Consider the following 52,216-nt stretch of genomic DNA (forward strand, 5'->3'; position numbering starts at 1 on the left):
CTTGCGGATTGCATCGACGTAGCTATAAGCCAGCCGATATTCGAGGCGCTGAGCAGCCATTCTCACAACTTCGGGGTGCCCAGTACTTGCGCGAGTCGGGCTGTGGGCCTGATCAATTCGGGGCGTGTAGCCGAGGGGTGCAACGCTCTTGCGCACGGCCCTGACGGAAAGCCTGTCTGGTCGTATGCGGACGGCAAGTTTGTGCGCGGCTTGTACAGCCGCCGTCTGGAGGAGCGCGAGCTATGCCTATCTGGACTGCGCTGATGGGGTGGAAGGGCTACGCGGCGGTGGCGCTGGCCGGCGGCCTAATCCTGGGCGGCGCGGCCTGGACCGCGCAGGGGTGGCGCTGGGACGCGAAGCTGGCCAGGGCCGAAACCGCATGGGCGCAGGAACATGAGGCCCAGGCCCAGGCCGCGATGACCGCCATCGAGGCGGCCCGAGATGAAGGAAGGCGGCGAACGGCCGCGATGGAGAAAGCCCGTGATGATGCCCAGAACCAAGCCGCTGCCGCGGCTGCTGATGCTGCTGGCCTGCGTGCTGAGCATGACAGGCTGCGCGCCCGCGTCAACGCGCTGGCTCACGCCGCAGCCGCCCGAGATCCCGGCGCTGCCGAAGGAAGCCCAGCAGGGACCGACGCCGTCGATCTGCTTGCCTACATGCTCGGCAGGGTTAGCCGTCGAGCTGAAGAGCTTGCGGGAATTGCAGACCGCGCCCGCATCGCGGGACTGACGTGCGAGCGAGCTTACGAGGTGCTGCGCGCGCGCTAGTGTTCGCCCAGCGGGAGCAGTCCGGCGGCGATGGCCGCACAGGCCAGCGCGGTGCGCTTGTCGATCACGACGGGCTTGCCCGTCGCGAAAGCAGTACCGCGCTCCCAGGCCTGCAGCGTGGGTAGGGAAACGCCGAGGGCCTCAGCCGCAGCGCGCTGCGTGTACCCCATGCGCTGGCGCCAGGCCTGAAAGTCGGCCGGCGTCACACGCGCACCAGGTCGGCTTCGCGGCCGGCCATGTCGATCAGGTAGGACGTTCCCTGCTCGTCGCGAACGGCGACGCCACGGTAGCCCAGCAGGGCGGCGGCGCGGGCGGTGAAATGCTGAACGTCCCAGGACAGGTCGCCAGCGTCTTCCATGTCGATGCCGGCTAGGTCGTGGGCCGTCATGGATTCTTCGATCAGCGCTTCGGCCGTGGCTTCCTCGATGTCCAGGCGAGCCGCCAGTTCGTCGACCAGCGGTTGCAGCCTGGCCGCGTCTTCGTGATAGAACAGTCGGCCAGCTTCGACGATGCTGTCGTCGTCGATTTCCAGGCTGTACACCACAGCTTCGCCTGCTGTCATCGTGTAGATGCGGGCGGAGAAAAACAGAAACGACCCGAAGCGGCCGGCGCTGGTGATCGTGCTGATTTCGTTGGGGCTGGTGTGAAACAGCTTCATTGTGCTCTCCGTTGCTTGACTAAATTATATAGTCAACAGGAAAGACGTCAATCTTTTTCTGCTACCCACTGCATCCACCACCCTTGATAGTAGCGCTGGCCGTCTATTTCTTCGAAGCCGCAGATCATCATCCCGCGATCAGAGCCAAACGTCAGCAGTTCGGGCTCCAAAAGGTCAGGGATTGCCACTTTTGGCCCAGTGTCGTACCCGTGGAGCGGCTTCATCGTCATCACGGAGACATACCGCTTCAGCTCCGGATGCATGATCGAATACATGCGGACCGTCCCGGTTTCGATCCGGCCGGGGTCATTGTCGCGGCGGCGTTCCCCGCGGTGGTGTGTGCGCTGCACAGCGCATTTGAGGTCCAACATTGAACTTATATACTGTATAAAAACACAGTATATTTCACCTTCAATGTGATGCAATTCGGCCCCGATTTTGGCCGACAGGGGACAGATGATGGCCGAAGTGGAATGGACGCAGCGCGACGAATACTACTGGCAGGGCCCGCCGGGCTGGACCATCTGCCGGGTGTTCGTCGACGGCATGTGGCAATACGAGTTGTGGTTCAGCCGCGGCGACGCCGGCACGATCTACGGCATGCGCGCCTCGCTGACCGCGGCGCAGGATCTGTACCGGCAGAAGCTGGGCTAGACGTCCTTGGGCTGCGATTCCGCCACCAGCTTGTCGGCCGGGTAGGGCAGCAGGAAATCACGGGTGTCGGCGGCAGGCGCGGTCAACCAGTCGCCGTAGGCGCCGTCGGGCAGGATCACGACCATTCGCTTTTCCTTGCTGGCTTGGTGGTAGTGCTTGAACAGCGGGTCATTGTCGGCGTTGATAGTGAGCATGGTGTAGCTCTCCTGCCACTGTCCGGCGGCGTCTCGGTAGCGATCCCAGAGGCCGGCGATGCCCAGCGGCGCGCCGTCCGCTCGGGTGAACCGGGTAGCCACCGCGGCGCCCGACCGCCAGTCAGGTTCGAAGATGGCTTCGGCCGGGATTATGCAATGCTGCCCGCGGCGCCAGGCATTGCCGAAGGTGAAGGACTTGCCGGCCGTCTCGCTGCGGGCGTTGAAGGTCGAGAGCTTTCCGGCCTTGTCCAGGCTGTCCGCCTTCGTCATGGCGCTGATCAGCCCCCAGCGGCCCACGACCACCTCCCGCTCCGGCACGGCTTCGTCGCCGGCGTCATGCTCTGGCGGGCGGCGGACGAACGGGCCCTGGTAGCGCGGCCACATATCCGACTTGGGCGGGAGCGGAATCCCGCGCGCGCGGAAGTACCGTTCGAGCTGCTCTTGCTTCTTGAGCGCGGTGTAGTGGCTGCACATGATGCCCTCCGGTCCGAAGGGCCAGTATAGGGTCAGTGCGGATCGGTCACGGCGTCCGGCTCGCGCTCGAGGTAGTAGATCAGCGCGCGGACGATCAGCGCGATCTGCCGCTGCTGGGCAATCGGCAGGGCGGCGAATTCCGCGACTGTGAAGTATTGATCGTAGGGCCAGGGTTTCATGCAGGCACTTTACAGGGCCGAATGGGCCTGCGTGCAAAGTGCGTGAAATATCGGACCCGGGCCGATTCGAGGTGCAGAATTGCGGCGTGGCCGCGAGGGGCCAGCGTTAGAATGGTGGCCTGGAAACCCGCATGAATACGTGGTTGATTTGCAGGTTTCGTTCTAATGAATATTTTTCAAGTGATTGAAAGATAACTGGAATTTCACTTTATGGCACCGCCTTGTGATTCCGGTTGTCGTGGGTTCGAGCCCCATCAGCCACCCCAAAACACCTTGGAAATCAGCCGCTTAAAGCGGCTGTTTTCTTTTGTGCGGCAGGAATTTTCCAATTGCCCGCATGCCGGGCTGCGGCGCCCATGGCCATCTGCAAGGGGCATGAACGCGGACCGTTCCCTGCCCCCGCGGCCATCAGCGGGGCGCGTGCGTTTTCAGCCAGTCCCGCAAGGCGGCATCGACCCGCGTCTGCCAGCCGGTGCCGGTGGCACGGAAGCGTTCCAGCACATCCGGCGACAGCCGGATGGTGATGCGCTCTTTCGTGACTTCGGCCTTCGGGCGTCCGATCTTCTTCATCTGCTTCAGGTCGGCGGAACCCAGCTCATAGGTGTCCGGATCGGCGGCGATGCCGCGGTCGATGGTGTCGTCTTCTTCCGGGGTGGGGACCATCGTCCCCGGCTTAAGCTTCGGCATAAAGGTTCACCTCACTCGAATTTGCCTTGCGCAGGCTGATGATGCGCCGTTCGTTGTTGCGGTCCACGTACACCACGCAGCACAGGCGCACATCGATGTAGCCCAGGGCGATCACGCGACGTTCGCCGTATTCACGGCGCATGTCTTCGCGCACCAGGGCGTCATCCCATTCGAACTCTTCGGCATCGGCCAGCGAAACGCCATGCTTGCGCTGGTTGCTCAGATCTCTGGCGGGGTCGAATGTGATGTCCATGCAGTTATTGTATGTACATTAAGTGAGGGCGGCAAGAAATTTCTGTACATACATTTATTCCCCCGCCCCTAGGCGCCGGGCATGCGCCTTGCTGAGCGGGTGGCCATGACCCCCACACCGACAGCCTCCGCGGGCATCGTGGCCGCCTATCCCCGGCGGGCGACCGCATCCGAACATGAAATCGCCTCCCAGGACGCGCTGGCGTTACGCCTGGCCGCGCTGCTGGGCAGGCGCTACGTGCCCGGATACCGTCCCAGCCGCCATCGCGGCGAACCGACACCCTATTACGTGCCCGACCGCAGCATCGTCGGCTCGGCGCGCGCAGCCATTCTTGGAATCAAGCGGGCGGCCGACCTCTATGGCGGCGTGGTTCCGCAAGCCTTCGTGGCGACGAAGTCGATCAGCCACGGCCTGGTGGGGCCGCACGCACAGTCTCCCCCAGCGTGGGCCCAGTCGTTGCCGGACATGCTGCGCGATGTCGTGCTGACGGGCTATACGGCATTCAGCCCCGAGGACGCGCTGACGGCGGGCGAACGGTTATTGAAGCGCGGGCCCCTGCGCTTGAAACCGGCGGATGCCACGGCCGGGCGGGGGCAGGTGGTGGTAGGCGATCCGGATGCGCTTCGTGCCGCGGTGGCGGCGCAATCTCGCCAGGCGATGAACCAGCTTGGCCTGGTGCTGGAGGAAGACCTGGAAGCGGTGGAGACCTACAGCGTCGGCTGGGCGCGGGTGGGAAAGATGGAGGTGGCCTACGTCGGCACCCAGACGCTCACCGAGGACAATGGCGGCAACCAGGTCTATGGGGGATCGGAACTGCGTGTGGCGCGCGGCGGCTTCGATGCGCTGCGCGCGCTGCAACTGGGCGAAAGGGAGCGGCTTGCGGTCGATATGGCATGCCGCTACGACTCGGCAGTGTCCGCCGCTTATCCGGAGCTGCTCGCGTCGCGGCGCAACTACGACGTGGCGTTCGGGCGCGGCGCGGACGGCGGCCCCCGCGCCGGCGTGTTGGAGCAATCCTGGCGCGCAGGCGGCGCGAGCATCGCCGAGCTTGCCGCGATGCAGGCCTTCGCGCTGTCGCCCGCGCTGAAAGAGGTGCGCGCCGAGACGAAGGAGCGATACGGCGCGGATGAACCGGCTCCGATTGTCCAGCGTCTGGTGTTCCATGGAATGGACACGGCCGTCGGCCCGATCAGCAAGTCCGGCGGCATTCTGGAGCAGGGCAATGGCCGCGCATAGCAATCCGATCGCGCTGGACGTCGACGGCGTGGCGCTGGACGCCACTTTTCTCACCCCGGAAGACAAGGTGCCGGGCGTGCTGTTCATCCATGGCTGGGGCGGCAGCCAGGAATTCGACCTGTCCCGCGCCAAAGGTATCGCCGCGCTGGGTTGCGTATGCCTGACGTTCGATCTGCGCGGGCATGCCGCCACGCAGGCCCGGCAGCGCCAGGTGACCCGCGAAGACAACCTGCGCGATGTCGTCGCCGCCTACGATCGCCTGGCCACTCACCCTTCGCTGGATTCAGGCTCGATCGCGGTAGTGGGCAGCAGCTACGGCGGTTATCTGGCGGCCTTGCTGTGCGCCTTGCGGCGCGTGCGTTGGCTGGCGCTGCATGTTCCGGCGCTGTACCGCGACGATGAATGGCTGCTGCCGAAGAACCAGCTCAATCGCGACACGTTGCGAGCCTACCGCAGCGCCTATGTGCCGCCGGAAGAGAACCGCGCGCTCAAGGCGTGCACCGAGTTTTCGGGCGACGTGCTGCTGGTGGAGGCCGAGCACGACATTTATATCCCGCACTCCACGATCATGAGCTACCGCTCCGCCTTCCGGCGGTCCCATTCGTTGACGCATCGGATCATCGATGGGGCCGACCACGCGCTGAGCGAAAAGCCCGCCCAGCGCGCCTATACCTCGATCCTGGTCAATTGGGTGACCGAAATGGTGACCGGCGCCCGGATGGGAGTAGGGCGGGCAAGTTTCTGATCGAGGCCGAGCCGGATGCCGACGGCTCAATGCCGCTCCCTGGATAGAGGAGTGGGCGGCGGCGGGATAGCGGCCGGCTTCGTGAATCCTGGAGCAAGCGTCGACCCGTCAGTTGTAGCACTCCGGGTCGTCCAGGGTACAGGCGACGTAGTAATTCCAGCCGAAGTAAACCCCTTTTTCCTGCTTGTTCGTGGCCGTTTTCTTATACGCGAATGGGGTCTGGAGTTTGGCGCTGGGGTCCATCATCGGCACAAATACGGACTCATACCTCCAGTCCGATTCCGGCTTATTGAAAGGGGGAATAAACGATACGTACGGGCTTATCAAGTCCGACAGAAGAGTCGGATCGGCTTCGATTTCCCGCACGGACGCGATCGTTCCGTCCTGGGTTCGGACGTGCTCGGCATTTTCCAATACGTCAGTATCGATGTAATGCCATTTTCCATCGGCGTAGCCTTCGGCGGCGACGTGCCCGTTCAACTGGATCAACCGGGCGCGCATGCCCATGGAAATCATTCCATCGACAAATACCCGTGCCGTTTGGCCGCAATGGACTCCCCGGTTGACGAGCGCCCAGAGCGGGCTGTAGACGGCCTGGCCGCGGTTGTCCACTGGCGCCGTCATGGAATGGAAGAAAGCGTTCTGCAGGTAACCGGCCCACAGTTCCAGGCGCTCGGTCTCGGTTTCCGCCGAAGCAGTCACTTTGGCCGTCAGCGCATTGAGCCATGCGCGTTGGTCGCATTTGGTTCTCAATTCGGAACGCTGCACGACTACCTGATTGCTTTCGAGCCGGTCGGACAGTTTGACTGGCTGCATCAGCCATGGCGTGTCGACCGATGGACAGTATGCAAGCGGATCGGCTTTGCTGAGTTCAACCTCCCAACTGGGAGTAAGACGCCAACCGGTGATCAGAATAACGGCGAGGACGGCGAGGACTATAACGGCGGATGCTATTTTCTTCATTGCAACATTTTAGACACATCTGGCTTACTGCAAACGTAACGGGACGCTATTGATTTCCTTCAATCGTCTCTGCTTTTCCTGGTGTTTTTTTAAATAAGATTGATTGTCATTAATTGTTTGTTTGTTTGGGGCAGCCCCACACGCTTGCTATAAAGACAGCTACAGCTTTTTCGCAGGGGTAGGGCAAATGTCGATTCAATCGTTGGGCCGCTTTGGCGCCGCGCTGTGCCTGGCCGCACTGGTTTCCGGATGTTCCTCGATCGGCCTGGGCAAGCCGGAGCGGCAGACTTCCAGCAGCGCTTCGAAGGTCAGCGCCGAGTGCCAGCTCAACCGCAGCAAATGCCTTTATGAAGGGGCCTACGAGTCCGGGGAGCGGGACTATGCCGAAGAGGAAGCGAAGCGCCTGAACCTGGCCGAGGTCGAGCGGCTTCGCCGCGGCGCCGGCCGCTAGGCGCGCCGTGCTTCCATCAAAAAGCCCGCTGCTTTCGCCAGCGGGCTCTTGCTTCTACCCTTCGTGCTTGTTTCGCTTCCTGCGCCGGTCGACTGCCCGGAGTATTTCCCCTGACTCGAGCCGGTATACGCCGTTACCCTCCCTGATCACGGCGCCGCCCGTGGAAAGGCGGCAGGTCAAGACAGCGAATGCGTCCACGTTCGGATCTGCCGTGGGTTGTTGAACGAGATGTCGCTCGATTCGATACTGGACTCCCGCTGCGGAGACCGCGATCACATCCTCCAATCGTCTACACGATATCGACATGATGAACCTCCCGTACTCGCGCCACGTTGAAACCTGTGGCGCCGGGGTCATCGTCACAACTGGGTCTGGTGCTGTCAATGCCGCAATCCCGCATTAACAGCGGGTTTGCGGCGGGCTTCCCAGGGAGCCTCGTGCATACGCACGAGGCGATGCATGCGTCTGGCCTACGGCGTTTTCACGCAAGATTAGGAGGGAGGCCTATTCGAGCTTCACGTTGGCGGCCTGGATGACCGAGCGCCACTTCTTATGGTCCGCCGCGATCGTCTGCGCGAACTGCGCGGGCGTCGTCGGCATGGCGGTGGCGCCCTGGGCCGCCAGGGCGTCCTGCACGTCTTTCAGCGCCAGGATATTGTTCAATTCCTTGTTCAGGGTCTGGATGATGGGTTGGGGCGTTTTGGCGGGCGCGAGCAGCCCGTACCAGACGCGCACGTCGAAGTCGGGGTATCCCAGTTCCGCGACGGTGGGCACGTCGGGCATGGCGGGGCTGCGCTTGAGCGACGTCACCGCCAGCGGCACGGCGCTGCCTGCCTTGATCTGGGGAGCGGCCGACGGAATGGACGTGAAGATGACGGGCACCTGGCCGCCCAGCAGATCGGCCATCGCCGGACCCGAGCCCTTGTAGGGCACGTGGACCAGCTTGATGCCGGCCTGCAGTTGCAGCAGTTCGGCGGCCAGATGGGTGATGGTGCCGGCTCCGGGGGAACCGTAGTTGATCGTGCCGGGCGCCTTCTTGGCGGCGTCGATGAGGTCTTTGAGCGATTTGTAGGGGCCGTTCTTGCCCGCGACGACGACCAGCGGGGCTTCGCCGACGATGCCGATGGGTTCGAAGTCCTTGATCGGGTCGTAGGACAGCTTGCCATAGAGCGACGGGGCCACCGCCAGGTTGTCGACCTGGCCCATGACGATCTCGTAGCCGTCCGGCTTGGCGCGGGCGGCGGTGCCGATGCCGATGGTGCCGCCGGCGCCCGGCCGGTTCTCCGCGACGACGTTCCACTTGACCGAGTCCGATAGCTTGGCGGCCACGGTGCGCGACAGGAAGTCGGTGCCGCCGCCCGGCGTGAACGGCACGATGACGCGTATGGGTTGGTTGGGGTACGGGTCCGCGGCGGAGGCGGGGGCGCAGGCGGCAAGCGCGCAGGCCGAGAACATCAAGGCACGTAGCATCATGGTTGTAGTCTCCATTATTTTGCGGGGCGCGTCCGGTCATGGTTGCCGGACGTCGTTGACTGCGGACAGATTCTTGACGCGTACTGCTGATCGCGCGGCGGCGCCGGGGCCAGAGGCGGCGGGCGCCCCTAGACGGCGCCTTTCGCGCGCAACTCCTGTATCCGGGATTCCGGCAGGCCCAGTTCCCGAAGCACGTCCTCGGTGTCCGCGCCCAGGGACGGCGCGGGCGCGCGGGCCAGGCAGGGCGATTCCGCGAACTTGATCGGAAACCCCAGCATGCGCACCTGCTGCCCATCGGGATGCGGGACGTCGATGGCCATTTCCTGGTCGGCCACCTGCGGATCGTCGAAGACGTCCCGCAGGTTCAGCACCTGTCCGCAGGGCACGCCGTACCGGTTGAGGCGTTCTATCCAATAGCGGCTGCTTTCCTGGCAGGTGCGGGCCTCGATGGCGGCCTTGATCGATTCGCGGTTCAGCATGCGGTCGGCATTGGCCTGGAAGTCCGGATGCGAGCGCAGGGACTGAAGTTCCAGCGCGTCCAGGAACTTCTCGTACATGGCGTCGTTGGACGGCGCGATCGCGACCTGGCCGTCCGCCGTTTCGAACAGCCCGTAGGGCGCGACGATGCCGTGGTCGTTGCCGGTGCGCGGCGGAAGCTCGCCGCTGGCGAAGTAGTTGGCCGCCTGGAAACTGAGCAGCCCTATCATGCTGGACATCAGGCTGACGCTGATGGAATCCCCGCGGCCGGTGCGTTCGCGGCGCAACAGCGCGGCCAGCACGCCCAGCGCGCCGTTCATCCCGGCGACCAGGTCGCTGATGGGCGGGCCCGCGCGCATGGGCGGATCGCTTTCGCCGCCGTTCAGGCTCATGAACCCGCTCATGGCCTGGGCGATGAAATCGAAAGCGGGCCGGTCGCGATACGGGCCGGACGTGCCGAATCCATTGATGCTGCAATGGATGATGTCCGGACGCAGCGCCTTCAGGGCGTCATCGCCGAACCCCATTTTGTCCATGATGCCGGGGCGGTAGTTCTCGATCACGACGTCGCATTTCGGTATCAGCCGGCGCAGGATGTCCTTGCCTTCCTGGCTGTACAGGTCCAGCGTGACCGATCTCTTGTTGCGGTTGTAGTTCGCGAAATACCAGCTCAAGCCGTTCTTGATCACGCCCTGGTGGCGGACCGGGTCGCCTTCTCCAGGCGTTTCGATCTTGATGACTTCGGCGCCCATGTCGGCCAGGATGGAGGTGCAGTACGGTCCCGAGATGATGCGGGTCAGGTCCAGGACGCGGATTCCGGAAAGGGGCATATCGTTTGTCTGTGCAGTATCAGCCGCCCAGGCCGGGCAGCCACAGGGTCAGGGGGGGAAAGGCGCAGATCAGCGCGAGCACGATCAGCGACCAGATGAAGAAAGGAATGATCTCGCGCACGATGGGGCCGATCGGGGTGCGGCCCACGGCGGAGGTCACGAACAGCAGGATCCCGACCGGCGGCGTCAGCATGCCCGTCATCAGGTTCAGGATCAGGATCATGGCGTACTGGATGGGGTCCAGGCCCAGTTGCGCGCCGATCGGCAGCAGCGCCGGCAGGGTGATGATCATGGCCGGCAGCGGTTCCAGGATTTTTCCGACCAGGATGAGGAACACGTTCACCGTCAGCAGCACGACCCAGTGCTCCTCGGAAATGCTCAATATGCTCTTGGCGATGGTGGCCGCGATGCGCGATTCGCTGATCAGCCAACTGAACGGGCCGGCGGCGGCCAGGAGGAACAGGACGACGGCCATGGTGCGCCCGGCCGCATAGAAGGCCGAGCCCAGTTCGCCCAGCTTCAGTTCGCGGTAGACGGCCAGGCCCACCAGCAGCGCATAGACGGCCACGAAGGCGGCGGCCTCGGTGTCGGTCAGGAGGCCGAAGCGTATGCCTACGATGATCAGCACGGGCATCAGCAGCGCCCAGATGGACGCGCGCGTCACTTTCGCCCGCTCGGGCCAACTGGCCCGCGGGCGCGACTTGTAGCCGTGGCGGCGCGCCTGCCAGGCGCAGATGGCCATGTAGCCGGCCAGCAGCATGAAGCCGGGGATGATGCCGGCCAGGAACAGGCGGATGATGGACAGGTTGGCCAGCACCGCGTAGACGATCATCGGGATCGAGGGGGGCAGGATGGGGCCCAGCATGGCGCCGCAGGCGATGACCGCCTCGGGGTAGCCGCGGCGGTAGCCTTCGCTCTTCATCGAGGGGATCATCGCGGTGCCGATGGCGCTCGCGTCCGCCACGGCGGAGCCGCTGATGCCCGCCATGACGAGGTTGGTGGTCAGGGACACCTGCGACAGGCTGCCGCGCATATGGCCGACCATGGCCATGGACCAGTTGATGAGCCGCAGCGTGACGCCGCCCCGGTTCATCAGTTCGCCGGCCAGGATGAAGAGCGGGATCGCGACCAGGGCCGTCTCGTCGATGCCGCCCAGCATCGACAGCGGCGCCTGCACGATGTCCACGCCGCCGCCGCCCTTGAACAGCATGCCGATCATGGCAGCGGTGATCATCGCGAAGCCGATGTCCAATCCCAACAGGATCAGGACGATGAACAGGACCACCGAGAATAGGATCATGGGTGCGTCCCCGGCATATCGTTCTCTTCTTCGCCGCGCGCGAAGGCGTCGCGCGGAACCGGCGCGTTCGGGATCAGCAGGCGCAAGGCCAGGAACAGCGTGAAGAACGCCATGCCCGCGGTCAGCGCGGCATAGCTCACGGCGTAGGTGAAGGGCGTGCCGACGATGTCCTGAAAGTGCCCCACCTCGACCACGTCCAGGCCCTTGTAGAAGAGGGTCGCGGCCAGCGCCAGCAGGATGGCGTCGAACAGTCGGTCGCGAACGCGCCGCGCGCGCTCCGGCAAATGGCTGTCGATGAGGTCTATCACCACGTTGCGGCGTTCACGCAAGGCCATCGCCGCGCCCAGGAAGGCGCACCACAGCATGCCGATGCGCGCGATCTGGTCCCAGGCGTCGAACTGCGTCTTCAGCAGGTAGCGGTCCAGTACCTGCGCGAAGCAGAAGACCAGCACCACGGCCAGCGTGAGCGCGACGCCCAGCCGGCCTATCCAGCAGACGATGCGGTCGGCGCGTAGGACCCGCGCGCGCCAGGGCGATCCCTCGGGCGCCTGCGCTGCGGTCCTGGCCGTGGCCGGCATAGGGGCGCTCATGGCCTACTCTTGCATCTTCTGGATGCGTTCCACCATGCCCGCGGGCCAGTCCTTGCCCTCGTACTGCTGGTAGACGGTGGAGAGGGCCGCCCTGAACGCGGCCTTGTCGGGCTGCGTATAGGTCACGCCGGCATCCTTCAGGAGCTTGACCGCGTTGTCGTCCAGTTCCTTGTCCAGCCGGGTGGCGACCTTGCCCCCGGCCTTGGCCGCGTCGACCAGCGCCTGGCGCTGTTTGTCGTCCAGCCCCTGCCAGACGCGTTCGGAGATGAACCAGCCCGTCAGTTCGTACGCATGATCGGTGGCGGCCCAGAACTTGGCCTCTTCGTGGAAGCGCAACGGTATGGACAGGTCGAATCCGTTGTCCTGGCCGTCTATCATGCCGCGGCCCAGCGCCGTGTAGATTTCGGTCATGCCCAAGGGCACCACCTGCGCGCCCAGCTTCTCGAACGTGCTTTTCAGGATGGGAATGGAGGGAACGCGCAGCTTCAGTCCCTTGACGTCCTCGGGCTTGTTGATCGGGCGCGACACGGTCTGCAGCGCGCGGGGAGAGCGGATGCCGAACGCCGCGAACACGCGCACGCCGGACTTCTTGGCCACGTCGTCGAAGATCTTGGCGAACTCATCGCTGTTGATGATGCGCTCGGCCTCCTCGCCGCTCTTGAACAGATAGGGCGCATACAGGATGTTCAGGGGCTGCGCGCCGCGCAGGAACACGACGGAGCCCAGGCCGAAGTAGCCCATGTCCAGCGTGCCCAGTTGCATGGAGGACAGGATCTTGCTGATGTCGCCCAGTTGCCCGTCCGTGTAGACGTGGACCTGCAGATCGTTGCCGGACTGCTTCGCGGCCTCGTCGGCGAAGGCGCGCATGGCGTGGTCCCATGGGCTGTTGGAGGCGGCGATGGTCGCGATCTTCATCTCGCGCGCCTGCGCGTCCCGGGCGGGCAGGAACGTGCCCGCGGCGACGGCCGACAGCGCCAGCATGACGGCCGCGCCACGGGCCAGAAACGGCGATAGCTTCCTGTTCATGATGTCTCCCCCGGAATGTTGTCCTGTCCGGTTATGTGGATCCGCCGTTCTTTTTTGTGGACGGCGGATGGTGCGGCCGAGGCGGCCGCGGGCTACCAGTTCCAGTGCACGGGCTTGAGGCCGGCCACGGGCGAATCGAACACGGCAAGGCTGGTTCCGTTGATGCAGCCCATGAAGGCCGTCTTGCGGTCGTGCCCGCCGAACGCGATGCTGGTGATGTTCTGCAGCTTCTTGCTGTGGTTGTCGTAGACCATCGGGCGGCTCAGCCGGTTGGCCAGGTATTCGGCTTCCAGCCTGTCGATGTGGGCGGGGTCGCCGTCTTCGAGCACCAGTTGCTGGTCGCCCTGGGGGCTGACGCGTATCACCCGGTTGGATACCACGCTGATCACCCATATGTGGCCCGCTTCGTCGACCGCCATGCCGTCGGGATAGGTGCCCTTGCCGAATTCGGTGATCACCGTCCGCTCGCCGAGATCGCCGTTCGGGGCTACGCGGAAGCGCAGCAGCCGCCGGCCGAAGGTTTCGTTGACGTACAGGTAAGTGCCGGTGGGATCCATGCGGCATTCGTTGGTCCAGTGCACGTCCTGCGCCACGATGCGCGTGCCGCGGCCATCGTGCACGGCGATGAAGCCGTCGGCGATGTCGCGGCGGAACTGGTGGTCGCCCTTGCGCACCGTGCTCACGCAGATCCACAGCCTTTCACGGTCGTCCAGCCAGACGAAGTTGACGCCGGGCAGCGCGACGCCGTCGATCTCCATGATGTGGGGGGCGGCCGAGCCGTCGCGCTGCACGCGCCAGACGCCGCCGTCGTCGGCCAGGTTCGCGATGGCGAACGAACCGTCGCGCAGCAGCGCGAAGCCGTTGGGGATCAGGCCGGCCTGGGCGCCGATCAGGCGGGCGCTGCCGCCGGGCTGGATGTGGCGGATGCCGCCGGCCTTGTCCGATACGTACAGGTCGCCGGCCGCGGTGCTCAGCACGCATTCCGGCCGGTTCAGGTTGACGCCGGCTTCGCGCACTGCGCTCAGGGGAAGCCGCGCGATTTCAGGATTCGGAGGGTTGTCCATTCGGGCCTCCTCAACCGACCGCGCCGACGGCGCCGCCATAGTCGTGCAGATGCAGCCGCGGGCCGGCCTTCATCAACTGGCCCGGCAGGTTCCGGCCGATCACTTGCTCCAGCCGCTGCGCCACCTTGATCAGCGCGCGCAGGTCGATGCCGCTGTCCACGCCCATTTCATCGAGCAGATAGACGAGGTCCTCGGTGCAGATGTTGCCCGTGGCGCCCGGCGCGAACGGACAGCCGCCCAGGCCCGCCAGGGATGACTCGTAGGACGTGACGCCCGCGCGCAGGCCCTCGACCACGTTCACCAGGCCGATGCCGCGCGTGTTGTGGAAGTGCAGCGATATCTTTACGTCGGGATGGTCGGCCCGCAGCGCCTCGACCGTGCGGCGCACCAGCCGGGGCGTGGCCATGCCGGTGGTGTCGCCCAGCGTGACCGCGTCGAAGCCCAGGCGCGCGAAGTGGGCGAAGATGGTCCTGATGCGCTCCAGGTCCACGTCGCCCTCGAACGGGCAGCCGAAGGCGACGGCGATGGCGCCCTTGCGCTTTATCGGGTGGTCCTTCAACCGTTCCGCGATTTCCTCGATATCGCGCAGCGACTGCTCGACGGGGCGGTTCAGGTTCTTGGTGTTGTGGCTTTCGGTGGCGGACAGGAAGACGACGATTTCGTCCGCCTTCGACCGCAGCGCATTGTCGACGCCCTTGCGGTTCGGCGCCAGCGCGCCCAGCACCACGCCGGGGCGCTTGCGCACTTTCTCCAGGACTTCCTCGGCGTCGCGCATCTGCGGCACCGCGCGCGGCGAGACGAAGGAAGTCGCTTCGAAGTGCCTGACGCCCGCGTCGATCAGTGCGTTCAGTATCTCGGCTTTGGTGTCGGTGGGCACGAATTCGGACTCGATCTGCAGTCCGTCGCGCATGCCGACTTCCACGATTTCAACCCGGTCTGGAAGGCTCACGGCGCTTGTCTCCTGGTGCCCGGTTCCTGCGCCCGCAAGGGCTTGCGCGGCGGTGTCCGGGACGGCGTTGTCGGTCACTATCTTCAGCGATCGGTCCAGGCGGGACAATTCGCGAATCTTCGGCGGGGTATCGCGAAATGCGATGCCTCGGGCCGCGGGCGGCGGCGTCGGGAAAACCCCCGCGGTCAATGCTGCGTTGCGGCTTCGGCGATCAGGTGATCAAGCAAGAGACGGGCGGCGCCGGACAGCGATTCATTGCTGCGCACGCACAATTTCAACTGCCGGCGCGCCCAGGCATCGGTCAGCGGGACGATGCAGAGTTCGTCGCAGGCGTATACGGACAGGGCCTTCGCGGGAACGATCCCGATTCCGAGGTCGGCGCGCACCATGGACACCAGCGCGTCGTAGGACGTGACCTGGAAGCGCAGCCGCAGCGTGCGGTTCATGGAGGCGGCCTCGCGCGTGAAGAGGTAGTTCGCCGCGCTGCCCCGGTGCATGCCGACGTGGTCGTAGTCCAGGGTGTCGGCGAACGCCACGTGTTCGCGGCGCGAGAGAGGGTGCCCGGCGGGCGCCACCAAGGCCATGACGTCGCGGTGGTAGGGGAAGATGTCGAGTCCGTTCTCGTCGTCGGACTGCGTGTAGACGCCGATGTCGGCCGCGTTGTCGGCCACCGCGCGCGTGACGCCGGCGCTGACCGATTCTTCCAGGTCGATCTGTACGTTGGGATGCCGCAGCAGGAAGCGGCGCAGTTCCATGGGCAGGAACTGGGCGATCGACGACAGATTGGCCGCCACGCGCACGCGCCCGCGCAAGCCGGCCGAGTAGTCGCGGATTTCATCCGCCAGGTCCTGCGTCTGGTGCAGCAGGGTGCGCGCGCGCCGAGCCAGTGCGCGCGCGGCGCTGGTGGGCTCCACGCCGCGCGCGTGCCGCTGGAACAGCGGCACGTCCAGTACGCGCTCGAGTTCGGACAGGCGCTTGGACAGGGCGGACGGCGCGATGTGCTCGCGCGTCGCGGCAGCCGTGATGCTGCCTTCTTCCAGCACCGCCAGGAATACCTGCAAGGTGTAGAGATCGAGACGAGGGTTCATGCAGGCCTTCCGGGACACACACGCTCGCGAGGATAACGGGTGTCCTGCAAGCCATGGCTAGGGGATTACGCGTAGGGTCGGCAGCGCTCCGGCATCAAGGCGCCGGCCCCATCATGTCCCGGCGTCGGCCTGCCATGCCGGATTCCAGACGGCTTCCCATACGTGGCCGTCCGGGTCCTGGAAGTAGCCGGCGTAGCCGCCCCAGAAGGTGTCATGCGCGGGCTTGAGGATGCGGGCGCCGGCGGTCTCGGCCCTGGCCATGACGCGGTCCACTTCCGCGCGGGAGCCGACGTTGTGGCCCAGCGTCAGATTGGTCGGCGAGGCCGCGCCCAGGGGCAGGCCGGTGTCGTGGGCGATGCTGGCGCGCGGCCACAGGGCCAGCCGCAGGCCGGGCTGCATATCGATGAACACTACCGCGCCGTGCTCGAACTCCTGTCCGATGATGCCGGCGGTGGGCAGGCCCAGGCCGTCGCGATAAAAGCGCAGGGCGGCGCCCAGATCGTCGACGCCTAGAGTGATGACACTGATGCCGGGACGCATGGATCATTTTCCCCGAGGGGCAAAATGCCAGTGTATATCGAGGCGTGCCGCGGCTAGCGTTCGTCTATCGTCAGCAGCAGCGCCGAGTCGAACATGGCGGCGGGTGAGATGATGGGTTCCTCCCAGGGCACGTCCGAGCCATAGCGTTCCTGCATTTTGGCGCGCACGGCCGGAGCGCTGAGATCGAACTGCTTGAGCGGGGCGAGCGCCCCGATCTCCACGCCCAGCGCGCGCTGGTAGATCTTCCAGACCAGCTCCGAGCAGTAGATTTTCTCGTCCGACCACGCAAACAGCAGATCGTACGGCTTGCCCACGAATGCGGCGCCGGCCGCGGCGAGCCGTTCGCGCGCCGGCGGCGCCAGCCGGGCCGCGTCGCGCAGGCGCTTGACCACATAGTGTCCGCGTTCGCCTTGCGCCGCCCATTGGGCGAGCGGCGTGTAGCCGACCTGGGCAGCGGCCTCCAGCACGTAGGGGCGTCCCTGGCGCACCACGATCATGCCCATGTGGCTATACGGCGAATGCGTGGCCTGCTGGATGGCCAGGCTTTGCGCCGACCGGGATTGCTGGAACACGAGGTCGCCCGTCTGGACGTCGGGCGCCGCCGAGGCGGCCAGGGAAAGCGCGGACAGCGCCGCCGCGGCGGCGGCGCGTGCCCATGCGGCCAGAGTCATGAGCGAGCCCGGCTGGCGGCCGGCGTCTCTTTCTTGCCGCGCGGCTTGGGCGCGGGTTTCCTGTCTTGGGCGGGAGCGTCGAACTCCTGCTTGTTGCGTTCGCCCCGAGGGGTATTTTCCGGGTGGGGCTTGGGAAAAGCCCAGGGCTTGGTCTTCTGATCCATTGCATGTACTCCTTGCACAGGCGGAACAGTAGCATTAGCCGTGGCCATGGGTAAGTGAGGGTTGACGTCAATATTCATTACTTCGTGATATCGGATGGAAAAACGCGATGGCTTCGACCCGGATCCGCTCGCGATTGTTCCCGCGGCAGATTGCTGCCCGTCACGGTGCTCATCGACGCGATCGGCAGTTCATCGGTGTTGGCGTCGCGCAGCGCGGCCTCGCTGCGCGCAGGCGCATCGCGCGGCGCGGGATCGGTCAGCAATCGATAGCCGGACTGCGCGAACTCGCGCCGCAGCGCTTCGTTCATATAGGCCGGCACGCGCTCGCGCATGGCCGGGTCGTCCCGGAAGTCCAGATCGTCGGGCCGGGGCGTACCCAGATCCGGCCGGCGCTCCATCCAGGATCCTGGCTGGGCTGGCTCTGGCTTTCGCCCAGGGACGTGGAATAGTTCTGCGCCTTGGGCAGGTTGGTACTGCCGGCAAGACTGATGGCCGCGCCGCGGGTGGCACCATGAAAAGAATTTTCGTTGGCCCTGGCAATGGAGCCACGGCGGCGGTATGTTGGGAGTTTTCAGCCACCGCCGATTCCGCCATGTACCTGCCGTCCGCCTTTCGCGAAGATTCCCTCGATGTCCAGCACGATTTCATCCGCGCCCACCCCCTGGGCGTGCTCACGACCGCCGGGCAGGGCGGGCTGATGGCGAATCACATTCCCTGTCTGCTCTATCCCGAAGGGCCTTGCGGCGTGCTGCGCCTGCACGTGGCGCGCGCCAATCCGCAACTGGCCGAACTGGCGTCGGGGCGGGAATGCCTGGTCGTGTTCCATGGGCCGCAGGCCTACGTTTCGCCTTCCTGGTATCCGACCAAGGCGGAGACGCACAAGGTGGTGCCGACGTGGAATTTCGTGGCCGTGCATGCCTGGGGCGTGCCCGCGGTCCAGGACGATCCGGCGTGGCTGCGGGCGCAGCTCGACGCGCTGACCGACAGCCAGGAAAAGGCGCGCGCGCAGCCTTGGCGCGTGGACGACGCGCCGGCGGATTTCATCGCGGCCCAGATGCGGGCGATCGTCGGCGTGGAAATCCGTCTTTCGCGCATCGAAGGCAAATGGAAGGTCAGCCAGAACCGCACGGCCGCCGATCGGCGGGGGGTGGCGGAAGGCCTGGCGAACGAGCAGGGCGATGCCGTCATGGCCGGGCTGGTCGCGCGCCGGGGCGGGCTGGAGTGACGCGTCCCAGCGCGAAGCTCGCGATCGCGGCCGCCTGCAGGCAGGCCGCGGCTGCAAGGAACCAGAGCAGCGGATGTCCGGCACGTTCCGACAGTGCTCGCAGGATGCCGAACAGGGCGGGCGCGAACGCATAGGCGCCTTGCGACAGGGCGACGATCAGCGGCACGACGCGCTGGGCGTCGTCCCGCGCGAATTCGGTCTGGGCGATCAGCGGCGGCAGCGAGGTCGCGTTGCCGATGCCCGAACCGAACAGCAGCACGCCCAGCCACACGGCCCACGCATGTTCGGCCGCCAGCATCAGGACGAGCGAACCGCAGATCTGGATGCCATAGGCCAGGCAGGCCACCTTGCGCCGGTCGGCGCCGGCCGGCATCAGCCATCCCACCAGCGTGCGCCCCGCGATGGCGCTGGCCGTGGCCAGGCCCATCGCCAGGCCTGCCGTCTGCGCGCCCAGCAAGGGTGCCAGCAGCGACAGCAGGTGCGCGATCAGTCCGATTTGCGCGAACAGCCCCAGCGCCATGCCCGCGGCCAGGGTCAGGAAGGACCGGTCGCGCCAGAGATCGGGCACGGGCGGCGGCGAGGGCGCCGGCGCGGCGGCCCGGGCTTCCGGCGCCGCGCCGTCGGGGGCCTGTCCGACCTGTTGCGGCGTGACGGCGAATACCTTGAGCGACAGCGCCGCGATCACGCCCACCATCGCGATTCCCACCCACAAGGCGGCCTGCGCGAAGCCCGCCTCGCCGATGAGGTAGACCCACAGGGGCGAGAACACGATGCCGCCGACGCTGGCGCCGTTGTAGGCCATGCCCAGCGCGGCGGGCCGGCGCCGGACGAACCAGGGCGAGATCAGGGCGTTGACCGCCGCGGCGCCCAGGGCCACCCATCCCATGCCGGAGAACAGCGCGGCGGCATAGAGTTGCCAGGGCTCCGCGGCCCGGGCCCAGCCGTTCGCGCCCAGCGCGAGCAGCACGGCGCCGCTCAGCGTTACCGCGGGCACGCCGAACCGCCCGTACAGGCGGGGCAGGTTGGCCACCACGAGCGTTCCGCACAGGAAGTGCAGGGTGACGGCGCCGGACACCAGCGCGACTCCCCAGCCGGTGCGCTGCGCCACGGCGTGCAGGAAGACGGGCGGGCCGTAGAAGCCGACGCCCCAGCCGAAGATCGCCAGCACGAAGGTGGCGTACAGGACTGTCCAGCCGAAGAATGCATGGGGTTTGCGCATGGGTGTCCGGCGGGGCCGGCTGTCTTGAGGGGATGACTCGCAGTATGCTTGACTCTGCACACAACACTTTGGCCTGGAGCGAATCATGGAATCCACGTTCGCCGACATCAATCTTTCCGCGGTGGCGGGCGCCATCGCCGACCCGGCGCGCGCGCGCATGCTGTGCGTGCTGCTGGACGGCCGTGCCCGGACGGCCACGGAACTGGCGGCGGTGGCGGACATCGGCGCTTCCACGGCCAGCAGCCATTTCCAGCGCTTGCGCGAGCAGGGGCTGGTGGAAGTGGCCGTGCAGGGCAAGCACCGCTATTACCGGCTCGCCAACGGCGAGGTCGGGCATGCGCTGGAGGCCCTGCTGGTGGTGGCCGGCGCCGAGCGCACGCCGTTCAAGCCCACTACGCCTTCCGCGCTGCGCGAGGCGCGCACCTGCTATGACCACATGGCGGGCACGCTGGCCGTGCGCATCCACGACGCGATGCTGGCCCGCCGCTGGCTGGAGGACGATGGGCGCGATTACGCGCTGACTCCCCTGGGCGAGGCCGCATTGGCGCAGGTGGGCGTGGACGTCGCGCTGGCGCGGCAGCGCCGGCGGCGCTTCGCCTGCGCCTGCCTGGACTGGAGCGAACGCCGTTCGCACCTGGGCGGCGCGCTGGGCGCGGCCTTGCTGGACGCGTTGCTGCGGCGGGGCTGGGTCGCCAAGGACCTGGATTCGCGCGCGCTGGGCGTCACGAAAAAGGGCGAACGGCAGTTTCCTGCTTTCTTCGGCAAGGCCGAGGCTCAGCCCGCCGGGTTTGAAGCGGCGTGGCCGCGGGGGCGCAAGCATGTCGCCGCATAGTCTCGCCACGGCGGTCTACCGCTGGGGCTGGGCGCTGGCGGACTACATGCGGGCGACGGATATGAATCCGTCTGAAAGTGTGGATACGCAACAGCGCTAGGGTAATCCCGATGAATCGACGCCGGAGCGCGCGGCCTGAGCGTTCCCGTTCGCGCGCAGGCCGCGTCAGGCTTGGCCGCGCGCGCGATGCGCGTTTCCGGCCTGCCTCGGTTGAGAAACGGGGACGCAAGTCTTGCGATGCAACAATGTTTCTAGTTTCTGCCTGAGTTACAAAACATATCCGGACTGTCATGAACAGCCGAGGTATGCTGGACCGTAGAAAGAGGGCATCCGAAGTGCATCAGAACAACTTGATCTACAAGGGATACCGGCTTACGGCCAAAGTGTCCCGGGGCGCCGGCGCCGAGATTGAAGCGCCTCCCAGCGGCCCCGTATTCATTGCGTCGGTGATGGTGGTCCAGGCAGGCGCCGTGCTCGAAGGCGGCGACGAATACCCGGTTCCGTGCTTTGCCGAGGGCGGCTTCGTCTTCAGTCCACGCGAAGCGGTGCATGCGGCCATCCTGCATGGCCGCGAAATCGTCGACGGCCTGACCAACATGTCTTCCTGACTCCTAGCCGGAAAAGACCTCGCGCCAGTCGCGCGTCTTGGCCAGCGTATGCACAGTGGCCGATTGTTCGAGTATGGTCACCGCTTTCTTGAATTCGTCGGCCGAGGCGCCGTCTTCCAGGATGACCATGCGCGAATTGCGCGCGTCGGCCATCTTCACGTCTGACATCTTGCCGTGGGTCTGGTAGACCTGCGTCCAGTCCATCTTCTTGCCGGCCTTCAAGGAAATCGGCTCGATATACGTCAGCGCCGTGCTGCCGGACGCGCGCACCGCGAACGCGAAGTCCGCCCTGTGGCCGCTGCTGCCCTTGGCGCGAGCGCCCTTGACCACGCGGTTCACGCCCACGCCTTCCGCCAGCGCGCGGCCCACTTGCGCGCGAAAGCGTAGCTGGCTGAACCGGGGCATCCACTTGGCGCACTGGAACGACAGCGCCATCGCCAGCTTCACGGCGTCCCACAGGGCTTCCTGCAACTGTTCATTCGGCCCGGACGCGACGATGGCGCCCGTGCGGTCGAAGTGCGCCAGGCTGACGCCCGGCGTTTCGTTCAGCAGATCGATGCGCTTGGCCGGCAGGTCGATACCGTAGCTGGACGCGTGCATCGCGGTCTCACAGGCGTCGGTCAGGTAGAAAGACGCGTCGTCGGGATGGGCGATGAAGAACGCCGCATGCTGCCCGTCCAGGCCCAGCGTCATGGGCGATACGGCGCGGATGGCGTGCTCGCCGGCCGGCAGGACAGTCCAGCCGGACGCTTCCAGAAAATTGCTCATAGAATCAGTTCGATTTGGCGGCCTTTGAGGGGATGCGCGAAACCGCCGGTCAGCGTCAGGTTCGCCCGCGGCAGGAAATACTGCATCAGCGCGCCGATGGTGTGCAGGGCGGGCGCCACGGGCTCGGCATAGCCTTCGCCGTCGTCCACCCAGATGTGTTCATGGCTGCGGTCCGCAAGCGGCTTGCGGAATTGCGGCCGGCCTTCGCCCACCAGGCTGGTGTGGAAGGAGTCGTCGGTGTCCACGCCGTACACGCGGTGCGGGCCCACGAAGAGGCTGGCGCAAAAGGCCTCGGCCAGGAAAATGGTGGCCTGGCCGTGCACCGCGGTGCGGGCGCTGCGATACGCCGCGCGGAAGATCACGTCTTCGCGCACTTCCCCCTTGATCCGGCACGGGCTCGCGAATTCCATCCATTGGAGATCGGAGGAGGCGGGCTTCGGAATCCAGGCGATCGGTTTTACGGTTTCCTTGGGTTCGGCAAGGATCTCTTGCACCTCATCGACGGTGATTAACGGTTCGAACTTCTTGGCCATGGAACTGATCTAGGGTCTGGGAATTGCGCGCGCCGGCGGATGGCGCCTGGCGCGTGCCGCGCCGCTCGACCGGCGGCGGGGAAACGCACGCAACACGGCGAGGGGGCGTAATCTTACAAGATGAAGACGCCGCGGCCCCGCGGGCTGTATGGATATACAGGCCCGGAGGGCCGGCGCGGGCCTACAGGGAACTGGCCGAGAACGTGTCGCATTGCTTGATGCTGCCGCTTTCCAGGCCGCGCTTGAACCAGCGCACCCGCTGGGCCGACGAACCGTGCGTGAACGCGTCGGGAACCACGTAGCCCTGGCTCTGCTTCTGCAGGCGGTCGTCGCCGATCGCGGTGGCGGCCCCCAGGGCCTCTTCGACGTCGCCGCCTTCGAGAATGTTGCGCGCCGCGTCGGCGCGCTGCGCCCACAGGCCAGCGAAGCAGTCCGCCTGCAGTTCCATGCGCACCGACAGCGCATTGGCCTGCGAGGGATTGCGCCGGCGCAGGTTGTCCACCTGGTCCGAGATGCCGAGCAGGTGCTGGACGTGATGTCCGACCTCGTGCGCGATCACATAGGCCTGGGCGAAATCGCCCGGCGCCTTGAAGCGGTTCTGCAATTCATCGAAGAAGGACAGGTCGATGTATACCTTGCTGTCGCCCGGGCAGTAGAACGGCCCCATCGCCGACTGGCCTGTGCCGCAGGCCGTGGGGGTGGCGCCGCGGAACAGCACCAGCTTGGGCGCCACGTACTGGCGGTTCAGGTCTTTCTGGAAAATGGCGCTCCAGGTGTCTTCGGTTTCGCCCAGCACCTTCGATACGAAGATGGCCTGGGGATCGTTGGCGGGCGGGCGCGAGGCCGGCGCCTCCTGCTGCATCGGGGGGCCTTCGGCCATTTGCAGGACTACGCTGGGGTCCACGCCGAAGTACATGGCGACCAAGGCCAGTACTATCGTACCGATGCCGATGGTGCCGCGTCCGCCGATCCGCGGGCCACTGGCACGGCGGTCTTCCACGTTGTCGCTTTCGCGCGAGTTATCTAGGCGCATTCCGTTTCTCCGGGCGGGTCGGCGTTCCCGCCATTTTGCATCGCCGCGCTTTACTGAGCGGCCTTCAAGAGTGTTAGGATAAACCCATGGCTCTGTATTTCTCCATTCACCCCGCGAATCCGCAACCTCGCCTGCTCAAGCAGGCGGCCCAATGGCTCACCGACGGTGGCCTGGTGGCCGTTCCCACCGACTCCAGCTACGCGGTCGTCGCCCGCCTGGACGACAAGGACGCCGCCGACGGGTTGCGCCGGCTGCGGGGCCTGGACGAACGCCACCATCTCACGCTGCTGTGCCGCGACCTGGCCGAAATCGGCCACTTCGCGCGCGTGGACAACCGCCAGTACCGCCTGCTGAAGGCCGCGACGCCCGGCCCCTGGACCTTCATCCTGGAAGCCACCAAGGAAGTGCCGCGGCGCGTGTCGCATCCTTCGCGCAAGACCATCGGCATCCGGGTGCCCGACCATCCCGTCATGCTGGGCCTGCTGGAGCAGGTGGGGGCGCCCTTGCTGTCCACCACGCTCATCCCCAAGGACGAGTCCGAGGCGCTGAACGACGCGGAAGACATCCGCGAACGCTACGAACATTCCCTGGCGGCCATCATCGACGCGGGCGCCTGCCCGCAATCGCCGACCACCGTGATCGACCTCACCGGCGACGATCCGGTGGTGGTGCGCGTCGGGCGCGGCGACCCGGCGACGCTGGGCCTTGCCTGAGCGTGCCGGCCGCGCGCGCTTGCGGGCCGGCTCTCGCCGGCTCGCGGCTCATCTACAATCCGGTTCGCCATGAATGACATCATCCAAACCATTGCGGTCTACGCGATACCGGTTATTTTCGCCATCACCTTGCACGAGGCCGCGCACGGTTTCGTCGCGCGCATGTTCGGCGATCCCACGGCCCACCAGGCCGGCCGCATCAGCCTGAATCCCGCGCGGCACATCGATCCCATCGGCACGCTGCTGGTGCCGGTGGCGATCCTGCTGGCGTCCAAGCTGCTGGGCAGCCCGGGCATGCTGTTCGGCTGGGCCAAGCCGGTGCCGGTGGACTTCGGCCGCTTGCGCCGTCCCAAGCAGGACATGCTCTGGGTCGCGCTGGCCGGCCCCGCGGCCAATCTGCTGATGGCGATCCTGTGGGCGTTTTCCCTGCGCCTCTTCCTGGAATCGGGCCTGCAGGAATCGTTCTGGTTCGAGATGGCCGTGGCCGGCGTGAACGTCAACCTGGTATTGATGGCGCTGAACCTGCTGCCCATCCCGCCACTGGATGGGGGACGCATTCTGTTCAGCCTGCTGCCCAACCGGCTGGCCTGGCAGTACTCGAAACTCGAACCGTACGGCCTGGTGATCGTCGTCATCCTGCTGGTGACGGACGTGCTCTGGCTTTTGATGCGGCCGGTGCTCGGGTTGGGAACGACAATCGTTCAGTGGTTTCTATAAGATTTTGGCCAATATCCGTTAAACTCAGCGGTTTCACTGATTCTGGCCTTGGGGCATCCTGCCGCGGGGCCGTGGAGCCCCACATTTATGGCATCCCCTGCAACCGCCGCAGGCGTTAATTTCCAGGGCAGCATGGTGGCCCTGGTCACCCCAATGCAGCCCGACGGCAGCCTCGACTACGCTGCCTACCGGGCGTTGATCGACTGGCACGTCCAGGAAGGAACCGACGCGCTGGTGGTGGTGGGCACCACCGGGGAATCGCCCACGGTCTCCATGGAAGAACACGCGGAACTGATCCGCGTCGCCGTCGAGCACGCGGCGGGCCGCATCCCGGTCATCGCCGGGGTGGGCGCCAACTCCACCGACGAAGCCATCCACCTGACGCGCCACGCCAAGGCCGTGGGCGCGCAGGCCGGCCTGTCGGTCGTTCCCTATTACAACAAGCCTTCGCAGGAAGGCCTGTACCGCCATTTCCGCGCCGTCGCGGAAGCGGTCGACCTGCCCACCATCCTGTACAACGTGCCGGGCCGCACCGTCGCCGACATGAGCAACGACACGGTCCTGCGCCTGGCGCAGGTGCCGGGCATCATCGGCATCAAGGACGCCACCGGCGACATCGCGCGCGGCGGCCTCCTGCTGCGCGAGGCGCCCGCCGGCTTCCAGGTCTTCAGCGGCGACGATCCCACCGCTCCCGCCCTGATCCTGCTGGGCGCGCGCGGCAATATCTCCGTCACGGCCAACGTGGCGCCGAAGCTCATGCGTGACCTCTGTGCCGCCGCCCTGGACGGCAATGTGCCCAAGGTGCGTGAACTTAATGCACGCTTGGCGCGTCTGAACAAGGCTTTGTTCGTTGAAGCCAATCCCATCCCCGTCAAGTGGGCGTTGGCCGAATTGGGCCGCAGTGCACTCGGCTACCGGCTGCCGCTGGTTGAACTGGGGGCGCAGCACCATGCGACGGTGCGCGCCGCGCTCCAGGATGCGGGTCTGCTCTAAATATCGTGAGGATACGTATGAACAAGCGTCATGCCGGTCTGTCGGCATTGATGTCTCTGGTGTTGTTGGCCGGTTGCAGCGAGGTCAATCAACTCCTGGGCAATGAAGAGTCCGTCAATTACAAAAGCGCCGTCACGCAGCGCGGGGAGCCCCTGAGCATTCCGCCCGACCTGACCCAGGCCAACAGCGATCCGCGTTATCGCGCGCCCGCCTCGGGCTCGACGACGTATTCGCAGTTCCAGCAGCAAGGCGAGGCGCAAGCCAGCGCGCCCAAGACCAGCAACGTGCTGCCTGCCCGCACGGACATGCGGGTCGAGCGCGACGGCGATCTGCGCTGGCTCGTCGTGGACCGTGCTCCCGAGGACGTGTTCCCGCGCCTGATCGACTTCTGGACCGAAAACGGCTTTACCGTGGCCAGCAACAACCCGAGCGCGGGCCTGATCGAGACCGATTGGGCGGAAAACCGCGCCAAGATCCCGGAAAGCTGGCTGCGCCAGGCCCTGGGCATGATCCTGGAATCGGCCTGGGATAGCGGCGAGCGCGAGAAATTCCGCACGCGCGTCGAACGCGTCAACGGCCACACCGAGGTCTACGTCAGCCATCGCCAGATGCTTGAAAAGCGCGTTGGCGCCGACGGCGGCCAGGTGCAATGGCAGAACGGCAAGGAAGATCCGGGCCTGAACGCCGCCATGCTCGCCCGCATGATGGTCTACCTGGGTTCCGACGTCGACAACGCCCGCAAGCTGGTGCAGCAGGCCGAAGCCGCGCCGCAGAAGCCCGCGCTGCAGCAGGACGTCCGCGCGCAGGGCACGTCGCTCATCGTCGGCGAATCGTTCGACCGCGCATGGCGCCGTGTCGGCGTGGCGCTGGACGGCGGCGGTTTCGCCGTGGACGACCGCGACCGTTCCGCCGGCGACTACTTCGTCCGCTACGTCGATACCGACACGGGCGAGAAGATCGAACAGCCGGGCTTCTTCAGCCGCATGTTCTCGGGCGACAAGAAGGCCGAGGCGCCGCAGTACCGCATCCATCTGGCCTCCACCGGCGACCAGACGGAAGTGACCGTGCTGGACGCCAACGGCGCGCGCGACAACAGCGCCACCGCCCAGCGCCTGCTGAGCGTGCTGAAGGACAAGATGTAAGGCAAGCAGCCCGGCGCCGCGGCGCCGGCCGCATGAAGAAGGCCCCCTAGCGGGGCCTTTTTTCTTATTGTTGCCCCAAGACAAAAAGCAAAAAGGCCCCGGCAGTCCGACTGCCGGGGCCTTTCTGCTTCCTCTCCGAGCGGGGGTTCGTCGCTGAGGGGATCAGGACGCGGGCGTGGTCGATCCACCCGGGGTGGTCGAACCGCCGCCCGGCGTGGTGTCGGGCGTGGGGGCCGGAGCCGGAGCCGGCGAAGTGGCCGGAGGCGTGGCGGGGGCAGGCGTGCTGGCGCCCGGAGCGGGGTTGGTCGCGGGCGCCGGGGCATCTTCCTTCTTGTTGCAGGCGCTGAGCGCGACGGCCAGCACCGAGGCAATAATCAAGGTTTTGCTCATCATTTTTAGACTCCTGTAGATGACGACTCTTGAAACCCCGTTAGGGGAAACCAGAATCCAGGCTACAGGAACACGCAGGCCGATCCCGTGTGAAAGTTAAAAAGGTGGCTTCCCAACGGCAACAAACCTTTCAGCTTCGTGTTATGTCTTTCTTGATGTGACGCGTCGAATAGACCTGATTTCGTTCTGTGCAAGACGGATACGTACCCGTTTCCAGATACTACGCCGCCACGTAGCGGATCCAGCCCGAATCCAGCCAGTCCGCCAGGCAGGAGCGCGCCTCGTCGGACAGGCGGGCGCAGGACGGGTGGGCGCAGTCCAGGCTGCGCGCATCGGCAAGCGCGCGCAAGGCGGCGTCCGCCGGCACCATTGCCGTCTCGCCATTGATGAAGAGCTGCTTGCCCCGATACAGCATGCGGCTGCGGCGGTCCAGCACCAGCCTGCCCGACGAGGGCCAATCCTCTTCCAGATCCACGTCCAGGCCTTCGGGCGCGTCGAACACGCTGAGGTTGCTGGGCTCGGTCAGCCAGCAGCCCAGGAAACGCGAGGCGAGCGCATCGTCGAAGCGCAGTTTTTCCACGGTTTCCAGTGTGGCGGCGACCAGCCCGTCGGGCAGCGCGGCCGGGGTGTCGACGGCGGGCTGGCCCGGGTCCCGGTAGACCGCGGACAGCCTGAGGCCGGGCAGGGCGGGTTCGCCGTAGGGGCCGCCCAGCAGGCCGACGCGCGCCATGACCTGGTCGGCGGCCGCTTCCAGCAGGCCGCGCGCCAGCGTCGCCTGCGTGGGGGCGCGGAAACCGATGGAGATGGTCATGCAGCCGTCGCCCACCGCCACGCCGTCATGGGCGGCCTGGGGCGGCAGGTAGAGCATGTCGCCGGGGGCCAGCACGGCCGTTTCCTCGGGCTCGAAGCGGCTCAGTATCTTCAGCGGCAGGCCGGGCTCCAGGGACAGGTCCTTCTGGCGGCCGTAGCGCCATTCGCGCTCGCCCGCCGCCTGCAGCAGGAACACGTCGTAGCTGTCGAAATGCGGGCCCACGCCGCCGCCATGGCTGGCGACGCTGATCATCACGTCGTCCAGGCGGGCGTCCGGAATGAAGCGGAACAACTGCATCAGTTCGGACGCGGCGTCGCTGTGGAGGTCCACGCTTTGCACCAGCAGAGTCCAGTCGCCCTCGTTGTCCTTGGGCAGGCGCGCGAAGGGGCCGTTTTCCATCTGCCATTCGCCGTTCTCGCGCCAGATGAGGCGCGACTCCACGTCGTCGCGGCGCGCGAGCTTCTTGATGGCGGCGATGGTGACGGGCGGCTTGAAGGCGGGGATGGCCTGACGGATCAGCAGCGGCTTGCGCTGCCAATAGCGGCGCATGAAGTCGTTGGGGCTTTGATTGCCCAGAAGCGTCAAGGGGCGGTCGAGGTTCATTGGAGGTGCTTCTTCAGGCGGTAAAGGGCGTCCAGCGCTTCGCGCGGGGTGAGGCTGTCGGGGTCGATGGCGGCGAGTTCGTCGCGCAGGGCGTCCAGGGCCTCGAAGGCGTCGGAGCGTTCGGCCGCGGCATCCGCCTGGGCGTCGGCCTCGGCCGCGGCCGAGAACAGGCCGAGCTGCGGGGTGGGCGCGCCCTGGGCTTCCAGGCGTTCCAGTTCGCGGGAGGCCTGGCGGATCACGGCGGCTGGAACGCCGGCGCGCTGCGCCACCTGGATCCCATAGCTGCGGCTGGCGGGGCCTTCGCGCACTTCGTGCAGGAAGACGATGCCGCCCGCGGATTCCGCGGCGGCCAGGTGCACGTTGGCGGCGGCCGGCTGTTCGGCGGGCAGGCGGGTCAGTTCGAAGTAATGCGTCGCGAACAGCGTCAGCGCGCGGTTGTGCGCCAGCAGGCGGCAGGCGATGGCCCAGGCCAGCGCCAGGCCGTCGTAGGTCGAGGTGCCGCGGCCGATCTCGTCCATCAGCACCAGGCTGTTGGGCGTGCTGGCCGACAGGATGGCGGCCGCCTCGGTCATTTCCATCATGAACGTCGAGCGCCCGCCGGCCAGATCGTCGGCCGCGCCGATGCGCGTGAAGATGCGGTCGATCTTGCCGATGCGCGCGCGCGCCGCGGGCACGAAACTGCCGATGCGCGCCAGCAGCACGATGAGCGCCACCTGCCGCATGTAGGTCGATTTACCGCCCATGTTCGGGCCGGTGATCAGCAGCATGCGGCGGGCGGGCTCCAGCCGGCAGCCGTTGGGCGTGAAGCGTTCGATCGCGTGTTCCACCACGGGATGGCGGCCGGCCTCGATGTCGATGTCGGCCTGCTCCGACAGCTCGGGCGCGATCCAGTCGTGGCGGCGCGCATGTTCGGCCAGCGCGGCCAGCGCGTCCAGCTCGGCGAGCGCGGCGGCGCAGTCCGACAGCGGGCGCACGTGCTCGGCCAGCACGTCCAGCAATTGCTCGAACAGCCATTTTTCGCGGGCCAGCGAGCGGTCCTGGGCGGACAGCACCTTGTCTTCCCAGGTCTTCAGTTCAGGCGTGATGTAGCGTTCGGCGTTCTTCAGCGTCTGGCGGCGGCGGTAGTCTTCCGGCACCTTGGCCGTCTGGCCCTTGGTGACTTCGATGTAGAAGCCGTGCACGCGGTTGAATTCCACGCGCAGGTTGTTGATGCCGGTGCGTTCGCGTTCGCGGGCTTCCAGTTGCACCAGGAAGTCGCCGCCGTCGGCCGCGAGCGCGCGCAGCTCGTCCAGCTCCGAGTCGAATCCCGGGGCCAGCACGCCGCCGTCGCGGATGGCGACCGCGGGCTCGGCCGCGATGGCGCGCACCAGCAGGGCGGCCAGCGCGGGGTCCACCGACAGGTGCGACACCAGTTCGCCCAGCCGAGGCGAATCCGCCATCGGCTCGACCTGCTCGCGCAGCGCGGGCAGGGCCTGGAGCGCGTCGCGCAGGCTGGCGAGTTCGCGCGGGCGGACCGAGTGCAGCGCCAGGCGCGTGGCGATGCGTTCGATGTCGGGGAAGGCGTTGAGCGCGCCGCGCAGGGATTCCAGCAGGCCGGCCGATCCAAAGGTCTGCTCCACGTCCATGCGGCCGGCCAGCAGCGCCGAGATGGCGTGCTGGCGCGCCTGCGCCTGTTCGTTCTCGCGCAGCGGATGGTGCAGCCAGCGGCGCAGCAGGCGGCTGCCCATGGGCGTGCGGCAACCGTCCAGCAGCGAGAACAGCGTGGGCGAATCTTCGCCGGACAGCGTCTGCGTCAGTTCCAGGTTGCGGCGGGTGACCGGGTCCAGCAGCACGTACTGGCCGGGGCGTTCCACCGACAGGCTCTGTACGTGGGCCAGGGCCTGCGCCTGGGTGCGGGCGGCGTAGCGCAGCAGGGCGCCCGCGGCGCAGACGCCGGCCGGCATGTCCTCGACGTCGAAGCCCGCCAGCGTGTCGGTCTTGAAATGCGCCAGCAGGTGGGCGCGCGCGCTGTCGGCCTCGAAGTGCCAGTCGGGCACGCGCGTGCGGGCGCTTTCGAACGGGAAGTCGAATTCGGCGGTGTCGGCGCAGATGACCTCGGCCGGCGCGATGCGGTGCAGTTCCGATTCCAGTTGGGGCGGCGCGCATTCGGTCACGCGGAATTCGCCGCTGGCCAGGTTCAGCCAGGCCACGCCGGCGCGCGGCGCGCGCGCCGGGCCGGTGACGAAGACGGCGGCCAGCGCGCGGTCGGCCTTGGCCGGCAGCAGCGCGTCGTCCGTCAGCGTGCCGGGCGTCACGATGCGCACGATGCGGCGTTCGACCGGCCCCTTGGAGGCGGCCGGATCGCCGATCTGCTCGCAGATGGCGATGGACTCGCCCATGGCGACCAGGCGGGCCAGGTATTGCTCCATGGCGTGCACGGGCAGGCCGGCCATGGGGATGGGCGTACCGTTGGACGAGCCGCGCTTGGTCAGCGTCAGGTTGAGCAGGCGCGCGCCGCGTTCCGCGTCTTCGTAGAACATTTCATAGAAGTCGCCCATGCGGTAGAACAGCAGCAAGGGACCGGCCTCCGCCTTCAGGCGGAGGTATTGCTGCATCATGGGAGTGTGGCCCGAAAGGGCGTCGGCGGCGGAGTGGGGCGTTGCTGAATTCATGCCCGTGATTGTATCGGGCGGGCGGGGCGCTGCGGGCGGCTGCGCCGGGCGCCGCCGGTTTTTTTCGGGGGCGGGGCATCACTTGTTGATGAGGTTGCCGAGCTTCTTGATGACCTCGCGTTCGGTGTCGGCGCTGGCTTCGGCCGCCTTGGTGCAGCAGGGAATTTGCAGTCCGACTCCCATGACACCCGTCCCAGCGTCTATCAATCCCGAAGCCCGCGCTGGCTGAAGCGGCTCTGGCCAGCACTGCGGGCGGCCTCGATCAGCGCGGTGCTGACCGGATTATCCCCGCTGGCAAAGGCGTAGAAGCGCGCCATCGGCAGTTCGGGCAAGCCATCCTCGCTGTCGAGTATGCGCAGGCCTTCACTGCGTTGGCTGTCGGCGATGACCGTGATGGCGAAGCCCGCACGCGCCGCCGACAGGCAGCCGGCCATGCTGCCGCTTTCAAAGACGATGCGCCAGACCCGATCCGTCTTGCCCAGCGCCCTGACTGCCGATTCGCGATAGACGCACGGCTCGGGAAAGACCGCCAGCGGCAGCGGCGGTTCGGCCGGCAGGGGCTGGTCGGCCGCAAACGCCCAGACCAGCGGTTCTTCCCACAACAACGTGCCGCTGCCGTCGACGCGGCTGCATTGCTTGCCGAAGACCAGCTCCAGGCGGCCGCGTTCCTGCTGGCGCAGCAGATCGGCGGTGATGCCGACCTTCAGTTCGACCGTGGCTTCGGGATTCCATTGCCGAAAGCGTTGCAGCACCTGGGGCAGCCAGGCACCGGCAAAATCTTCCGAGGCGCCAATACGCAGTCGTCCGCGTAATGGCGTACCGCGCAGCTTGGCGCGGGCTTCGCGTTCCAGATCGAGGATGTTGCGGCCGTAGGCGTACAAGGTGCCGCCGGCCTGTGTCAATTCCAGGCGGCGGGTGGTGCGCGCCAGCAGGCTGGCACCCGCGATCTGTTCCAGCCGCCGCATGTGTCCGCTGACGGCCGAAGGCGTCAACGACAGCCGTTCGGCTGCCGTGGCGAAGCTGCCGCTGTCCACGATTTCGAGAAAGGTGCGCAGCAGCACCGTGTCGAGCGGAGGGCCATCGGCAAGGGGAGAAATAGGCATCCGGGAATTCAACGTGAAAAATCATCAATCAATGAAGATTATTCGACAATGGAATGGAATCGTCCAGCTACGCTTGAGAATCTTCACGATGAGAGGTTTCCTTATGCACAACTATCGCTTCGCCTCGACCGAACGGCTCGATATCGCCTATCTGGAATGGAATCCGCATGGCGCGCGAACCGCCGTCCTGCTGCATGGCTGGCCGGATAGTCCGGAGTGCTGGAAGACCGTGGCTCCCATCCTGGCCGAGGCGGGCTACCGCGTGCTGGCGCCTGCGCTGCGTGGCTTTGCGCCGACGCGGTTCCGCGATGCCGCCACGCCCCGCAGCGGGCAGTTGTCCGCCCTGGGCCGCGATCTGCTGGATTTCATCGACGTGCTGGGATTGGCGCAACCCGCGCTGATCGGCCATGACTGGGGCGCGCGCGCCGCCGCCAATGCCTGCGGCCTGCGGGCGGATGCCGCTTCGTACCTGGTGATGCTGTCGGTGGGCTACGGCACCAACGACCCCAACCAGCCGCTCCCGCTGCCGCAGGCGCGCAACTACTGGTATCACTGGTACATGGCCACGCCGCGCGGCGCGCAGGTGGTGCGCGATGAACGCGAGGCCTTCGCCCGCATGATGTGGGACACCTGGGCGCCGGCCGGCTGGTACGCGCACGCCGATTTTGACGAAGCCGCGCGGGCCTTCCAGGGCGAAGACTGGGCCGAGATCGTGCTGCATTCTTACCGGCATCGCTGGGGCTTCGCCGAGGGCGACCCGGCCTATGCCGGGGACGAAGCGCGCCTGCACCCCGCGCCAGTGCTGTCGGTGCCGACGCTGGTGTTGCACGGCGGCGCCGACACCTGCAACCACCCCGACAGTTCCAAGGGCCGCGAGGCGTTCTTCAACGGCGGCTACGAGCGGCAGGTGCTCGATGGCGTGGGGCATTTCCCCCAGCGGGAAGCGTCGCGGTCTGTCGCGGAGGCCATCCTGAGTTTCTGCCGATCGAAGTGACTAGCAAGCCCTGGAGAGGGGGTGAGAAGCAGGCCGGCAAGTTGCGGCACCGCTATTTTGTTGGCCGCCGATGCGCGACTGCGACCGCGATGGTGCCGTCCGGAAGGCGGTACTTCCCGTCGCGAAGCCAGGTGACCGGCTCGCCCGTGGGCAACGAGCAGATGTATTCGGGCTCTGGTGGAGCCGTCTCGCTGCGCTTTATGACCAGGCGGCGTTGTACGCGGCAGGTCGATCGATCTGGTAGCTTGACGATGACGTCCGCTAACCGGGTGCCTGAGGCCATAGTGTCTCCCTCCTAGACCGGCGCGCCTGCATTCGGGTAATGGAGATGCCGGCAGGCGCATGCTCCCGTGGCGCCTCCATCATTAGCATGAGCGCCTGAGCGGGCAGCATCCGCCGTGAGGGCGATGGCTGCCGGGCGGGGCCCGGCGCACGCGCGCGCGCAAGGTTGCGCGGCCCGCGCCGGCAAATCGAAAGCGCCCCGATGGGGCGCTTCGCGTGGCGGCCGTCACTGACTCCCTGTGCTCGTCAGCGGCGGGGCCGCCTTCTTTGGCGGCTTTCGGCGTTTCGGCCCGCCCGGCGCAACCTGCTTTCGGATGCCATCATGCATTTCGGCGCCCGCCAAAAGGAGACATCCGGATGGGCGGCGTGAAATAGTGTGAGAAACCGGGCAACAGTGTTGCGAAATCGGGAAAACCTGCGCGCCATCACTTGTTCATGATGTTGCCCAGCTTCTTGATGACCTCGCGCTCGGTGTCGGCGCTGGCTTCGGCTGCCTCGGTGTAGGACGCGGAATCCATGTATTGCGGCGAGACGCCGGATTGCCGCAGCAAGGCCAGGAAAGCATCGTCCTTGAGCGTGTCGCGGAACGCGCCGTCGAGCCGGGCGATCACGGCGGGGTCCATGCCCTTGGGGCCGGCGATGCCGAAGGGCGAAGTGTGGACCACCGGATAGCCGGATTCCTTCAGGGTGGGCACGTCCGGCAGGTCGGGCGAGCGGCGGTCGCCCAGCGAGGCCAGGATGCGCACTTTGCCCGAGGCCACGTAGGGCAGGATGGTGCTGGCGCCGACCAGCACCTGGATGTGGCCGCCCAGCATGGCCGACAGCGCGTCGGCGTCGCCCTTGTACGGCACGTGCGTCCATTTGGCGCCGGCGGCCTCGCCCAACTGCACCATCGCGATGTGCTGGCTGCTGTAGGCGCCCGGCGTGCCGTAGGAGGGGGCATCGGGCTTGGACTTGGCGTAGGCGACCAGGTCGTCCAGCGTCTTCCAGGGCGAGTCGGCGCTGACCGCCACATAGTAGTTGTAGCCGGCGATCATGGAGATGTGGGTCAGGTCCTTGATCGGGTCGTAGCGCGTGCCGGTGATGTGGGGCATGCGGAAAATGCCGATGGGCACCATGGTCACGGTATAGCCGTCGGGCGCGGTGTTGAGCATCTGCGTCGCGCCCAGCGTGCCGTTCGCGCCGGTCTTGTTCTCGACCACGACCGTCTGCCCGAGCCGCTTGCCGGACTGTTCCGCCAGCGCGCGGCCCACCACGTCCGTGACGCCGCCCGCCGAGTACGGGATGATCAGGCGGATGGGATGCTTGGGAAAGTCCTGGGCCAGCGCGGGCGTGCCGGCCGTGGCGGCCAGGGTCATCATGCCTGCTGCGAATAGCTTCTTCATTTCATGTCTCCGTTATGTGTGCGCGGCCTTCGGTCTTGCGGAGGCCGTTGTAGGGGTCAGTCGATGATGCGGGCGCGGCTTTCGCCGAAACCGATGCGGGCGAATCCGTCGCGGCGGCAGTGCGCCGTCAGCGCGATCTCGTCTCCCGCTTCCAGGAACAGGCGGGTCTCGCCCGACGGCAGTTCGATGGGCCGCGTGCCGCCGCGCGTGAGTTCGAGCAGGCTGCCGTGGCCGCTGTCGTCCGGGGCCGATATGGTGCCCGAGCCGAGCAGGTCGCCGGGGCGCAGGTTGCAGCCGCCCAGCGTGTGCTGGGCCACCATCTGCGCGGGCGTCCAGTACAGGTGGCGCGCGTCGCTGGCGGACAGCCGGCAGGGGCCGAGCGCGAGTTCGCGCATGCGCGCCGTCGACAGCCAGGCCTCCAGCGCGATCGACAGGCCGCCCGCCGCGGCATCGGCCTCGTCGCGCAGGTACGGCAGCAGTTCCGGATCGTCGCCGCCGCGCGCCATGGGCGCGCAGCGGAACGGCGCCAGCGCGTCGGCCGTGACGACCCAGGGCGAGACCGTCGAGGCGAAGTTCTTGCCCTGGAACGGGCCGAGGGGCTGGTATTCCCAGGCCTGGATGTCGCGGGCGGACCAGTCGTTCAGCAAGCCGTAGCCGGCCGCATGATCCGCCGCCGCGGCCAGGGGCACCGGCGCGCCGAGCGCGTTGCCCGGGCCGATCCAGATCGCCAGTTCCAGTTCGAAGTCCAGTTGGGCCGACGGCCGCAGCGCCGGGACGTCCACGCCGGCTGCGGTCCGGACCTGGCCAGTCGGACGCCGCACCGGCGAACCGGACGGGCGGATGGACGATGCGCGGCCGTGATAGGCGATCGGCACGTGCTTGTAGTTCGGCATCAGCGGGCTGTTCGGCCGGAACAGTCTGCCGACCTGCGTGGCGTGGTGGATGCCGGCGTAGAAGTCGGTGTAGTCGCCCACGTCGGCGGGCAGCAGCAGTTCGCACTGCGCCTGCGGGCGCAGCAGTTGCCCCGCCAGCGACGCGTGGCGCGTCCGCCCGGGATGATCGGCGTCCAGCAGGGCGAACACGGCATGGCGCAAGGCCGTTCGCGCCGCGGGCGGCAGGGCCATCCAGTCGTTGAGGGCGCCGGCCGTCAGCGCCAGGCGCGAGGCCGGATCCAGGCCGTCCATCAGGCCCAGTTCGACCGCCGCCCGGGTGTCCAGCACCTGGTCGCCGATGGCCACGCCCACGCGCGGCGTTCCGCCGCCGTGGCGGAACACGCCCATGGGAAGGTTCTGGATGGGAAAGTCCGGGTGGCCGCGGGTTCCGTCGACCCAGCTCGCCGCCGCGGGCGCATGAGTATGGTCCAGCATCGTTGTCTCCTCTATCCCGGCCTCAGGCCGCGGTCGTGCCGCCGTCCATGGCCCATGCCACGCCGCGGACTTCGTCGGCGTCGGGCGAACAGAGGAATTCGCACAGGCCGGCGATCTGCTCCAGGGTCACGAACTTGCCCGAAGGCTGCCGCAGGCCCAGCAGGCGGTCGGTGGCGGCGGCGTTGTCCAGGCCGTCGCGTTCGGCCAGCGCGTCGATCTGCTTCTGCACCAGCGGCGTATGCACCCAGCCCGGGCAGATGGCGTTGCAGGTGATGGCGGTTTTCGCGGTTTCCAGCGCCACGGATTTCGTCAATCCGATGAGTCCGTGCTTGGTGGCGTTGTAGCCCGTCTTTCCCGCCCGCCCGCGCATGCCGCTGATGGACGCCATGTTGACGATGCGGCCCCAGTTGCGCGCGCGCATGGCGGGCAGCGCCGTGCGGATGGTGTGGAAGCCGGCCGAGAGGTTGACCGCGATCATGTCGTCCCATTTCTCGACGGGAAAGGCCTCGATCTGGCTGACGTGCTGGATGCCCGCGTTGTTGACCAGGATGTCCAGCGCGCCATAGGCGTCGTTCAGTTCCGCGATCATGGTCTCGATCTCGGCCGGCTTGCGCAGGTCGCAGGGCTGGAAGCGCACGGGCACGCCGTAGACATCCCGGAATTCGGCGCACAGCGCGTCGGCCGCGGCCGCGTCCGCCAGGCCGTTGAGGACCAGGGTGGCGCCGGACCGCGCCAGGCGCCTCGCCACGGCCAGGCCGATGCCGCTGGTGGAGCCGGTAACCAGGGCGACGCGCCCCGAAAGATCAGCCATTGTTGTGCCTCTACATCGTGTCGTTGTTCGATGCGTGGCAGGTTAAAGCCGGCGGATTGTGTCGTCCAATTTATTATGGGCGTACTATTTATACTTGCTGGGTATTAATTTCCGGTTGGTCTTTTACGGAATCCGTCCGATGGAATTGCGCCACCTTCAGAGTTTCATGGTCGTCGCCACCGAGTTGAGCTTTACCCGGGCCGCCCTGCGCCTGCACATCGCGCAGCCGCCGCTGAGCCAGCGCATCCGCGAACTGGAGGACGAACTGGGCGTCAAGCTGTTCGAGCGCAGCACGCGCAAGGTGGCGCTGACGGTGGCCGGCCGCGTGTTCCTGGATGGCATCCAGCCCATGTTCCGGCAACTGGACGGCGCGGTGGAAGCCTGCCGCAAGGCCGGCCGAGGCGAGACGGGCAGCTTGCGGCTGGGCTATACCGGGCGCGCCAGCCACGTGCGGCTGCCGGGGCTGGTGCGCGACTGCCGCCGTCTGTACAGCAACATCGCGCTCGATATCCAGGGGCCGCTGCCCACGGGCGAACTGCGGCTGAAGCTGCTGGACGGCACGCTGGATGCGGCCTTGTGCTTCCTGCCCCTGGAGGGCAGGAACATCGTGTCGCACGAATTCATGCTGAGCGAGTTCTCCATCGCGCTGGCCGATACGCACCCGCTGGCGGCCAGGGCGGACCTGGCCATCGCCGACCTCGCGCACGAACCCTTCATCGCCTATCCCTCGGGCAAGGGCTTCCATCTGCGCGACGCCATGGACGCGATCTGCCTGGGCGCGGGATTCATGCCGCGCGTCGTGCGCGAGACCGAGGCGTCCCAGACCCTGCTTTGCCTGGTCGCGGCCGGCACCGGCGTGGCCATCATCCCGCGCGATATCGAGTCGTTCAACATGGAGGGCCTGGCGTTTCGCCCCTTGCCCGCGGATGCGCCCAAATTGCAGCACGGCATCGCGTGGCTGGACACGAACCAGAACCCGGCGCTGGGGCATCTGCTGGCGCTGTGCGGCGTGCGCCCCGCGGCCGGATGAAGCCCGGGCCGCCGCAACCGCGCTTGCGGCGGCGGGACGCCGGCGGCACAATCGCAGCGCGCGGCCTTGTCTTTGTTCTAGCCGCCGGAGCCGCACAGCAATGCAGAATCTTCCCGTTCCCGCGGCGCTGGACGCCAGCGCGCGCATCGCCATCGCCAGCGGGGCGCACCAGGCCGAGTTCGCGCCGGACGGCGGCGGGCGCCTGACGCGCCTGTCCACGGGCGGCCACGACTGGATCGTGCCGCTGACCGCCACCGGATGGCCCGCGGCGCAATGGCCGCGCGCGGGTTCCTATCCGCTGGCGCCCTATGCCAACCGGATCCGGGACGGCGTGTTCGTCTTCAACGGCGCCCGGCATGCGTTGCAGTCGGTGCCGGGCCGTCCGCACGCGATCCACGGCGCGGGCCTGTACCAGGCCTGGCGGGTGCGCAACCATGCCGCGGACAGCGTCGACCTGGTGCTGGAGCAGCCGGCCGGCGTGCTGGGCTGGCCCTGGCCGTTCGAATGCGTGCAGCGCTATCGGCTGGACGCGCGCGGGCTGAGCGTGGCGCTGGCCATCGTCAACCAGGGCGACACGCCCATGCCCTTCGGACTGGGGCTGCATCCTTATTTCACGGCGCAGCGGGTCACGCTGCACGCGCGGCGCCTGTGGCCCGCGGACGCGGACGGCCTGCCGGCCGGCAGCCAGGTCGGCCACGTGCGCGAGCTGCGGCGGTCCGCCGAGGGCTGCGATACGTATCTGTCGCAGTGGGAAGGGCGCGCCACCCTGCATTGGCCGGACGGGCATCAGTTGGCGCTGCACGCCGATCCGGCGTTCGCGCACCTGGTGGTGTACACCGCTCCGGGCTCGGGGTTTCTCTGCGTCGAGCCGGTGACCAATGTGGCGGACGCCTTCAATCTGGCGGCCGGCGGCGACACGCGCACCGGCATGCGCGTACTGGAGCCTGGCGAGCGCTTCAGCGCGACCGCCTTGCTGGGCCTGGCCGTGCCCCGCGCCGGTCGTTCATGAAGGGGCGGCGCGGGAATCCACGCCGCGCTTGGAAAGCGCCGCCGCCTGCGGCGATAATCCGGGCAGTCCAAGTCTAGGGAGTCGTTACGTGAAAAAGCTCAGCACCGAACAATTGCAGGCCGCGGCAGAAACGCTGCGCCGGGTGCAGGCAAGGCTGGCGCGCGCCGGCAATTTGCCGCTTGAGCCCACCATCTACGCCTGCGCGAAGGGGTTCCGCCGCAACGTGCCCGACTACGTCTGGACCTGGCTGTCCGGCCTGCTGGCGCCGCACAAGAGCCTGGCCGCCTGGATGGATGCGCACCAGCCGGGCTGGCGCGAAGGCAAGACGCCGGCCGCGGCGGTCTACGCGCGCAGCGAGAACGGCTGGTTCGAATGGCTGATCGCCGAACTCGAAGCCGAAATCGACGATCCCCACGCGCGTGCCAAACGGGAAGGACGCGGCTAGAAGCCTTCCAGCACCACCTTGCCCCGCGCCTTGCCGCTTTCGATGAAGGCGTGGGCGCGGCGCAGGTTTTCCGCGTTGATCTTGCCGTAATGCTCGCCCAGCGTGGTGCGCAGCGTGCCGTTGTCGATCAGGCGGGCGGCCTGGGTCAGCAGTTCGTGCTGGGCGATCAGGTCGGGCGTGCCATGCAAGGGCCGCGCGAACATGAATTCCCAATGCAGCGACGCCGACTTCGACTTGAGCAGGCGCACGTCGATGGCGGCGGGGTCGTCGATCAGCGCGACCCTGCCTTGCGGCGCGATCGCTTCGGCGATCTGCGCGAAGTGCTGGTCGGTGTGGGTCAGCGCGGCGATGTCGCTGACGTGTTCGAAGCCGATGCGCTTGAGTTCGGCGGCCAGCGGCCTGGCGTGGTCGATGACGTGATGCGCGCCCAGTTCGCGCACCCAGTCCTGGGTCTGCGGACGGGACGCGGTGCCGATCACGGTCAGGCCCGTCAGTTGGCGGGCCAGTTGCACCAGAATCGAGCCCACGCCGCCGGCGGCGCCGATGACCAGCAGGCTGCGCTGGCTGGGGGCGCGGTTGTCCAGCACGCGCAGCCGGTCGAACAGCAGTTCCCACGCGGTGATGGTGGTCAGCGGCAAGGCGGCGGCCTGGGCGAAATCCAGGCTGGCGGGCATGGCGCCGACGATGCGCTCGTCCACGACGTGCAGTTCGCTGTTGGCGCCGGGGCGGTTCAGAGCGCCCGCGTACCAGACCCGGTCGCCGGGCTTGAACAGGCTGGTCTTGGCGCCCGTGGCGCGCACGACGCCGGCGGCGTCCCAGCCGATGATCTCCGGCCGGCCGTCCGTGGGCTTGCGGTTGGCGCGGATCTTCACGTCCACCGGGTTGACCGAGATGGCGCGGACCTCGACCAGCAGGTCGCGGTCGCCGGGCACGGGATCGGCGACGGTGATGTCCTGCAGCGCTTCGGGATGGTCGGCGGGCAGGTTCTTGAAGTAGGCGATGGCTTTCATGGAGAGGGCTCGATAGGGATCAGATAATGGAGCGGACGACGCCGCCGTCCACGCGCAGCGCGGCGCCGTTGGTGGCGGAGGCCTGGGTGGAACTGGCGTAGACGACCATGTTGGCCACTTCCTCGACGGTGGCCAGGCGGCGCAGCAGCGACGTGGGGCGGTGCTGGGCGATGAAGTCGCGTTCCATGTCGTCTTGCGAGACGCCTTGCTCCTTGGCCATTTGGGCGAAGAACTCCGAGACGCCCTCCGAGCGCGTGGGGCCGGGCAGCACGGCGTTGACCGTGACGCCGGTGCCGGCGGTCAGTTCGGCCAGCCCGCGCGACACGCCCAGGAGCGCCGTCTTGCTGACGCCGTAATGGATCATTTCGGCGGGGATCTGCACCGCCGATTCGCTGGAGATGAATACGATGCGGCCCCAGCCGGCGGCCAGCATGCGGGGCAGGTAATAGCGCGACAGGCGCACGCCACTCATGAGGTTCACGTCCAGCATGTATTGCCAGTCGTCGTCGGTGATTTCGGTGAAGGACTTGGGCGCGAAGTAGCCGGCGTTGTTGATCAGGATGTCCACGTCGGGATGCGCGGCCGAGATCGAGGCCGCGCCGTCGGCCGTGGCCAGGTCGGCCTGGACGGTGCCGAGCTGGGCCGAGGGCAGTTGCCGGGCAATGGTGTCGGCGGCCTGCGCGAGCTTGCCGGCGTTGCGGCCATGCAGCACGACCTGCGCGCCGGCCTGGGCCAGGCCGAAGGCGATCGCCAGCCCGATGCCGCCGGAGGATCCAGTGACCAGGGCTTTCTTGCCGTTGAGTTCGATGTTCATGCGGTGACTCCTTGTGTGTCGGGGATGAGGCATGATTACCCAGTCCGCGGCAATGAAAAACCGGCTAGCATCGCAGTCAGTTTCAATCATTCGTTGAAAATGAGAGCGGCATGGTGCGGTTCGAGGACCTCAAGATCTTTCTGGCCGCGGCGGACCAGGGCAGTTTCTCGGCCGCCGCGCGCGAACTGGACCTGACCCCGGCGGCGGCCAGCGCCGCGCTCAAGCGGCTGGAGCTGGCCCTGGACGCGCGCCTGTTCGTGCGGTCGACGCGCAGCCTGAGGCTGACGGGCGACGGCGAGCGCTACCTCGAATACGCCCGTTCCGCCATTTCGACGCTGGAGGCCGGCAAGAACGCCGTGGCGCGCAGCAAGACCGAGATCTCCGGCACCTTGTCCGTGTCGATTCCGTCCGACCTGGGCCGCCACGTGCTGCTGCCCTGGCTCGACGAATTCCAGGGCGAGCATCCCCGCGTCAGCTTCCAGGTGCGCATCAGCGACCGCCTGGCCGACCTGTACCGCCAGCCGGTGGACCTGGCGGTGCGCTACGGCACGCCGACAGACTCCGGACTGGTGGCGCTGCCGCTGGCCGAGCGCAACCGCCGCGTGGTCTGCGCCTCGCCCGCCTATTTTGCGCGCCACGGTATGCCGCAGGCGCCCGCCGACCTGCGCCGCCACAACTGCCTGTCCTTCGTGCTGGGCGAAACGCTGCACGACCGCTGGACGTTCCAGCGCAGCGACGGTTCCACGCTGACGGTGCCGGTCAAGGGCGACCGCGTGGGGGACGACGGCGAACTGGTGCGCCGCTGGGCGCTGGCCGGCCATGGCGTGGCCTACAAGTCGCGCTACGACGTCTTGTCCGACCTGCGCGCGGGGCGGCTCGTCGAGGCCTTGGGCGACTACGCCAGCGAGCCGTCGCCGCTGTACCTGCTATGCGTGCATCGTATGCTGCTGTCGCCGGCGGTCAGGCGCCTGCGCGAGTTCCTCCAGGAACGCTTCAGGCAGTTCGAGGCGGGCTAGGGGCGCGGGCTCAGTGCGCGTGGCTGGCCCGCTGATTGGCCGCGCGCGTGCGGGCCGCTTTCTTGGCGGCCGCCGATCGTCCGGCCGCGCCCTTGGTGGCGGCGGCCTTCTTGGCCGCGGCCGAACGGGCCGCCGCCGTGCGCTTGGAGGCGGATGCGCTGGCCTGCCGGGACAGCGCCGAACGCGACGCGGGCTTCGTGCTTTCCCGCTTCAGCGCGGTGGTGGTGGACCGGGCGCGCGTGGCGGACTTGGCGTGTCCGTCGCCGGCCGCGTGGCTGTCCTGCGCGGCCTTGCGCTTGGTGGCGGCGCTGGCCTTCTTGGGGGCGGGCAGCTTGACGCCGGCGCGGCGGGCCTTGGACAGGCCGATCGCGATGGCCTGCTTGGTGGACCGCACGCCATGCTTGCCTTCGCGCACGTGTTCGATTTCCTCTCGCACGAATTCTCCGGCCTGCGTGGATGCGGACTTTCCTTGACGTTTGTCGCGCGCCGCTCGTTCCAGGGTTTTTCGTTCAGGCATGACGGTACCTCCTTGCTTGCGTTGCGGAAGCCGATTCCGCCTGCGCGCCGAGTCCGGCGCGACGACGGAACTCGTAACACCACTCTAGCGCCGTGAGCGTATGCTGTGTGTTCGAATGGATTGCCGGTCGTAAGCGCCGGAACATCGCCGCCTGGCCGACGATTCACGACTCACCCCCTTCGCGGAGACGAGCTATGTCGAATCATGTCTACAAGCAAATCGAATTGGTGGGCTCATCCACCAAGTCCACCGATGACGCCATCTCGCAGGCCATCGAGCGCGCGTCCGAAACCCTGCGCAATCTGGATTGGTTCGAAGTCACCGAGGTGCGCGGCCACATCAAGGACGGCAAGGTGGCGCATTGGCAGGTCGGCTTGAAGATCGGCATGCGCCTGGAGGGGAACAGTTAAGTTTCCATCCGCTGCTCCTTTCTTGAGCACGGCTTCCAAGTGATTGTCGGATAAGGGCTTTTTCAGCTTGTTATCGGACTGTTCATAGGCTTGTCCACATTCGATGGGGACAAGCGGGGTCCGGTCGCGGCGCGCGCGCCGCGGCCCCGCGCGCATCCGGGCGAACGCGCGGCGTTGCGCGTTTCTTGCCCGGCGCTTTCAAGTCCTTGGTCCATAAGGGCTTTTGGGGAGTACCCGCATACTGTCCTCAGGCTTATCCACATTTCCCGGGGACAACCGCGAGGCCGCGCCATGGTGTTTGGGCCTTTCTTGACCACCCCTTGCAGGCCCTTGATATGCAAGGGGAATCCCGACCTGCCCTCATACTGTCCTCATGCTTTTCCACAGAACGCGGGGACAAATCCACATCGTCGCCGGGCGCGCGGCCAGTCCGGGGCCGCGGCCCGGATTTCAGTGGATAAGTGCGCCGGAAATCATCCAAAAGCAGGATTGCGCATTTTTTGACCGCGCCTTGCAAGTGCTTGGCGGAACAGGGGATTTTGGTTCTGCCCCAAGGCTGTCCTCAACCTTCTCCACAGTTGGCGGGGATAAGTGGAAGGGCCCCCACGCCGCACTCGCTTCGCTCGCTTGCTGCCCCCCGAGGGGGCTGGCCCGCCTTGGGGCGGCCCGGCGGCGGGCCGGCCATTCTTGCGGAGGCCATTCAACAGGCGATTCGTTGTGAGGCTCCACGCTGTGCGGGGACATGGGTGACAGGTGTGCGGAGACATGGGTGACACTCCGCGCTGTCTTGAGGTTCACGCCGCCGGCGATGAACCAAAAAAAGCCCCCCGACGTATCGGGGGGCGTGATCGCCTGGAGGTAGGGCAGGCGATCCCTGCCGGCCGGAGCGCAGCCCCTGGCCGGCAGCGGCGGCGATCAGGCGTTGAACTTCTTGATCCAATCCACGTAGCGGTCGATCCAGCCTTGCAGGAACTTGCGCGTGCCTTCGTTGGTGATGTTGTACTGGTCGTCGATGAGGCCTTCCGTGTATTGCAGGAAGACTTCCGGCGTGGTCAGCGCGTTGGCGCCTTCGGCGGCCAGGATGTTGCGCAGGTGCTGCTGCATCAAGGCGGTGCCGGCGGCGCTGGGCGAGGTGCCGACGATGCCGACGGCCTTGCCCGTCCACGAGTTCTGGCCCCACGGGCGCGAGCCCCAGTCGATGGCGTTCTTGATGGCGGCGGGCACCGAGCGGTTGTGCTCGGGCGAGACGAACAGGATGCCCTGCGCGTCCGCGATCTGCTGCTTGAGCTTGGCGGCGGGAGCGGGCAGGTTGTTTTCATTGTCCTGGTTGTACAGCGGCACGTCGCCCAGGCTGACATAGTCGAACTTGAAGTCCGCGGGCACCAGTTTTTCCAGTGCGCGGGCCAGTCGCAGATTGAACGAGGCGGCGCGCAGGCTTCCGACGAAAACAGCGATCTTGTAGGTGCTCATGGGGCGCATGCTCCAAGCGGTGGAAGGGAACGCCCAGTGTAGACCTGTCCGCACTCGGGCTCAATGCGGATCGCGCATATGGTTATTCAGCAAGATGACGCGCCGATGTCCGCGGCGACTGCGCCGTTCGCACCGCCGTGGTGCCCGCCGCGGACGCCTTCACCACGATGGGGTGCGGCGCGGTGCGCGGCGGCCGGCGCGATGGCCGCAGCCCCCGGGGAACTCGCCGCCGCGGGGCTGGCACGCCGCTTGCTTGCAGACACCGCATAACACGCTGCACGCTGCCCCAGGAGTTCCGCCATGTCCAGTTCCGCCGTTCCCGCCCCTGTCACCATGCTGGTCACCCGGCACATTGCGCCCGAGCGCTACAGCGACTTCCTGTCCTGGATGCGCCAGGGAGAGATCCTGGCGGCCGGCTTTCCGGGGTTCCTCGGGTCGGGCGTGCTGCAGCCGCCGGAGGGCGGGGACCAGTACCAGATCGTGCTGCGCTTCGCCGACGAGGCCAGCCTGAACCGTTGGGAGAACTCGCTGCCGCGCCGCATGTGGCTGGAGCGCGGCACGGCGCTGGTGCGCGCCAGCCACGCCCGCCGCGCCAGCGGCACGGACGGCTGGTTCGCGCCCAGGCTCAGCGCGCCGCCCCGCTGGAAGCAGGCGGTCAGCATCTGGCTGGCCTATTTCCCGGTGCTGCTCGCGTTTTCCGTATTCGCGAGCGACCACTTGAACGTCCTGCCCGTCTTCTGGCGCGTCCTGGTCACCAGCGTGGCCCTGACGCCCGTCATGGTGTTCGTCTGCATACCGCTTGTGTCGCGGATGCTGCAACGCTGGCTGCGCGCCGGCTGACGGCCTGCCGGCGGCCGCCAGGAGCCGCGATCACGCGGCCCTTGCCTGGCGCGTGGAATACAAGCGGTGCAGCGTGATCTTGCGCACGGCGGCCTGGCTGTCCAGGATATGCGCGCGCAGCAGGTCCACGGCGCGCTCGGCGTCGCCGTCCAGCACCGCGCCGAGGATCGCGCCGTGTTCCTCGTAGGTCTTGCCGATGCGGTCGGGCTGCGTGAAATCCAGCCGCCGCACGATGCGGATGCGTTCCGTGGCGGCGCGATGCACGCGCGATATTTCGGGGTTGCCCGCCGCGGCGACCAGATCGATGTGGAAACGCTCGTCCAGGTCGGCCAGCCATTCGCAATCGGTGGAACGCCCGTGCGCGTCCACCAGCCAGAGGTCCGCCAGCGCCCGCAGCGGGCCGGCGTCTTTGCCGGGGGCGCAGATCGTCTGCACCGCGGCCGCTTCCAGCACGCTGCGCAACTCGTAGAAATGGTCCAGCGTATTGAAGTCCAGCGGCTTGACCAGCCAGCCGTTGCGCTGCCGCACTTCCAGGTAGCCTTCCCGTTCCAGGCGGAAGAGCGCCTCGCGCACCGGCGTGCGGCTGACCTGCAGCCGGTCGGCGACCTCGGTCTCGGTGAAGCGGTCGCCCGGCGCCAGGCGGAATTCCAGGATGTCCCGTTTCAGCGTGCCGTATACGGTGTCGGCGAGCGTGCGGGGGATGTCGATCGCGGCGAAGGCGGTTTCCATGTGGTGTCTCGGCGTTGCGGTTCAAAGTGGGAGGGTTCGCGCCACGCCCGCCTGTTCCAGGGCCAGGGCGGCGCGCAGGCAGTCGGCCTCGCGCCAGGGCGCGCCGATCAGTTGCACGCCCAGCGGCAGGTGGCCGTCCTGCCCGGTCCCCGGCCACATCGGCGCGGTGCAGACAGGCAGGCCGATGCAGGAAACCGGCTGTGTCAGGATCCCCATGCTTGCGCGCGCCGGCATCCGCTTGCCGGCAAGCTCCAGCCAGTCCGCGCCGATGGGCGTGGCCGGAACCGGCGTGGCAGGCGCGATCAGCACGTCGTAGTCCTCGAACAGCGCCAGCGCTTCGCGGTAGACGCGGTGGCGGATGCGCTGCGCGTGCTGCGTCCAGGCCGCCGGCACCAGGCTGCCCGCGACCAGCCGGTCGCGCGAAAGGGGTTCGTAGTAGTCGTAATGCGTGACGAGCCTGCGGCGGTGCAGCGCGCCGCCTTCCGCCGCGGTGATGACGAAGGCGGCGGCGCGAGCCTGGGCGGCGCCCCGCAGCTCGACGCTGGCGACGGCGCCCAGCGCGCTCGCGGCGATCTCGACGGCGCGGCGGGCTTGCGGTCCGGCCCATTCCGAAAAGTAGCCGCCCAGCACGGCCACGCGCAGGCGGCGCGGGCCTTCGTCCAGCGCGGGCAGGACGGGCTCGGCGGCGCGCTGGGCGCAGGCGACGTCGTCCGGGTCCGGGCCCTGCAGCGCGTCGTAGGCCGCGGCGAGGTCGGCGGCGCTGGCCGCGAACGGCCCCAGGTGGTCCAGGCTGCCGACGAAGGGGAAGGAGCCGGCGCGCGACAGCCGGCCGTAGGTGGGCTTCAGGCCGAACACCCCGCACAGCGAGGCGGGCACGCGGATGGATCCATTGGTGTCCGAGCCCAGCGCCAGCGGCACCAGGCCGCCCGCGACGGCGGCGGCGCTGCCGCCCGAGGATCCGCCCGCGATGCGCGAAGGGTCGTGGGGGTTGCGGCAGGCGCCGTAATGGGAATTCTCGGTGGTGAAACCGTAGGCGTGCTCGTCCATGTTCAAGGCCCCGACCAGCACCGCGCCGGCTTCGCGCATGCGCTCGACCAGCCTGGCGTCGCGTCGCGCCGGGGGATTGGAGGCATTGACTTTCCCGCCCGCCAGCGTCACTTCGTCGGCGATATCGAACAGGTTCTTCACGGCGTAGGGGACGCCCGCCAGCGGCGGCAGCGGTTCGCCGCGGGCGCGGCGCGCGTCGATGGCCGCCGCTTCCTGCCGCGCGCGGCCCTCGGTGATGGCGGTGAAGCAGTTGTAGCGCGCATCGCGCTCGCGCACGCGGGACAGGGCGGCTTCCAGCACCGCCAGGGCGCTGCGCCGCCCGCTGCGGACCAGATGGGCGATGTCTTGCGCGGGTCCGTTCACGGGCGGAACACCGAGGCGGATTCCAGGTCCGCGGACAGGGGTTCGTCCACGAAGCTCGCGGCGATTTCGTGGATGCGCGAGAACTGCTGCACGATGTCGGCCGTGGCGGGCTCGCGCAAGGCATAGCCCGCAAGCGCCAGCGCGCTGCGCACGTATTGGTCGATGGTTTCCTGGGTCATGGCGGTTCTCCGGTGGCCGGACGGATTACTTGCGCACTTCGCGCTGGAAGATTTCCAGGCTCAGCTTCTTCATCTGGACGAAGCTGGGCTCGGACAGCGTTTCCACGGTGCGCGGGCGGGCGTCCCGGTAGTCCAGGATCTCCGCCACCCGGGTGGGGCGCTTGGTCAGCAGCAGGACCTGGTCGGCCAGGTACACGGCTTCCTCCAGGTCGTGCGACACCAGCAGCATGGTGGTGCCCGTCCGCATGAAGACTTCCTGCAGCTTTTCGCGGATGAACAACGTCATCTCGAAGTCCAGCGCGGAAAAGGGCTCGTCCAGGAACAGCACCTCGGGTCCCGGCGCCAGCGCGCGCATGATGGACGCGGTCTGCTGCTGTCCGCCGGACAGCTCGTAGGGGTAGCGTTTCAGGTCGAACTTGACGTCGAACGAGGCCACCAGCTCTTCCACGCGGGCATCCACGTCGGCTTTGCTTCGGCCTTCCAGGCGCAGGGGATAGGCGATGTTGTCGATGGTGCGCAGCCACGGGAACATGGCCTCGCGGTAGTTCTGGAAGACATAGCCGATCTTCGTCTGCGCGAGCGATTTGCCGTCGAACAGGATTTCTCCCGAATCCACCGGTATCAGGCCCGCGATCATGTTGATCAGCGTGGATTTGCCGCAGCCGTTGGGCCCGAAGACGGACACGATCTTGCCCTTGGGGATGTCCAGGTCGAAGTCTTCGTACAGCGGCCAGCCGGCGAAATACTTGGTCAGCCCGCGGATGGTGATGTGCGTGCCCAGCGGACCTGGCGCGAACGGCGCGCCGGGCGGGGCGGGGGCGATGATGGGATTGATGACGGTGGACATTTACCGGCCGCTCCAATGGACGACGCGCTTTTCCAGCACGAGAAAAAGGATGTTCAGCACGTAGCCGAGCGCGCCGGCCGCCAGGATCGCGGCGTACATGTCGCGCACGTTCAGCACCTGCTGCGCGTTGATGATGCGGTTGCCCAGCCCGCTGTCGGACCCGATGAACATTTCCGCCACGATCACGATGACCAGCGCCATCGAGACGCCGCTGCGCAGGCCCACGAAGGTGGGCTGGAGGCTTTCCCAGATCAGCACGTCCTTGAAGATCCGCCAGCGCGATGCGCCCATCACGCGCGCCGCCATGACGCGCTGCTTGCGCGCGTTGATCACGCCGTAGGCGCTGTTGAACAGGATCACCAGCACCGCCGCGAAGGCGGCGATGGCGATTTTGTTCATGTCGGTCACGCCGAAAATCATCAGGAACAGCGGGATCAGCGCCGATGACGGCGTGGAGCGGAAGAAGTCCACCAGGAACTCGACGCTGCGGTAGGCCTTTTCGCTGCTGCCCAGCAGCACGCCCAGCGGCACGCCGATCCCGCCCGCGATCAGGAAGGCCTGCAGGGTGCGGTTCAGGGACGACAGGAAGTCGCCCAGCAGCGGGCCGCCGGCCATGCCCTTGGCCAGCGCCGCGATGGCGGCCGCGGGAGTGGGCAGGAGGACGGGGCTGACCAGGTGCAGGCGCACCACCAGGTCCCAAATCGCGAACAGAACCAGCGGGCCGATCAGCGGCAGCAGGCGCGCGGCGTCGAACCGGCGCGCCGGCCGTTTCGTCCCGGGGGCGGCGGTGATTGCGGTGGCGCCCATGGCTCAGCCCTTGTAAAGCATGGAGGAGACGTCGACCTTCTGCGCGAAGACGCCCTTGTCGGCGAAGAGGTCGAAGAACTTCTGGAAGTACTGGATGTCGCCAGGGGTGAATTCGTTGTAGAGCGTGTAGGCCGCGAGCGGCACTTCCTGCGTCATCGGGCCTTCGATCGCGGTATAGCCCTTCATGAAGGGGCGCGCCTCTTCGGGCTTGCTGCGGATCAGTTCGATGCCGCGGGCATAGGCGGCGATGAACCGCTTGCTTTCCTCGGGATGCTTCTTCAGGAACGCGGTGGTCAGCGACGCCGATCCGCCGAACCACGGCGCCATCGGGTCGCCCAGCACGTATTTGGCGATGACGCCCGCCTCCAGCACGCGGGTGGTGCCGTTTAGCCGGCCGACGGTGCCGGTGGGCTCCAGCGTGTAGCAGGCGTCCAACTGGCCGGCGGCAACCGCGGCGACGTGCTGGCTGATCGCCAGTTCGACCACGGTTGCCCCGGTTGCGCCGGCGCGCTCCAGCACTGCTTTGGCCAGCGTGGCATTCTGGATGCCGGGTCCAGATCCGACCTTTTTCCCCTTGAGGTCTGCTATGGATTCGATGGGACTGTCTTTCGCGACGATGAACTCGTCCAGCACGTTCCTGGCGTTGCTGGGGTTGGACGCGAAAATCTTGAACAGGCCGGGCGAGGCGATCTCGCCGATGGCCAGGTTGGCCGAGCCGGTGCCGTTGGCGCTGCCGTCGGCGCGGCCGGCGAGCATGGCTTCCATGACCTGCTGCGCGCCCGCGAACTTCAGCGGCTCGACGTTCAGCCCGGCTTCCTTGAAATAGCCTTTTTCCAGGGCCGCGTAGAAGGGCAGGCCCGCCGCGACCGGCCAGAAGCCGATGCGGATGACCGGGCCCGATTGCGCTTGCGCGAGCGCCGGCGCGGCCAGCGTCGCGGCCCCCAGCGCGGCCCCTTGGATCAGCCGGCGGCGGGTGGCGTTGAAGGCATAGGGCGCGTTGCGGTTGAGCATGTGGGACTCCTGGTCTGCGGGAATGGGGCTTGTGGACAAGCTTGCATACCACCCATCAAGCAATACCCGTGCCAACACGCTTGCCGACGGCGTTGGCGCCGGCAGGCGGACGCGCGGGCCTTGGCATGGTGCCGCCCATGGGCCAGATTGGTGCACGGCGCACCATGGAAGGGGACGCAACCCTGCGCGTCCGGCCGGCCGCCATGGCATGCCGCTGCCGGGCCGCCGGCCCGCGGTTTCGCCGGGCGCGAAGACGCCCGGAGGGGCGCACGGCCCCTGGGCCGAGGGGGGCGGAGGCGTTCAAAAAAACGTCAGGTATCTGAATTCCTCCTGAATTTCAAACGAAAATTGTTTACACTCGCATCCACAAAATTCAAGTCGGAACGGACCGCCGCGGGGGCGGGCCCCGTTCCAAGTTACGGGAGAAAGTCGATGCGCAAGTTGCTATTGGGAGCGGTGTTGGCCGCCGCGGTGTTCGGAGGCACGGCCCAGGCCGCCGTCGAACCCAAGGCCGTGGTCGCCACGTATTCGGACCTGGCGCTGGCTGGCTACGAAGATTCGCTGACTTCCGCCAAGGCGCTGCGCGACGCCATCGACGCGCTGATCGCCAAGCCCAGCGCCGATACGCTGAAGGCCGCGCGCGAAGCCTGGCTGGCCGCCCGCGTGCCGTACCAGCAGACCGAGGCCTACCGCTTCGGCAACCCCATCGTCGACGACTGGGAAGGCCGCGTGAACGCCTGGCCGCTGGACGAGGGCCTGATCGACTACGTGGACGCTTCCTACGGCACCGAGAACGACGAGAACGCCTATTACGCGGTCAACGTCATCGCCAATTCCAAGATTTCGGTGGGCGGCAAGACGGTCGACGTCAGCAAGATCACGCCCGAGCTGCTGTCCGAGGTGCTGCATGAGGCCGACGGCAACGAAGCCAACGTGGCCACCGGCTACCACGCCATCGAGTTCCTGCTGTGGGGCCAGGACCTGAACGGCACCGGCGCGGCGCCGGCCGACCGCAAGGGCACTCCGCAAGAGCGCCACTCGGGCAACCGTCCGCACACG

At 67.2% G+C, this 52,216-nt stretch carries 62 protein-coding genes (1 of these 62 cut by a window edge); 21 read left to right on the forward strand and 41 right to left on the reverse strand.

All coding sequences use genetic code 11. The features are described from left to right. Both AVE30378_RS32910 and AVE30378_RS24655 read left to right on the forward strand, forming a co-directional pair. The coding region (locus tag AVE30378_RS32910; RefSeq protein ID WP_165360291.1) for a lysozyme at positions 1–264 on the forward strand (264 nt) is incomplete at its 5' end. Further along, positions 243–767 carry a DUF2514 family protein gene (locus tag AVE30378_RS24655; protein ID WP_244235135.1) on the forward strand — a complete coding sequence of 175 codons (525 nt, stop codon included), beginning with the start codon at positions 243–245 and terminating at the stop codon, positions 765–767. The genes AVE30378_RS32910 and AVE30378_RS24655, both read left to right, overlap by 22 nt. On the opposite strand, the gene AVE30378_RS24660 is transcribed toward AVE30378_RS24655, so the two are convergent. Genes AVE30378_RS24660 through AVE30378_RS24670 form a run of 3 tightly spaced genes read right to left on the reverse strand, consistent with a single transcriptional unit; the run spans position 764 to position 1,796 of the window. Beyond that, positions 764–973: a helix-turn-helix domain-containing protein gene (locus AVE30378_RS24660; protein WP_129244535.1), complete on the reverse strand. Its 210-nt coding sequence runs from the start codon at positions 971–973 to the stop codon at positions 764–766. The genes AVE30378_RS24655 and AVE30378_RS24660 overlap by 4 nt on opposite strands. Then, positions 970–1,425: an AcrIF11 family anti-CRISPR ADP-ribosyltransferase gene (locus tag AVE30378_RS24665; protein ID WP_129244537.1), complete on the reverse strand. Its 456-nt coding sequence runs from the start codon at positions 1,423–1,425 to the stop codon at positions 970–972. The genes AVE30378_RS24660 and AVE30378_RS24665 overlap by 4 nt, the downstream gene beginning before the upstream one ends. 47 nt (positions 1,426–1,472) lie before the next feature. After that, entirely contained in the window at positions 1,473–1,796 is a 324-nt protein-coding gene (locus AVE30378_RS24670) for a hypothetical protein (RefSeq protein ID WP_129244539.1), read from the reverse strand. A gap of 85 nt (positions 1,797–1,881) precedes the next feature. On the opposite strand from AVE30378_RS24670, the gene AVE30378_RS24675 reads away from it, so the two are divergent. Next, on the forward strand, positions 1,882–2,079 hold the full coding sequence (locus tag AVE30378_RS24675; RefSeq protein WP_244235136.1) for a hypothetical protein: 198 nt from the start codon (positions 1,882–1,884) through the stop codon (positions 2,077–2,079). On the opposite strand, the gene AVE30378_RS24680 is transcribed toward AVE30378_RS24675, so the two are convergent. The 4 genes from AVE30378_RS24680 to AVE30378_RS24690 form a co-directional block, all read right to left on the reverse strand. Further along, positions 2,076–2,747 carry an SOS response-associated peptidase gene (locus AVE30378_RS24680; RefSeq protein ID WP_129244541.1) on the reverse strand — a complete coding sequence of 224 codons (672 nt, stop codon included), beginning with the start codon at positions 2,745–2,747 and terminating at the stop codon, positions 2,076–2,078. The two genes, AVE30378_RS24675 and AVE30378_RS24680, sit on opposite strands and share 4 nt — an antisense overlap. 32 nt (positions 2,748–2,779) lie before the next feature. Beyond that, on the reverse strand, positions 2,780–2,926 hold the full coding sequence (locus AVE30378_RS32620; RefSeq protein ID WP_165360292.1) for a hypothetical protein: 147 nt from the start codon (positions 2,924–2,926) through the stop codon (positions 2,780–2,782). Between the two features lie 408 nt (positions 2,927–3,334). Next, positions 3,335–3,613, reverse strand: coding sequence for a BrnA antitoxin family protein (locus tag AVE30378_RS24685; protein ID WP_129244543.1), 279 nt, complete (start codon positions 3,611–3,613; stop codon positions 3,335–3,337). Beyond that, positions 3,600–3,866: a BrnT family toxin gene (locus tag AVE30378_RS24690; protein WP_129244546.1), complete on the reverse strand. Its 267-nt coding sequence runs from the start codon at positions 3,864–3,866 to the stop codon at positions 3,600–3,602. Before AVE30378_RS24690 ends, AVE30378_RS24685 begins: the two co-directional genes overlap by 14 nt. An 81-nt stretch (positions 3,867–3,947) precedes the next feature. Here AVE30378_RS24690 and AVE30378_RS24695 point away from each other — a divergent pair, with 81 nt between their 5' ends. Both AVE30378_RS24695 and AVE30378_RS24700 read left to right on the forward strand, forming a co-directional pair. After that, positions 3,948–5,102, forward strand: a complete 1,155-nt coding sequence (locus tag AVE30378_RS24695; RefSeq protein ID WP_244235137.1) for a DUF3182 family protein — start codon at positions 3,948–3,950, stop codon at positions 5,100–5,102. Beyond that, positions 5,089–5,847, forward strand: coding sequence for an alpha/beta hydrolase family protein (locus AVE30378_RS24700; protein WP_129244548.1), 759 nt, complete (start codon positions 5,089–5,091; stop codon positions 5,845–5,847). The genes AVE30378_RS24695 and AVE30378_RS24700 overlap by 14 nt, the downstream gene beginning before the upstream one ends. 108 nt (positions 5,848–5,955) lie before the next feature. Here the strand turns inward: AVE30378_RS24700 and AVE30378_RS24705 are convergent, their stop codons facing one another. Further along, positions 5,956–6,810: a transglutaminase-like domain-containing protein gene (locus tag AVE30378_RS24705; protein WP_129244550.1), complete on the reverse strand. Its 855-nt coding sequence runs from the start codon at positions 6,808–6,810 to the stop codon at positions 5,956–5,958. Positions 6,811–6,997: 187 nt separating this feature from the next. Here AVE30378_RS24705 and AVE30378_RS24710 point away from each other — a divergent pair, with 187 nt between their 5' ends. Then, positions 6,998–7,261, forward strand: a complete 264-nt coding sequence (locus AVE30378_RS24710) for a hypothetical protein (protein ID WP_129244553.1) — start codon at positions 6,998–7,000, stop codon at positions 7,259–7,261. Between the two features lie 504 nt (positions 7,262–7,765). Here AVE30378_RS24710 and AVE30378_RS24720 read toward each other — a convergent pair. The 12 genes from AVE30378_RS24720 to AVE30378_RS24770 form a co-directional block, all read right to left on the reverse strand. Beyond that, positions 7,766–8,731 carry a Bug family tripartite tricarboxylate transporter substrate binding protein gene (locus AVE30378_RS24720; RefSeq protein ID WP_208742435.1) on the reverse strand — a complete coding sequence of 322 codons (966 nt, stop codon included), beginning with the start codon at positions 8,729–8,731 and terminating at the stop codon, positions 7,766–7,768. Positions 8,732–8,862: 131 nt separating this feature from the next. Continuing rightward, the gene (locus AVE30378_RS24725) at positions 8,863–10,041 is read right to left on the reverse strand and encodes a CaiB/BaiF CoA transferase family protein (RefSeq protein WP_129244557.1); all 1,179 of its coding nucleotides are present in this window, start codon (positions 10,039–10,041) and stop codon (positions 8,863–8,865) included. Between the two features lie 19 nt (positions 10,042–10,060). Further along, positions 10,061–11,341 carry a TRAP transporter large permease gene (locus AVE30378_RS24730; protein ID WP_129244559.1) on the reverse strand — a complete coding sequence of 427 codons (1,281 nt, stop codon included), beginning with the start codon at positions 11,339–11,341 and terminating at the stop codon, positions 10,061–10,063. Then, positions 11,338–11,931 carry a TRAP transporter small permease gene (locus AVE30378_RS24735; RefSeq protein ID WP_129244561.1) on the reverse strand — a complete coding sequence of 198 codons (594 nt, stop codon included), beginning with the start codon at positions 11,929–11,931 and terminating at the stop codon, positions 11,338–11,340. Before AVE30378_RS24735 ends, AVE30378_RS24730 begins: the two co-directional genes overlap by 4 nt. A 3-nt stretch (positions 11,932–11,934) precedes the next feature. Then, positions 11,935–12,957 carry a TRAP transporter substrate-binding protein gene (locus tag AVE30378_RS24740; RefSeq protein ID WP_165360293.1) on the reverse strand — a complete coding sequence of 341 codons (1,023 nt, stop codon included), beginning with the start codon at positions 12,955–12,957 and terminating at the stop codon, positions 11,935–11,937. Between the two features lie 92 nt (positions 12,958–13,049). Beyond that, entirely contained in the window at positions 13,050–14,021 is a 972-nt protein-coding gene (locus tag AVE30378_RS24745; RefSeq protein WP_165360294.1) for an SMP-30/gluconolactonase/LRE family protein, read from the reverse strand. Positions 14,022–14,031: 10 nt separating this feature from the next. Further along, complete coding sequence (locus AVE30378_RS24750; RefSeq protein ID WP_129244567.1) at positions 14,032–14,970, reverse strand: hydroxymethylglutaryl-CoA lyase; 939 nt, start codon at positions 14,968–14,970, stop codon at positions 14,032–14,034. Positions 14,971–15,155: 185 nt separating this feature from the next. Further along, the gene (locus tag AVE30378_RS24755; RefSeq protein WP_129244569.1) at positions 15,156–16,058 is read right to left on the reverse strand and encodes a LysR family transcriptional regulator; all 903 of its coding nucleotides are present in this window, start codon (positions 16,056–16,058) and stop codon (positions 15,156–15,158) included. Positions 16,059–16,169: 111 nt separating this feature from the next. Continuing rightward, positions 16,170–16,598, reverse strand: a complete 429-nt coding sequence (locus AVE30378_RS24760) for a VOC family protein (RefSeq protein ID WP_129244571.1) — start codon at positions 16,596–16,598, stop codon at positions 16,170–16,172. A gap of 53 nt (positions 16,599–16,651) precedes the next feature. Then, on the reverse strand, positions 16,652–17,269 hold the full coding sequence (locus tag AVE30378_RS24765) for a YiiX family permuted papain-like enzyme (protein ID WP_129244574.1): 618 nt from the start codon (positions 17,267–17,269) through the stop codon (positions 16,652–16,654). Further along, complete coding sequence (locus AVE30378_RS32625) at positions 17,266–17,433, reverse strand: hypothetical protein (RefSeq protein WP_165360295.1); 168 nt, start codon at positions 17,431–17,433, stop codon at positions 17,266–17,268. Before AVE30378_RS32625 ends, AVE30378_RS24765 begins: the two co-directional genes overlap by 4 nt. A 77-nt stretch (positions 17,434–17,510) precedes the next feature. After that, complete coding sequence (locus AVE30378_RS24770) at positions 17,511–17,831, reverse strand: DUF3313 family protein (RefSeq protein ID WP_129244576.1); 321 nt, start codon at positions 17,829–17,831, stop codon at positions 17,511–17,513. A gap of 194 nt (positions 17,832–18,025) precedes the next feature. Between AVE30378_RS24770 and AVE30378_RS24775 the strand changes: the two genes are divergently transcribed. Then, on the forward strand, positions 18,026–18,658 hold the full coding sequence (locus AVE30378_RS24775; protein ID WP_129244578.1) for an FMN-binding negative transcriptional regulator: 633 nt from the start codon (positions 18,026–18,028) through the stop codon (positions 18,656–18,658). Here AVE30378_RS24775 and AVE30378_RS24780 read toward each other — a convergent pair. Further along, positions 18,618–19,877, reverse strand: a complete 1,260-nt coding sequence (locus AVE30378_RS24780; protein ID WP_129244580.1) for an MFS transporter — start codon at positions 19,875–19,877, stop codon at positions 18,618–18,620. The two genes, AVE30378_RS24775 and AVE30378_RS24780, sit on opposite strands and share 41 nt — an antisense overlap. Positions 19,878–19,962: 85 nt before the next feature. Here AVE30378_RS24780 and AVE30378_RS24785 point away from each other — a divergent pair, with 85 nt between their 5' ends. Together AVE30378_RS24785 and AVE30378_RS24790 are read left to right on the forward strand one after the other, a co-directional pair. Continuing rightward, positions 19,963–20,709 (forward strand): ArsR/SmtB family transcription factor, encoded by a 747-nt coding sequence (locus tag AVE30378_RS24785; RefSeq protein WP_129244582.1) that lies wholly within the window; start codon positions 19,963–19,965, stop codon positions 20,707–20,709. A 335-nt stretch (positions 20,710–21,044) separates the two neighbouring features. Beyond that, positions 21,045–21,317 carry a hypothetical protein gene (locus tag AVE30378_RS24790; RefSeq protein WP_129244584.1) on the forward strand — a complete coding sequence of 91 codons (273 nt, stop codon included), beginning with the start codon at positions 21,045–21,047 and terminating at the stop codon, positions 21,315–21,317. Positions 21,318–21,320: 3 nt separating this feature from the next. Here the strand turns inward: AVE30378_RS24790 and AVE30378_RS24795 are convergent, their stop codons facing one another. The 3 genes from AVE30378_RS24795 to ypfJ form a co-directional block, all read right to left on the reverse strand. Further along, the gene (locus AVE30378_RS24795) at positions 21,321–22,085 is read right to left on the reverse strand and encodes a DUF1828 domain-containing protein (RefSeq protein WP_129244585.1); all 765 of its coding nucleotides are present in this window, start codon (positions 22,083–22,085) and stop codon (positions 21,321–21,323) included. Continuing rightward, positions 22,082–22,618 (reverse strand): hypothetical protein, encoded by a 537-nt coding sequence (locus AVE30378_RS24800; RefSeq protein WP_129244586.1) that lies wholly within the window; start codon positions 22,616–22,618, stop codon positions 22,082–22,084. The genes AVE30378_RS24795 and AVE30378_RS24800 overlap by 4 nt, the downstream gene beginning before the upstream one ends. 181 nt (positions 22,619–22,799) lie before the next feature. Continuing rightward, positions 22,800–23,651: a KPN_02809 family neutral zinc metallopeptidase gene (ypfJ, locus tag AVE30378_RS24805; RefSeq protein WP_129244587.1), complete on the reverse strand. Its 852-nt coding sequence runs from the start codon at positions 23,649–23,651 to the stop codon at positions 22,800–22,802. A gap of 86 nt (positions 23,652–23,737) precedes the next feature. On the opposite strand from ypfJ, the gene AVE30378_RS24810 reads away from it, so the two are divergent. From AVE30378_RS24810 to bamC, 4 genes are all read left to right on the forward strand, one after another. Beyond that, positions 23,738–24,364 carry an L-threonylcarbamoyladenylate synthase gene (locus tag AVE30378_RS24810; RefSeq protein WP_129244589.1) on the forward strand — a complete coding sequence of 209 codons (627 nt, stop codon included), beginning with the start codon at positions 23,738–23,740 and terminating at the stop codon, positions 24,362–24,364. Between the two features lie 69 nt (positions 24,365–24,433). After that, entirely contained in the window at positions 24,434–25,081 is a 648-nt protein-coding gene (locus tag AVE30378_RS24815; protein WP_129244591.1) for a site-2 protease family protein, read from the forward strand. An 87-nt stretch (positions 25,082–25,168) separates the two neighbouring features. Then, on the forward strand, positions 25,169–26,074 hold the full coding sequence (gene dapA / locus AVE30378_RS24820; RefSeq protein WP_129244593.1) for a 4-hydroxy-tetrahydrodipicolinate synthase: 906 nt from the start codon (positions 25,169–25,171) through the stop codon (positions 26,072–26,074). 17 nt (positions 26,075–26,091) lie between these two features. Beyond that, the gene (gene bamC / locus AVE30378_RS24825; protein WP_129244595.1) at positions 26,092–27,216 is read left to right on the forward strand and encodes an outer membrane protein assembly factor BamC; all 1,125 of its coding nucleotides are present in this window, start codon (positions 26,092–26,094) and stop codon (positions 27,214–27,216) included. A 162-nt stretch (positions 27,217–27,378) separates the two neighbouring features. On the opposite strand, the gene AVE30378_RS24830 is transcribed toward bamC, so the two are convergent. The 4 genes from AVE30378_RS24830 to AVE30378_RS24845 all read right to left on the reverse strand — a co-directional run bounded on the left by AVE30378_RS24830 (position 27,379) and on the right by AVE30378_RS24845 (position 32,774). After that, positions 27,379–27,609 carry an endopeptidase gene (locus AVE30378_RS24830; protein WP_129244597.1) on the reverse strand — a complete coding sequence of 77 codons (231 nt, stop codon included), beginning with the start codon at positions 27,607–27,609 and terminating at the stop codon, positions 27,379–27,381. Positions 27,610–27,826: 217 nt separating this feature from the next. Beyond that, complete coding sequence (locus tag AVE30378_RS24835; RefSeq protein WP_129244599.1) at positions 27,827–29,020, reverse strand: cupin domain-containing protein; 1,194 nt, start codon at positions 29,018–29,020, stop codon at positions 27,827–27,829. Further along, positions 29,017–31,671: a DNA mismatch repair protein MutS gene (gene mutS / locus AVE30378_RS24840; protein WP_244235138.1), complete on the reverse strand. Its 2,655-nt coding sequence runs from the start codon at positions 31,669–31,671 to the stop codon at positions 29,017–29,019. The genes AVE30378_RS24835 and mutS overlap by 4 nt, the downstream gene beginning before the upstream one ends. Before the next feature lie 203 nt (positions 31,672–31,874). Beyond that, positions 31,875–32,774 carry a LysR substrate-binding domain-containing protein gene (locus AVE30378_RS24845; protein WP_129244601.1) on the reverse strand — a complete coding sequence of 300 codons (900 nt, stop codon included), beginning with the start codon at positions 32,772–32,774 and terminating at the stop codon, positions 31,875–31,877. Between the two features lie 103 nt (positions 32,775–32,877). Here AVE30378_RS24845 and AVE30378_RS24850 point away from each other — a divergent pair, with 103 nt between their 5' ends. Beyond that, positions 32,878–33,768: an alpha/beta fold hydrolase gene (locus tag AVE30378_RS24850; RefSeq protein WP_129244603.1), complete on the forward strand. Its 891-nt coding sequence runs from the start codon at positions 32,878–32,880 to the stop codon at positions 33,766–33,768. A gap of 707 nt (positions 33,769–34,475) precedes the next feature. On the opposite strand, the gene AVE30378_RS24855 is transcribed toward AVE30378_RS24850, so the two are convergent. The 3 genes from AVE30378_RS24855 to AVE30378_RS24865 are packed head-to-tail and all read right to left on the reverse strand — an operon-like array spanning position 34,476 to position 37,613. Next, positions 34,476–35,435 (reverse strand): Bug family tripartite tricarboxylate transporter substrate binding protein, encoded by a 960-nt coding sequence (locus tag AVE30378_RS24855; protein ID WP_129244605.1) that lies wholly within the window; start codon positions 35,433–35,435, stop codon positions 34,476–34,478. 56 nt (positions 35,436–35,491) lie between these two features. Further along, entirely contained in the window at positions 35,492–36,802 is a 1,311-nt protein-coding gene (gene fahA, locus AVE30378_RS24860; protein WP_129244607.1) for a fumarylacetoacetase, read from the reverse strand. Between the two features lie 22 nt (positions 36,803–36,824). Continuing rightward, positions 36,825–37,613 (reverse strand): 3-hydroxybutyrate dehydrogenase, encoded by a 789-nt coding sequence (locus AVE30378_RS24865; RefSeq protein ID WP_129244609.1) that lies wholly within the window; start codon positions 37,611–37,613, stop codon positions 36,825–36,827. Between the two features lie 139 nt (positions 37,614–37,752). On the opposite strand from AVE30378_RS24865, the gene AVE30378_RS24870 reads away from it, so the two are divergent. From AVE30378_RS24870 to AVE30378_RS24880, 3 genes are all read left to right on the forward strand, one after another. Continuing rightward, on the forward strand, positions 37,753–38,643 hold the full coding sequence (locus AVE30378_RS24870) for a LysR substrate-binding domain-containing protein (protein WP_129244611.1): 891 nt from the start codon (positions 37,753–37,755) through the stop codon (positions 38,641–38,643). A 100-nt stretch (positions 38,644–38,743) separates the two neighbouring features. After that, entirely contained in the window at positions 38,744–39,652 is a 909-nt protein-coding gene (locus AVE30378_RS24875; RefSeq protein ID WP_129244613.1) for an aldose epimerase family protein, read from the forward strand. 88 nt (positions 39,653–39,740) lie between these two features. Continuing rightward, on the forward strand, positions 39,741–40,097 hold the full coding sequence (locus AVE30378_RS24880; RefSeq protein ID WP_129244615.1) for a hypothetical protein: 357 nt from the start codon (positions 39,741–39,743) through the stop codon (positions 40,095–40,097). Here AVE30378_RS24880 and AVE30378_RS24885 read toward each other — a convergent pair. Together AVE30378_RS24885 and AVE30378_RS24890 are read right to left on the reverse strand one after the other, a co-directional pair. Next, the gene (locus AVE30378_RS24885) at positions 40,094–41,107 is read right to left on the reverse strand and encodes a zinc-binding alcohol dehydrogenase family protein (protein ID WP_129244617.1); all 1,014 of its coding nucleotides are present in this window, start codon (positions 41,105–41,107) and stop codon (positions 40,094–40,096) included. The two genes, AVE30378_RS24880 and AVE30378_RS24885, sit on opposite strands and share 4 nt — an antisense overlap. Positions 41,108–41,126: 19 nt before the next feature. After that, positions 41,127–41,921 carry an SDR family NAD(P)-dependent oxidoreductase gene (locus AVE30378_RS24890; RefSeq protein WP_129244619.1) on the reverse strand — a complete coding sequence of 265 codons (795 nt, stop codon included), beginning with the start codon at positions 41,919–41,921 and terminating at the stop codon, positions 41,127–41,129. A 110-nt stretch (positions 41,922–42,031) separates the two neighbouring features. Between AVE30378_RS24890 and AVE30378_RS24895 the strand changes: the two genes are divergently transcribed. Then, positions 42,032–42,937, forward strand: coding sequence for a LysR family transcriptional regulator (locus AVE30378_RS24895; RefSeq protein WP_129244621.1), 906 nt, complete (start codon positions 42,032–42,034; stop codon positions 42,935–42,937). 10 nt (positions 42,938–42,947) lie between these two features. On the opposite strand, the gene AVE30378_RS24900 is transcribed toward AVE30378_RS24895, so the two are convergent. Next, positions 42,948–43,454 carry a DUF6496 domain-containing protein gene (locus tag AVE30378_RS24900; RefSeq protein ID WP_129244623.1) on the reverse strand — a complete coding sequence of 169 codons (507 nt, stop codon included), beginning with the start codon at positions 43,452–43,454 and terminating at the stop codon, positions 42,948–42,950. A 194-nt stretch (positions 43,455–43,648) separates the two neighbouring features. Between AVE30378_RS24900 and AVE30378_RS24905 the strand changes: the two genes are divergently transcribed. Beyond that, on the forward strand, positions 43,649–43,864 hold the full coding sequence (locus AVE30378_RS24905) for a dodecin (RefSeq protein WP_129244625.1): 216 nt from the start codon (positions 43,649–43,651) through the stop codon (positions 43,862–43,864). Between the two features lie 915 nt (positions 43,865–44,779). Here AVE30378_RS24905 and AVE30378_RS24910 read toward each other — a convergent pair. After that, on the reverse strand, positions 44,780–45,334 hold the full coding sequence (locus tag AVE30378_RS24910) for an NADPH-dependent FMN reductase (protein ID WP_129244627.1): 555 nt from the start codon (positions 45,332–45,334) through the stop codon (positions 44,780–44,782). Positions 45,335–45,634: 300 nt separating this feature from the next. Here AVE30378_RS24910 and AVE30378_RS24915 point away from each other — a divergent pair, with 300 nt between their 5' ends. Beyond that, on the forward strand, positions 45,635–46,174 hold the full coding sequence (locus AVE30378_RS24915; RefSeq protein ID WP_129244629.1) for an antibiotic biosynthesis monooxygenase: 540 nt from the start codon (positions 45,635–45,637) through the stop codon (positions 46,172–46,174). Between the two features lie 30 nt (positions 46,175–46,204). On the opposite strand, the gene AVE30378_RS24920 is transcribed toward AVE30378_RS24915, so the two are convergent. Genes AVE30378_RS24920 through AVE30378_RS24945 form a run of 6 tightly spaced genes read right to left on the reverse strand, consistent with a single transcriptional unit; the run spans position 46,205 to position 51,157 of the window. After that, positions 46,205–46,903, reverse strand: a complete 699-nt coding sequence (locus AVE30378_RS24920; RefSeq protein ID WP_129244631.1) for a GntR family transcriptional regulator — start codon at positions 46,901–46,903, stop codon at positions 46,205–46,207. Between the two features lie 21 nt (positions 46,904–46,924). Beyond that, a complete protein-coding gene (locus AVE30378_RS24925; RefSeq protein ID WP_129244633.1) occupies positions 46,925–48,313 on the reverse strand; it encodes an AtzE family amidohydrolase in 1,389 nt (462 codons plus the stop codon). Continuing rightward, on the reverse strand, positions 48,310–48,492 hold the full coding sequence (locus tag AVE30378_RS24930; RefSeq protein WP_129244635.1) for a DUF4089 domain-containing protein: 183 nt from the start codon (positions 48,490–48,492) through the stop codon (positions 48,310–48,312). Before AVE30378_RS24930 ends, AVE30378_RS24925 begins: the two co-directional genes overlap by 4 nt. 25 nt (positions 48,493–48,517) lie before the next feature. Continuing rightward, positions 48,518–49,339 carry an ABC transporter ATP-binding protein gene (locus AVE30378_RS24935; RefSeq protein WP_129244637.1) on the reverse strand — a complete coding sequence of 274 codons (822 nt, stop codon included), beginning with the start codon at positions 49,337–49,339 and terminating at the stop codon, positions 48,518–48,520. After that, complete coding sequence (locus AVE30378_RS24940; RefSeq protein WP_129244639.1) at positions 49,340–50,146, reverse strand: ABC transporter permease; 807 nt, start codon at positions 50,144–50,146, stop codon at positions 49,340–49,342. A 3-nt stretch (positions 50,147–50,149) separates the two neighbouring features. Next, a complete protein-coding gene (locus AVE30378_RS24945) occupies positions 50,150–51,157 on the reverse strand; it encodes an ABC transporter substrate-binding protein (RefSeq protein ID WP_129244641.1) in 1,008 nt (335 codons plus the stop codon). A gap of 432 nt (positions 51,158–51,589) precedes the next feature. On the opposite strand from AVE30378_RS24945, the gene AVE30378_RS24950 reads away from it, so the two are divergent. After that, on the forward strand, positions 51,590–52,216 hold the beginning of the coding sequence (locus AVE30378_RS24950) for an imelysin family protein (protein WP_129244643.1). The gene runs 672 nt beyond the window's last position; the window shows 627 of its 1,299 coding nt (coding positions 1–627); the start codon lies at positions 51,590–51,592; the stop codon falls past the right edge of the window.

The sequence above is a fragment of the Achromobacter veterisilvae genome, from assembly GCF_900496975.1.
GTDB lineage: Bacteria > Pseudomonadota > Gammaproteobacteria > Burkholderiales > Burkholderiaceae_B > Achromobacter > Achromobacter veterisilvae.

Excerpts from the sequence above, each read along its gene's own strand:
- AVE30378_RS24655 (WP_244235135.1), top strand. The coding sequence starts at position 243 with ATGCCTATCTGGACTGCGCTGATGGGGTGGAAGGGCTACGCGGCGGTG.
- AVE30378_RS24665 (WP_129244537.1), bottom strand. The coding sequence starts at position 1,425 with ATGAAGCTGTTTCACACCAGCCCCAACGAAATCAGCACGATCACCAGC.
- AVE30378_RS24670 (WP_129244539.1), bottom strand. The coding sequence starts at position 1,796 with ATGTTGGACCTCAAATGCGCTGTGCAGCGCACACACCACCGCGGGGAA.
- AVE30378_RS24675 (WP_244235136.1), top strand. The coding sequence starts at position 1,882 with ATGATGGCCGAAGTGGAATGGACGCAGCGCGACGAATACTACTGGCAG.
- AVE30378_RS24680 (WP_129244541.1), bottom strand. The coding sequence starts at position 2,747 with ATGTGCAGCCACTACACCGCGCTCAAGAAGCAAGAGCAGCTCGAACGG.
- AVE30378_RS32620 (WP_165360292.1), bottom strand. The coding sequence starts at position 2,926 with ATGAAACCCTGGCCCTACGATCAATACTTCACAGTCGCGGAATTCGCC.
- AVE30378_RS24685 (WP_129244543.1), bottom strand. The coding sequence starts at position 3,613 with ATGCCGAAGCTTAAGCCGGGGACGATGGTCCCCACCCCGGAAGAAGAC.
- AVE30378_RS24690 (WP_129244546.1), bottom strand. The coding sequence starts at position 3,866 with ATGGACATCACATTCGACCCCGCCAGAGATCTGAGCAACCAGCGCAAG.
- AVE30378_RS24695 (WP_244235137.1), top strand. The coding sequence starts at position 3,948 with ATGCGCCTTGCTGAGCGGGTGGCCATGACCCCCACACCGACAGCCTCC.
- AVE30378_RS24700 (WP_129244548.1), top strand. The coding sequence starts at position 5,089 with ATGGCCGCGCATAGCAATCCGATCGCGCTGGACGTCGACGGCGTGGCG.
- AVE30378_RS24705 (WP_129244550.1), bottom strand. The coding sequence starts at position 6,810 with ATGAAGAAAATAGCATCCGCCGTTATAGTCCTCGCCGTCCTCGCCGTT.
- AVE30378_RS24710 (WP_129244553.1), top strand. The coding sequence starts at position 6,998 with ATGTCGATTCAATCGTTGGGCCGCTTTGGCGCCGCGCTGTGCCTGGCC.
- AVE30378_RS24720 (WP_208742435.1), bottom strand. The coding sequence starts at position 8,731 with ATGCTACGTGCCTTGATGTTCTCGGCCTGCGCGCTTGCCGCCTGCGCC.
- AVE30378_RS24725 (WP_129244557.1), bottom strand. The coding sequence starts at position 10,041 with ATGCCCCTTTCCGGAATCCGCGTCCTGGACCTGACCCGCATCATCTCG.
- AVE30378_RS24730 (WP_129244559.1), bottom strand. The coding sequence starts at position 11,341 with ATGATCCTATTCTCGGTGGTCCTGTTCATCGTCCTGATCCTGTTGGGA.
- AVE30378_RS24735 (WP_129244561.1), bottom strand. The coding sequence starts at position 11,931 with ATGAGCGCCCCTATGCCGGCCACGGCCAGGACCGCAGCGCAGGCGCCC.
- AVE30378_RS24740 (WP_165360293.1), bottom strand. The coding sequence starts at position 12,957 with ATGAACAGGAAGCTATCGCCGTTTCTGGCCCGTGGCGCGGCCGTCATG.
- AVE30378_RS24745 (WP_165360294.1), bottom strand. The coding sequence starts at position 14,021 with ATGGACAACCCTCCGAATCCTGAAATCGCGCGGCTTCCCCTGAGCGCA.
- AVE30378_RS24755 (WP_129244569.1), bottom strand. The coding sequence starts at position 16,058 with ATGAACCCTCGTCTCGATCTCTACACCTTGCAGGTATTCCTGGCGGTG.
- AVE30378_RS24760 (WP_129244571.1), bottom strand. The coding sequence starts at position 16,598 with ATGCGTCCCGGCATCAGTGTCATCACTCTAGGCGTCGACGATCTGGGC.
- AVE30378_RS24765 (WP_129244574.1), bottom strand. The coding sequence starts at position 17,269 with ATGACTCTGGCCGCATGGGCACGCGCCGCCGCCGCGGCGGCGCTGTCC.
- AVE30378_RS32625 (WP_165360295.1), bottom strand. The coding sequence starts at position 17,433 with ATGGATCAGAAGACCAAGCCCTGGGCTTTTCCCAAGCCCCACCCGGAA.
- AVE30378_RS24770 (WP_129244576.1), bottom strand. The coding sequence starts at position 17,831 with ATGGAGCGCCGGCCGGATCTGGGTACGCCCCGGCCCGACGATCTGGAC.
- AVE30378_RS24775 (WP_129244578.1), top strand. The coding sequence starts at position 18,026 with ATGTACCTGCCGTCCGCCTTTCGCGAAGATTCCCTCGATGTCCAGCAC.
- AVE30378_RS24780 (WP_129244580.1), bottom strand. The coding sequence starts at position 19,877 with ATGCGCAAACCCCATGCATTCTTCGGCTGGACAGTCCTGTACGCCACC.
- AVE30378_RS24785 (WP_129244582.1), top strand. The coding sequence starts at position 19,963 with ATGGAATCCACGTTCGCCGACATCAATCTTTCCGCGGTGGCGGGCGCC.
- AVE30378_RS24795 (WP_129244585.1), bottom strand. The coding sequence starts at position 22,085 with ATGAGCAATTTTCTGGAAGCGTCCGGCTGGACTGTCCTGCCGGCCGGC.
- AVE30378_RS24800 (WP_129244586.1), bottom strand. The coding sequence starts at position 22,618 with ATGGCCAAGAAGTTCGAACCGTTAATCACCGTCGATGAGGTGCAAGAG.
- ypfJ (WP_129244587.1), bottom strand. The coding sequence starts at position 23,651 with ATGCGCCTAGATAACTCGCGCGAAAGCGACAACGTGGAAGACCGCCGT.
- AVE30378_RS24810 (WP_129244589.1), top strand. The coding sequence starts at position 23,738 with ATGGCTCTGTATTTCTCCATTCACCCCGCGAATCCGCAACCTCGCCTG.
- AVE30378_RS24815 (WP_129244591.1), top strand. The coding sequence starts at position 24,434 with ATGAATGACATCATCCAAACCATTGCGGTCTACGCGATACCGGTTATT.
- dapA (WP_129244593.1), top strand. The coding sequence starts at position 25,169 with ATGGCATCCCCTGCAACCGCCGCAGGCGTTAATTTCCAGGGCAGCATG.
- bamC (WP_129244595.1), top strand. The coding sequence starts at position 26,092 with ATGAACAAGCGTCATGCCGGTCTGTCGGCATTGATGTCTCTGGTGTTG.
- AVE30378_RS24830 (WP_129244597.1), bottom strand. The coding sequence starts at position 27,609 with ATGATGAGCAAAACCTTGATTATTGCCTCGGTGCTGGCCGTCGCGCTC.
- AVE30378_RS24835 (WP_129244599.1), bottom strand. The coding sequence starts at position 29,020 with ATGAACCTCGACCGCCCCTTGACGCTTCTGGGCAATCAAAGCCCCAAC.
- mutS (WP_244235138.1), bottom strand. The coding sequence starts at position 31,671 with ATGAATTCAGCAACGCCCCACTCCGCCGCCGACGCCCTTTCGGGCCAC.
- AVE30378_RS24845 (WP_129244601.1), bottom strand. The coding sequence starts at position 32,774 with ATGCCTATTTCTCCCCTTGCCGATGGCCCTCCGCTCGACACGGTGCTG.
- AVE30378_RS24850 (WP_129244603.1), top strand. The coding sequence starts at position 32,878 with ATGCACAACTATCGCTTCGCCTCGACCGAACGGCTCGATATCGCCTAT.
- AVE30378_RS24855 (WP_129244605.1), bottom strand. The coding sequence starts at position 35,435 with ATGAAGAAGCTATTCGCAGCAGGCATGATGACCCTGGCCGCCACGGCC.
- fahA (WP_129244607.1), bottom strand. The coding sequence starts at position 36,802 with ATGCTGGACCATACTCATGCGCCCGCGGCGGCGAGCTGGGTCGACGGA.
- AVE30378_RS24865 (WP_129244609.1), bottom strand. The coding sequence starts at position 37,613 with ATGGCTGATCTTTCGGGGCGCGTCGCCCTGGTTACCGGCTCCACCAGC.
- AVE30378_RS24870 (WP_129244611.1), top strand. The coding sequence starts at position 37,753 with ATGGAATTGCGCCACCTTCAGAGTTTCATGGTCGTCGCCACCGAGTTG.
- AVE30378_RS24875 (WP_129244613.1), top strand. The coding sequence starts at position 38,744 with ATGCAGAATCTTCCCGTTCCCGCGGCGCTGGACGCCAGCGCGCGCATC.
- AVE30378_RS24885 (WP_129244617.1), bottom strand. The coding sequence starts at position 41,107 with ATGAAAGCCATCGCCTACTTCAAGAACCTGCCCGCCGACCATCCCGAA.
- AVE30378_RS24890 (WP_129244619.1), bottom strand. The coding sequence starts at position 41,921 with ATGAACATCGAACTCAACGGCAAGAAAGCCCTGGTCACTGGATCCTCC.
- AVE30378_RS24895 (WP_129244621.1), top strand. The coding sequence starts at position 42,032 with ATGGTGCGGTTCGAGGACCTCAAGATCTTTCTGGCCGCGGCGGACCAG.
- AVE30378_RS24900 (WP_129244623.1), bottom strand. The coding sequence starts at position 43,454 with ATGCCTGAACGAAAAACCCTGGAACGAGCGGCGCGCGACAAACGTCAA.
- AVE30378_RS24905 (WP_129244625.1), top strand. The coding sequence starts at position 43,649 with ATGTCGAATCATGTCTACAAGCAAATCGAATTGGTGGGCTCATCCACC.
- AVE30378_RS24910 (WP_129244627.1), bottom strand. The coding sequence starts at position 45,334 with ATGAGCACCTACAAGATCGCTGTTTTCGTCGGAAGCCTGCGCGCCGCC.
- AVE30378_RS24915 (WP_129244629.1), top strand. The coding sequence starts at position 45,635 with ATGTCCAGTTCCGCCGTTCCCGCCCCTGTCACCATGCTGGTCACCCGG.
- AVE30378_RS24920 (WP_129244631.1), bottom strand. The coding sequence starts at position 46,903 with ATGGAAACCGCCTTCGCCGCGATCGACATCCCCCGCACGCTCGCCGAC.
- AVE30378_RS24930 (WP_129244635.1), bottom strand. The coding sequence starts at position 48,492 with ATGACCCAGGAAACCATCGACCAATACGTGCGCAGCGCGCTGGCGCTT.
- AVE30378_RS24935 (WP_129244637.1), bottom strand. The coding sequence starts at position 49,339 with ATGTCCACCGTCATCAATCCCATCATCGCCCCCGCCCCGCCCGGCGCG.
- AVE30378_RS24940 (WP_129244639.1), bottom strand. The coding sequence starts at position 50,146 with ATGGGCGCCACCGCAATCACCGCCGCCCCCGGGACGAAACGGCCGGCG.
- AVE30378_RS24945 (WP_129244641.1), bottom strand. The coding sequence starts at position 51,157 with ATGCTCAACCGCAACGCGCCCTATGCCTTCAACGCCACCCGCCGCCGG.